General features: G+C 60.7%; 56 protein-coding genes and 1 tRNA gene (1 of these 57 only partly in view). 28 read left to right on the top strand and 29 right to left on the bottom strand.

All coding sequences use genetic code 11. The features are described from left to right. Positions 1–59 precede the first annotated feature (59 nt). The 4 genes from V0U79_RS07120 to V0U79_RS07135 form a co-directional block, all read right to left on the bottom strand. Positions 60–1,013, bottom strand: coding sequence for an NAD(P)H-dependent flavin oxidoreductase (locus V0U79_RS07120; protein ID WP_330198797.1), 954 nt, complete (start codon positions 1,011–1,013; stop codon positions 60–62). Positions 1,014–1,128: 115 nt separating this feature from the next. Then, positions 1,129–1,647 (bottom strand): hypothetical protein, encoded by a 519-nt coding sequence (locus tag V0U79_RS07125; protein ID WP_330198798.1) that lies wholly within the window; start codon positions 1,645–1,647, stop codon positions 1,129–1,131. Positions 1,648–1,678: 31 nt separating this feature from the next. Continuing rightward, the gene (locus tag V0U79_RS07130) at positions 1,679–2,287 is read right to left on the bottom strand and encodes a DNA-3-methyladenine glycosylase family protein (RefSeq protein WP_330198799.1); all 609 of its coding nucleotides are present in this window, start codon (positions 2,285–2,287) and stop codon (positions 1,679–1,681) included. Between the two features lie 244 nt (positions 2,288–2,531). Continuing rightward, positions 2,532–2,618: transfer RNA gene (locus V0U79_RS07135), tRNA-Leu, on the bottom strand. 140 nt (positions 2,619–2,758) lie between these two features. Between V0U79_RS07135 and V0U79_RS07140 the strand changes: the two genes are divergently transcribed. Beyond that, positions 2,759–3,361 carry a helix-turn-helix domain-containing protein gene (locus V0U79_RS07140; protein ID WP_330198800.1) on the top strand — a complete coding sequence of 201 codons (603 nt, stop codon included), beginning with the start codon at positions 2,759–2,761 and terminating at the stop codon, positions 3,359–3,361. After that, entirely contained in the window at positions 3,358–5,025 is a 1,668-nt protein-coding gene (locus V0U79_RS07145; RefSeq protein WP_330198801.1) for a M28 family peptidase, read from the top strand. The genes V0U79_RS07140 and V0U79_RS07145 overlap by 4 nt, the downstream gene beginning before the upstream one ends. A gap of 55 nt (positions 5,026–5,080) precedes the next feature. On the opposite strand, the gene V0U79_RS07150 is transcribed toward V0U79_RS07145, so the two are convergent. Both V0U79_RS07150 and V0U79_RS07155 read right to left on the bottom strand, forming a co-directional pair. Continuing rightward, a complete protein-coding gene (locus tag V0U79_RS07150) occupies positions 5,081–6,967 on the bottom strand; it encodes a vWA domain-containing protein (RefSeq protein ID WP_330198802.1) in 1,887 nt (628 codons plus the stop codon). A gap of 93 nt (positions 6,968–7,060) precedes the next feature. Next, complete coding sequence (locus tag V0U79_RS07155; protein ID WP_330198803.1) at positions 7,061–7,909, bottom strand: competence/damage-inducible protein A; 849 nt, start codon at positions 7,907–7,909, stop codon at positions 7,061–7,063. Between V0U79_RS07155 and V0U79_RS07160 the strand changes: the two genes are divergently transcribed. From V0U79_RS07160 to V0U79_RS07195, 8 genes are all read left to right on the top strand, one after another. After that, a complete protein-coding gene (locus V0U79_RS07160; RefSeq protein WP_330198804.1) occupies positions 7,896–8,393 on the top strand; it encodes an acyl-CoA thioesterase in 498 nt (165 codons plus the stop codon). The genes V0U79_RS07155 and V0U79_RS07160 overlap by 14 nt on opposite strands. Positions 8,394–8,447: 54 nt before the next feature. Then, the gene (locus tag V0U79_RS07165; protein WP_330198805.1) at positions 8,448–10,148 is read left to right on the top strand and encodes a M28 family peptidase; all 1,701 of its coding nucleotides are present in this window, start codon (positions 8,448–8,450) and stop codon (positions 10,146–10,148) included. 95 nt (positions 10,149–10,243) lie between these two features. Continuing rightward, a complete protein-coding gene (gene map, locus V0U79_RS07170) occupies positions 10,244–11,080 on the top strand; it encodes a type I methionyl aminopeptidase (RefSeq protein WP_330198806.1) in 837 nt (278 codons plus the stop codon). 4 nt (positions 11,081–11,084) lie between these two features. Further along, a complete protein-coding gene (gene radC / locus V0U79_RS07175) occupies positions 11,085–11,774 on the top strand; it encodes a RadC family protein (protein ID WP_330198807.1) in 690 nt (229 codons plus the stop codon). Continuing rightward, a complete protein-coding gene (locus tag V0U79_RS07180; RefSeq protein ID WP_330198808.1) occupies positions 11,771–12,991 on the top strand; it encodes a threonine synthase in 1,221 nt (406 codons plus the stop codon). The genes radC and V0U79_RS07180 overlap by 4 nt, the downstream gene beginning before the upstream one ends. After that, on the top strand, positions 12,988–13,752 hold the full coding sequence (locus V0U79_RS07185) for an isocitrate lyase/PEP mutase family protein (protein ID WP_330198809.1): 765 nt from the start codon (positions 12,988–12,990) through the stop codon (positions 13,750–13,752). Before V0U79_RS07180 ends, V0U79_RS07185 begins: the two co-directional genes overlap by 4 nt. Positions 13,753–13,945: 193 nt before the next feature. Further along, complete coding sequence (gene purB / locus V0U79_RS07190) at positions 13,946–15,247, top strand: adenylosuccinate lyase (RefSeq protein WP_330198810.1); 1,302 nt, start codon at positions 13,946–13,948, stop codon at positions 15,245–15,247. Then, the gene (locus V0U79_RS07195; protein WP_330198811.1) at positions 15,244–15,687 is read left to right on the top strand and encodes a Cif family virulence factor; all 444 of its coding nucleotides are present in this window, start codon (positions 15,244–15,246) and stop codon (positions 15,685–15,687) included. The genes purB and V0U79_RS07195 overlap by 4 nt, the downstream gene beginning before the upstream one ends. A 3-nt stretch (positions 15,688–15,690) precedes the next feature. On the opposite strand, the gene V0U79_RS07200 is transcribed toward V0U79_RS07195, so the two are convergent. Continuing rightward, positions 15,691–15,990, bottom strand: a complete 300-nt coding sequence (locus V0U79_RS07200) for a hypothetical protein (RefSeq protein WP_330198812.1) — start codon at positions 15,988–15,990, stop codon at positions 15,691–15,693. A gap of 22 nt (positions 15,991–16,012) precedes the next feature. Continuing rightward, positions 16,013–16,363 carry an ArsR/SmtB family transcription factor gene (locus tag V0U79_RS07205; RefSeq protein ID WP_330198813.1) on the bottom strand — a complete coding sequence of 117 codons (351 nt, stop codon included), beginning with the start codon at positions 16,361–16,363 and terminating at the stop codon, positions 16,013–16,015. 82 nt (positions 16,364–16,445) lie between these two features. Between V0U79_RS07205 and V0U79_RS07210 the strand changes: the two genes are divergently transcribed. Genes V0U79_RS07210 through V0U79_RS07225 form a run of 4 tightly spaced genes read left to right on the top strand, consistent with a single transcriptional unit; the run spans position 16,446 to position 21,220 of the window. Next, complete coding sequence (locus V0U79_RS07210; RefSeq protein ID WP_330198814.1) at positions 16,446–16,802, top strand: rhodanese-like domain-containing protein; 357 nt, start codon at positions 16,446–16,448, stop codon at positions 16,800–16,802. Positions 16,803–16,807: 5 nt separating this feature from the next. After that, positions 16,808–17,764, top strand: a complete 957-nt coding sequence (locus tag V0U79_RS07215; RefSeq protein WP_330198815.1) for an efflux RND transporter periplasmic adaptor subunit — start codon at positions 16,808–16,810, stop codon at positions 17,762–17,764. Continuing rightward, on the top strand, positions 17,761–21,015 hold the full coding sequence (locus tag V0U79_RS07220; protein WP_330198816.1) for an efflux RND transporter permease subunit: 3,255 nt from the start codon (positions 17,761–17,763) through the stop codon (positions 21,013–21,015). The genes V0U79_RS07215 and V0U79_RS07220 overlap by 4 nt, the downstream gene beginning before the upstream one ends. A 1-nt stretch (position 21,016) precedes the next feature. Continuing rightward, on the top strand, positions 21,017–21,220 hold the full coding sequence (locus V0U79_RS07225) for a YgaP family membrane protein (RefSeq protein ID WP_330198817.1): 204 nt from the start codon (positions 21,017–21,019) through the stop codon (positions 21,218–21,220). On the opposite strand, the gene V0U79_RS07230 is transcribed toward V0U79_RS07225, so the two are convergent. Continuing rightward, on the bottom strand, positions 21,221–21,544 hold the full coding sequence (locus V0U79_RS07230; protein ID WP_330198818.1) for a DUF1476 domain-containing protein: 324 nt from the start codon (positions 21,542–21,544) through the stop codon (positions 21,221–21,223). It lies immediately after the preceding gene. 102 nt (positions 21,545–21,646) lie between these two features. Next, positions 21,647–22,843, bottom strand: a complete 1,197-nt coding sequence (locus V0U79_RS07235) for a class I SAM-dependent methyltransferase (RefSeq protein ID WP_330198819.1) — start codon at positions 22,841–22,843, stop codon at positions 21,647–21,649. A 344-nt stretch (positions 22,844–23,187) separates the two neighbouring features. Here V0U79_RS07235 and purC point away from each other — a divergent pair, with 344 nt between their 5' ends. The 4 genes from purC to purL are packed head-to-tail and all read left to right on the top strand — an operon-like array spanning position 23,188 to position 27,064. Further along, positions 23,188–23,949 (top strand): phosphoribosylaminoimidazolesuccinocarboxamide synthase, encoded by a 762-nt coding sequence (gene purC, locus V0U79_RS07240; protein WP_330198820.1) that lies wholly within the window; start codon positions 23,188–23,190, stop codon positions 23,947–23,949. Further along, complete coding sequence (gene purS, locus V0U79_RS07245) at positions 23,946–24,185, top strand: phosphoribosylformylglycinamidine synthase subunit PurS (protein ID WP_330198821.1); 240 nt, start codon at positions 23,946–23,948, stop codon at positions 24,183–24,185. Before purC ends, purS begins: the two co-directional genes overlap by 4 nt. A 3-nt stretch (positions 24,186–24,188) precedes the next feature. Further along, a complete protein-coding gene (purQ, locus tag V0U79_RS07250; protein ID WP_330198822.1) occupies positions 24,189–24,851 on the top strand; it encodes a phosphoribosylformylglycinamidine synthase subunit PurQ in 663 nt (220 codons plus the stop codon). A gap of 2 nt (positions 24,852–24,853) precedes the next feature. Continuing rightward, positions 24,854–27,064 carry a phosphoribosylformylglycinamidine synthase subunit PurL gene (gene purL / locus V0U79_RS07255; RefSeq protein ID WP_330198823.1) on the top strand — a complete coding sequence of 737 codons (2,211 nt, stop codon included), beginning with the start codon at positions 24,854–24,856 and terminating at the stop codon, positions 27,062–27,064. A gap of 57 nt (positions 27,065–27,121) precedes the next feature. Here purL and V0U79_RS07260 read toward each other — a convergent pair whose 3' ends face one another. Beyond that, on the bottom strand, positions 27,122–28,135 hold the full coding sequence (locus V0U79_RS07260) for a M20/M25/M40 family metallo-hydrolase (protein WP_330198824.1): 1,014 nt from the start codon (positions 28,133–28,135) through the stop codon (positions 27,122–27,124). 78 nt (positions 28,136–28,213) lie between these two features. Between V0U79_RS07260 and V0U79_RS07265 the strand changes: the two genes are divergently transcribed. Genes V0U79_RS07265 through grxD form a run of 3 tightly spaced genes read left to right on the top strand, consistent with a single transcriptional unit; the run spans position 28,214 to position 29,664 of the window. After that, a complete protein-coding gene (locus V0U79_RS07265; RefSeq protein ID WP_330198825.1) occupies positions 28,214–28,444 on the top strand; it encodes a BolA family protein in 231 nt (76 codons plus the stop codon). Further along, positions 28,441–29,298: an aldo/keto reductase gene (locus V0U79_RS07270; protein WP_330198826.1), complete on the top strand. Its 858-nt coding sequence runs from the start codon at positions 28,441–28,443 to the stop codon at positions 29,296–29,298. Before V0U79_RS07265 ends, V0U79_RS07270 begins: the two co-directional genes overlap by 4 nt. Before the next feature lie 30 nt (positions 29,299–29,328). Continuing rightward, positions 29,329–29,664, top strand: coding sequence for a Grx4 family monothiol glutaredoxin (gene grxD / locus V0U79_RS07275; protein WP_330198827.1), 336 nt, complete (start codon positions 29,329–29,331; stop codon positions 29,662–29,664). Here the strand turns inward: grxD and V0U79_RS07280 are convergent. The 3 genes from V0U79_RS07280 to V0U79_RS07290 form a co-directional block, all read right to left on the bottom strand. Beyond that, on the bottom strand, positions 29,661–30,044 hold the full coding sequence (locus V0U79_RS07280; protein ID WP_330198828.1) for a hypothetical protein: 384 nt from the start codon (positions 30,042–30,044) through the stop codon (positions 29,661–29,663). The genes grxD and V0U79_RS07280 overlap by 4 nt on opposite strands. A gap of 298 nt (positions 30,045–30,342) precedes the next feature. Next, on the bottom strand, positions 30,343–30,960 hold the full coding sequence (gene rpsD, locus V0U79_RS07285; protein WP_330198829.1) for a 30S ribosomal protein S4: 618 nt from the start codon (positions 30,958–30,960) through the stop codon (positions 30,343–30,345). A gap of 147 nt (positions 30,961–31,107) precedes the next feature. Continuing rightward, positions 31,108–31,845, bottom strand: coding sequence for an RNA methyltransferase (locus V0U79_RS07290; RefSeq protein ID WP_330198830.1), 738 nt, complete (start codon positions 31,843–31,845; stop codon positions 31,108–31,110). A gap of 105 nt (positions 31,846–31,950) precedes the next feature. On the opposite strand from V0U79_RS07290, the gene V0U79_RS07295 reads away from it, so the two are divergent. Further along, entirely contained in the window at positions 31,951–33,168 is a 1,218-nt protein-coding gene (locus V0U79_RS07295) for an NADP-dependent isocitrate dehydrogenase (protein WP_330198831.1), read from the top strand. Here V0U79_RS07295 and V0U79_RS07300 read toward each other — a convergent pair. The 7 genes from V0U79_RS07300 to fliQ all read right to left on the bottom strand — a co-directional run bounded on the left by V0U79_RS07300 (position 33,165) and on the right by fliQ (position 43,581). Next, positions 33,165–34,898, bottom strand: coding sequence for a cation:proton antiporter domain-containing protein (locus V0U79_RS07300; protein WP_330198832.1), 1,734 nt, complete (start codon positions 34,896–34,898; stop codon positions 33,165–33,167). The two genes, V0U79_RS07295 and V0U79_RS07300, sit on opposite strands and share 4 nt — an antisense overlap. A 48-nt stretch (positions 34,899–34,946) precedes the next feature. Beyond that, positions 34,947–37,601 carry an alanine--tRNA ligase gene (gene alaS, locus V0U79_RS07305; protein ID WP_330198833.1) on the bottom strand — a complete coding sequence of 885 codons (2,655 nt, stop codon included), beginning with the start codon at positions 37,599–37,601 and terminating at the stop codon, positions 34,947–34,949. 103 nt (positions 37,602–37,704) lie between these two features. Further along, positions 37,705–38,790, bottom strand: a complete 1,086-nt coding sequence (recA, locus tag V0U79_RS07310) for a recombinase RecA (RefSeq protein WP_373696454.1) — start codon at positions 38,788–38,790, stop codon at positions 37,705–37,707. A gap of 120 nt (positions 38,791–38,910) precedes the next feature. Further along, a complete protein-coding gene (locus V0U79_RS07315; protein ID WP_330198834.1) occupies positions 38,911–41,436 on the bottom strand; it encodes an ATP-binding protein in 2,526 nt (841 codons plus the stop codon). Positions 41,437–41,476: 40 nt separating this feature from the next. Beyond that, entirely contained in the window at positions 41,477–42,565 is a 1,089-nt protein-coding gene (gene flhB / locus V0U79_RS07320; RefSeq protein WP_330198835.1) for a flagellar biosynthesis protein FlhB, read from the bottom strand. Between the two features lie 3 nt (positions 42,566–42,568). Next, on the bottom strand, positions 42,569–43,321 hold the full coding sequence (fliR, locus tag V0U79_RS07325; protein WP_330198836.1) for a flagellar biosynthetic protein FliR: 753 nt from the start codon (positions 43,319–43,321) through the stop codon (positions 42,569–42,571). After that, positions 43,318–43,581, bottom strand: a complete 264-nt coding sequence (gene fliQ, locus V0U79_RS07330; protein WP_330198837.1) for a flagellar biosynthesis protein FliQ — start codon at positions 43,579–43,581, stop codon at positions 43,318–43,320. The genes fliR and fliQ overlap by 4 nt, the downstream gene beginning before the upstream one ends. 109 nt (positions 43,582–43,690) lie before the next feature. Between fliQ and V0U79_RS07335 the strand changes: the two genes are divergently transcribed. Both V0U79_RS07335 and V0U79_RS07340 read left to right on the top strand, forming a co-directional pair. Continuing rightward, positions 43,691–45,589 carry a DUF885 domain-containing protein gene (locus V0U79_RS07335; protein ID WP_330198838.1) on the top strand — a complete coding sequence of 633 codons (1,899 nt, stop codon included), beginning with the start codon at positions 43,691–43,693 and terminating at the stop codon, positions 45,587–45,589. 6 nt (positions 45,590–45,595) lie between these two features. Continuing rightward, positions 45,596–47,494 (top strand): DUF885 domain-containing protein, encoded by a 1,899-nt coding sequence (locus V0U79_RS07340; protein WP_330198839.1) that lies wholly within the window; start codon positions 45,596–45,598, stop codon positions 47,492–47,494. Between the two features lie 3 nt (positions 47,495–47,497). On the opposite strand, the gene fliE is transcribed toward V0U79_RS07340, so the two are convergent. Genes fliE through V0U79_RS07355 form a run of 3 tightly spaced genes read right to left on the bottom strand, consistent with a single transcriptional unit; the run spans position 47,498 to position 48,628 of the window. Beyond that, positions 47,498–47,815, bottom strand: coding sequence for a flagellar hook-basal body complex protein FliE (gene fliE / locus V0U79_RS07345; protein ID WP_330198840.1), 318 nt, complete (start codon positions 47,813–47,815; stop codon positions 47,498–47,500). Between the two features lie 11 nt (positions 47,816–47,826). After that, positions 47,827–48,240 carry a flagellar basal body rod protein FlgC gene (flgC, locus tag V0U79_RS07350; protein WP_330198841.1) on the bottom strand — a complete coding sequence of 138 codons (414 nt, stop codon included), beginning with the start codon at positions 48,238–48,240 and terminating at the stop codon, positions 47,827–47,829. Positions 48,241–48,250: 10 nt separating this feature from the next. After that, positions 48,251–48,628: a flagellar basal body rod protein FlgB gene (locus V0U79_RS07355; protein WP_330198842.1), complete on the bottom strand. Its 378-nt coding sequence runs from the start codon at positions 48,626–48,628 to the stop codon at positions 48,251–48,253. Positions 48,629–48,704: 76 nt separating this feature from the next. Between V0U79_RS07355 and V0U79_RS07360 the strand changes: the two genes are divergently transcribed. Then, positions 48,705–48,998 (top strand): flagellar biosynthetic protein FliO, encoded by a 294-nt coding sequence (locus V0U79_RS07360; RefSeq protein WP_330198843.1) that lies wholly within the window; start codon positions 48,705–48,707, stop codon positions 48,996–48,998. Beyond that, entirely contained in the window at positions 48,995–49,765 is a 771-nt protein-coding gene (gene fliP, locus V0U79_RS07365; protein ID WP_330198844.1) for a flagellar type III secretion system pore protein FliP, read from the top strand. The genes V0U79_RS07360 and fliP overlap by 4 nt, the downstream gene beginning before the upstream one ends. Here the strand turns inward: fliP and V0U79_RS07370 are convergent, their stop codons facing one another. Genes V0U79_RS07370 through V0U79_RS07390 form a run of 5 tightly spaced genes read right to left on the bottom strand, consistent with a single transcriptional unit; the run spans position 49,766 to position 55,913 of the window. Beyond that, positions 49,766–53,116, bottom strand: a complete 3,351-nt coding sequence (locus V0U79_RS07370) for a hypothetical protein (RefSeq protein WP_330198845.1) — start codon at positions 53,114–53,116, stop codon at positions 49,766–49,768. It abuts the gene before it with no gap. Continuing rightward, positions 53,100–53,753 (bottom strand): MotE family protein, encoded by a 654-nt coding sequence (locus V0U79_RS07375; protein WP_330198846.1) that lies wholly within the window; start codon positions 53,751–53,753, stop codon positions 53,100–53,102. Before V0U79_RS07375 ends, V0U79_RS07370 begins: the two co-directional genes overlap by 17 nt. A gap of 56 nt (positions 53,754–53,809) precedes the next feature. Continuing rightward, on the bottom strand, positions 53,810–54,199 hold the full coding sequence (locus V0U79_RS07380; RefSeq protein WP_330198847.1) for a DUF6468 domain-containing protein: 390 nt from the start codon (positions 54,197–54,199) through the stop codon (positions 53,810–53,812). After that, positions 54,196–55,329: a flagellar motor switch protein FliM gene (fliM, locus tag V0U79_RS07385; RefSeq protein WP_330198848.1), complete on the bottom strand. Its 1,134-nt coding sequence runs from the start codon at positions 55,327–55,329 to the stop codon at positions 54,196–54,198. The genes V0U79_RS07380 and fliM overlap by 4 nt, the downstream gene beginning before the upstream one ends. An 8-nt stretch (positions 55,330–55,337) precedes the next feature. Then, positions 55,338–55,913, bottom strand: coding sequence for a flagellar basal body-associated FliL family protein (locus V0U79_RS07390; protein ID WP_330198849.1), 576 nt, complete (start codon positions 55,911–55,913; stop codon positions 55,338–55,340). 264 nt (positions 55,914–56,177) lie between these two features. Here V0U79_RS07390 and flgF point away from each other — a divergent pair, with 264 nt between their 5' ends. Both flgF and flgG read left to right on the top strand, forming a co-directional pair. Beyond that, positions 56,178–56,912: a flagellar basal-body rod protein FlgF gene (flgF, locus tag V0U79_RS07395; protein ID WP_330198850.1), complete on the top strand. Its 735-nt coding sequence runs from the start codon at positions 56,178–56,180 to the stop codon at positions 56,910–56,912. A gap of 12 nt (positions 56,913–56,924) precedes the next feature. Next, positions 56,925–56,973 carry the 5' portion of a flagellar basal-body rod protein FlgG gene (gene flgG, locus V0U79_RS07400; protein ID WP_330198851.1) on the top strand. 737 nt of this gene lie beyond the right edge of the window, so the window shows 49 of its 786 coding nt (coding positions 1–49); it begins with the start codon at positions 56,925–56,927; its stop codon lies beyond the right edge, outside the window.

The raw sequence follows: 56,973 nt of genomic DNA on the forward strand, positions 1-56,973 counted from the left end.
CCCCTCCGTCAGCTTCGCTGCCACCTCCCCCGTAAACGGGGGAGGAAAATCAAACCAAACTACCCGCAGATACGCGCTTTGGCGGCTTCGTATTCAGCCGCCAGCCTGTCGATATAGGCGCCGGCCGGTGCGATTTCCTTGACCGCGCCAATGCCCTGACCGGAACCCCAGATATCCTTCCAGGCCTTGGTCGAGGACGAGCCGAAATTCATTGCCGACGGATCGCTTTCCGGCAGATTGTCCGGGTCGAGACCGGCGGCCCTGATCGAGCCCTTCAGGTAGTTGCCGTGTACGCCGGTAAACAGGCTGGAATAGACGATATCGTCGGATGAGCCCTCGACAATGCCCTGCTTGTATTCATCGGTGGCGCGGGCCTCTTCCGTGGCGATGAAGGGCGAGCCGATATAGGCAAAGTCCGCGCCCATGGCTTGCGCCGCCAACACGGCCCCGCCGTTGGCGATGGAGCCGGACAGGGCCAGCGGACCGTCGAAGAATTCGCGGATTTCCTGGATCAGGGCGAAGGGCGATTTCACACCGGCATGTCCACCGGCACCCGCGCAGACCGCGATCAGGCCGTCAGCGCCCTTTTCCAGCGCCTTCTTCGCGAAGGTGACATTGATGATGTCGTGCAGCGTCTTGCCGCCCCAGGAATGCACCGCCTCGTTCAGCTCGACCCGCGCGCCCAGCGAGGTGATGACCAGCGGCACCCTGTATTTCGCACAGGTTTCCAGATCGGCTTCGAGGCGGTCATTCGAGCGGTGAACAATCTGGTTCACGGCAAAGGGGGCTGCCGGCTTGTCCGGATTGGCCTTGTTATAGCTGTCGAGCTCGGACGTGATCTCGTCCAGCCATTCATCCAGCTGGGTCTGCGGCCGGGCATTCAGCGCCGGAAACGAGCCGACAATCCCGGCCTTGCACTGGGCAATCACCAGTTTCGGATTGGAAATGATGAAAAGCGGTGCCCCGATTACCGGAATGCGCAGATTTGGCGCGATGGCGTCCTGGTTCGACATGGAAACTCCCGATCCCTCCCCCGCATCAGACGGGGTGAACATTGTTCATTGCTTCGGGAAACTAGGCGGGAAGTGAAAGCCGGTCCAGTTGGCGTAGGCGTCAACTTTCACCGGATCAGCGATAGAGACCGCCATCCCTCAAGACCTCTCGCTGTGTAGCGAGGAGTTGGTCCGCTGCAACAGGCCATTCGCTGGACCTGTGCACATTGATCTGCGCTTGTTGCGAGATTGGAATGCGCGTGATGGTCACGATGTATTCCTCACCCACCGCCAATGGTCGGCGAGTACATGGTCCATCAAGCGAGAAATCTACCACAAGTGGGAACTCTGCGTCACGCGCATCCGAGAACCATTGGCGTATCTCGAAGCTCACCTCGGCGATGTTCTGTGCCTGCCGGCGCAGATCGGCATTGCCGACAGCGCAATCAAGGTCACCGTTGATGCATTCAGCGGGAGGCACAAATCTCTCGCCGTCGGCTGAACGCCAGGCAAGATGAGAAAGTCGTCCATCAAATGACAAATCGGCATATCGGACTTCACGAACCAAAGCGTCGTCGATGATCAGGGATTGCCGGCAAGCATCCGCCGCAGCCGACCATGTCACGAACGAAAGTGTGAGAAGCAAAATTCGCATCTATCGAGTTTCAAAGACGAAAATGGCCAAACTACGTCGGCTTCGCATCGACATGGGCCCACATGTAGAGCGCCAGGTATGACCGGTGCGGGGCAAAGCGCTGGGCGGTCCGAACCGTCTTGCGGCGTTTGGAAGTGAGCCGTTCCAGCGTCTTACGGGCTGCAACATCGCCATCGGGCCAGATATCCTCCTCGCCGAAATAGAACATGTTCATCATGTCTGCCGTCCACTGGCCGACGCCCCAGATGGCGGTGATGCGCTCGGCGCGCTCTGCGGCGGACAGGTGGACCAACTCGTCATCCTTCAGCCCGCCTTCCCGCGCCAGGGCGCCGATCTCGCAGATCGCTTTTGTCTTGGCACCGGAGAGACCGCAGCTGCGCAGGAGATCGGTCCGTGAATGGCAGAAATGCTCGATCAGCGGTGTCTCACCGGCGCTCTGTTCCACCCGCCCCCAGATCGTCCTGGCTGCGGCCACAGACAATTGCTGTCCGGTGATCGCCCGGCAGAGATAATCGGCAAAGGGCATATCCTTGCGCGAGGTGAGCTCGATCGGCTGGAGCGCGCCAATGGCCGCCGCCAGCTCCGGGCTGAGCTCCTGTGCGGTCTCGACAAAGCGGGCATGTATGGCGCGGTGTGGCATGGGCGGAGCTAATCCAATCACGTGAATGACATCAAGCGCCACAGACCCACAGAGTCCGACCGCGCGCAAGGGAAACAGAAAAGGGGCCCGCCTCCGCCAAGGCTTCGGCGTGACAGCCTTCGCTCTGGCACTTGGCTTGCCCAGCCGAAGCTCTCGAAGAGAGCGAAGGCCCCTGCCGGGGCATTCCGCGTCTAAATTCGATCCACTGGATCAAATTTTCTGCCTCCGGCAGACCGACTTGGAATGGTGCGGACGGAGGGATTTGAACCCTCAATCCCTTACGGGCGACAGATTTTAAGTCTGTTGCGTATACCAGTTCCGCCACGTCCGCATCCTGCCCCTTTCTTAGCGGCTTGTGCCCTCAGGGAAAGAGCCAGCCTCATTGCCCGAAAATTTGAATAATTCAGGAGCTGACAGAGTTTTAATTTAAAATATCATGTCATTTCGAATTATAGAGAAGGCATGAATGTCATGAGCACCACCGAAGACACGTACTGGATCCTTGAATGGGAACAGGTGATGTGCCTGGCCTCGGCTCCGCGGACGACCATTATCGACCGGCTTGCGGCTGACGGTCCGATGTCTGTTGATGATCTGTCCCGCGTGATCGGCATGAAGCAGACCGCCGTCTATCACCACATCCACAAGCTGGAAGCCGTGGGTCTGGTTGTGGCGACGGATCGCCGCCTGCTGCCCGGCGCGCGCAAGCCGCAGACACTGTATGCGACGCCAGCCCCAAGGATGCGCATGGCCCGGGCATTGGGCCGCAAGGAATTGCGGGGCGGCGTGACGCGGTGCGCCAGCGCGGTTCTGCGTCAGGCGGACCGGGAGTTTGCCGACGGTTTCAACCTGTCGCCCGTGCATGATGGATCCGACCGCAATCACGGCTTCGGCCGGCAGATTGCCCGGCCCAGCCCGGAAGCGCTGGAAAAGATCAACGCCCATCTCAACGCCATCGTCGAGCTGATGTGGCAATCGAATACCGAAACCGGTCAGCCGATTGCTGTCAGCTGGGCCATTTCGCCGGTTTCCGACGACACCAATCCCAAGAGCAAAAAAGGCCAATTGCGATGAAAACCGCCCTCCCCCTTGCCTGCCTGATGCTGATCGGCACTGCAGGCGTACAGGCCCAGTCCGCCGATCTGATCAACATGCGAAATTCCCAGATGGATATTTCGGCTGAAGCCATTCGCGCGGATATCACCACGCTGGCCTCACCGGAATTCGAAGGACGGGCGCCAGGCGGCGTTGGCGAGGAAATGACGGTGAATTTCATTGCCGGCCAGTTTGCCGAAGCCGGTATCCGGCCGGGCATTGATGGCTCTTTCTATCAACCCTTCGCGCTGGATGCCTTTTCACCGGAAGGCCGCGGCGCGTTTGCCGTCGAGGGGCCGGATGGCGCGGTGCCGTTCGAACTGACCGAGGATTATATACTTTATGCCGGGCAGCCGGAGACGAGCCTCTCGATTGAAAATTCCCGCATCGTCTTGGGCGGGTTCGGCATCCGGGCGGACGAGGCGGACTGGGATGATTATGACGGCGTTGACCTGACCGGCGCGACCGTCATCCTGTTTCGAGGCGATCCCGGCACGGCAACCGGCGATGAGGACCTTTTCGGTGGCAACGCGCTGTCCGTTCACGGGCTGATGAGTTCGAAGAACAAGCTGGCGGCAGAGCTGGGAGCACGGGCTGTCTTCCTGGTCCATACCACCGACAGTGCCGGCTATCCCTGGGAGACGCTGTCGAGCGGCGGGGCGTCCGGTGCACAATATTTCCTGGAAGATGACGACGCTGACCTGACCCTGTTTGCCCATATCAGCGAGCCGGCTGCGCGGCGCCTGATGGAAGCGGCCGGACTGGATTATGATGCTGTCTATGCCGTTGCGGCGGAACCCGGTTTCACGGCGATCGAGACCGATCTGACGGTCGATGGCCGCCATGCCGGTTCAATCACCACCACGATGACGCGGAATGTCGTCGGCATGATCGAGGGTTCGGGCGCACCCGATGAATGCATCGTCTATTCCGCCCACTGGGATCATATGGGAATCAATCCTGACGCCCCGACCGATGATCATCTGTTCAATGGCGCGCTGGATAATGCCACCGGCACCGCGATGCTGATCAATATCGCCCGCGCCTATGGCCGGCTGGAGGAAGCCCCGCGCCGCTCGGTCTATTTCTTCGCCACGGCGGCTGAAGAGCGCGGCCTGTTCGGCGCGGAATATTTCGCCGCCCATCCGCCCTGCGCCCTGCCGCAGATTGTGGGTGTGCTGAACATGGATGCGCACTTTCCCTATTCCGATCAATGGGATCTGATGGTGGTGCCGGGTCTTGGTACAAATGAGTTGATGGTGGAACTGGAGCCGGTCGCTGCGCGCTTCGGACGGGTCCTGATCGACGATTCCAATCCCCAGGCCGGCGGTTTTTACCGCTCGGACCATTACCCCTTCATCGAAGTGGGCGTGCCGGGACTTTATGCGGTCGGCGCCCCGACGCCGGAACAGGCCGAGGCTGATCCGCAGATCAATGAGGGCTTCGCCTGGTATATGGCCAATGGCTATCACCATGCCGCTGACGAGATTGACCAGCCTTTCACCTGGCGCCTTGGCGGGCTGACCGACGATGCCAGGATCTATTTCGAGCTGGGCTGGCGGCTGGCCAATTCCGATCGCTGGCCGAACTTCACCAAAGGCACACCGTGGCGCGCCCTGCGGGACGAGATGCGTCCGGAATAGTCCCTCCGACGCAGAAGTGAGCCGGGGCAGCTGCGAAGCTGCCCCGGTTCCGATTCTAGCGCCCTTCGCCGCTCCGGGAGGGCTTCAGGGCTTCCTGGGTGTGCGCGCGATCAGCGACCTGCACCAGGCGGACAAATTCGGCGCGATAGCCATATGCGTCCGATCCAGTAAACTGTTCCGCCAGTTCGGCGACGCGGCCGAGATCGAATTCCTCGTCGGCGATATAGTCATCGCCGCGAAGGATCTGGGCAAAGCCAGCAACCGCTACCGAGAAGCCGATATCGTCGCCGGCCTCCTCGAGGCTATCGACAACATTGGCGGTCGTGACCGGGAATTCGATCAGGCGGCTCTCATCCTCGCCCGGCATCTTGTAGCGGACTCGGAAGAAGCCGTACTCATCAGAGAACTCGGTTTCGGTCTCGCTCTCCCCGCCATAGCGCAACGGCTCATTGAGCAAAGCCGGACTGTCCGGCGGAGTGATCTCGTAAATCGCGGTGACCGAATGACCCGAGCCGATCTCGCCGGCATCGACCTGGTCATTGTTGAAGTCCTCGCGGTTCAACAGGCGGGTCTCGTAGCCGATCAGACGGTATTCCGCGACCAGGGCCGGATTGAACTCGATCTGCAGCTTCACATCATTGGCGATCGGGAAGAGCGCGGAGGACGCTTCCTCGACGAAGAAGCGGCGGGCCTCGGCCTCGGTGTCGATATAGGCGGCAATGCCATTACCATTCTGGGCCAGGGTCTGCATCAGCGCGTCATTGTAATTGCCGCGTCCAAAACCCATCACCGAGAGATAGACACCGCTTTCCCGCTCGCGGGCGACGAAGTCTTCCAGCCGCTCGTTGGAGGTGACACCGACATTGAAGTCGCCATCGGTCAGGATCATGACCCGGTTGACCGCATCCTCGTCGAAATGCTCCCGCGCGAAATTGTAAGCCAGGCGCAGGCCTTCACCGCCAGCCGTCGAGCCGCCGGCTTCCAGCATGTCCAACGCCGCATTGATGCAATGGCGCTGTGAACCCGGTGTCGGTTCGAGAACCGCACCTGCCGCACCGGCATAAACAACGATGGAGACGGTATCATCATCGTCGAGCTCATCGACCAGCATCTGCAGGCCGGAAATGGCCAGCGGCAGCTTGTCGGGTGAGCCCATCGAACCGGACACATCGATCAGGAAGACGAGATTGGCGCGCGGGCGTTCCTCGCGCGGAATGTCATAGCCCTGAACGCCGATATGCATCAGCCGGGTATTTTCATTCCAGGGCGTCGGCATGATCGTGACGCTGGCCTCGAACGGCGCATCGCGATCGTCCGGCAGCGGATAGTCGTAATTGAAATAATTGACCATTTCTTCGATGCGCACGGCATCGCGTGGCGGCAGATTGCCGTCGGCCAGATAGTCGCGAACCACGGAATAGCTGGCCGTGTCGACATCCACCGAGAAGGTCGAGACCGGTTCTTCCGCCGTCACGACGACATCATTGGTCTCGACATCTTCATACCGTTCCCGGTCTTCATCACCCGGGAAGGGCTGCGGCTGGATTTGCGGGCCGGTGAGGCTGGCGACCGGTGCATTGGACGTAAAGCCATCACGCTGGGTCCGGCTGCCTGTCACGACGACTGAATCGGTCTCGGATTCCTCTAGCGCCATCATCTGTGGCGGCGGGGGGGGCGGTGCTGGCGGAGGCGGTGGTGGCGGCGGCGCTGGCGGTGGAGGCGGCGGTGTCGCGCCAGAACCAAAGGTCGGGCTGTAGCTATAGCCGCGGCCACGACCCCGGTTATTATCGAACTGATTGGCCACCAGTGTCGGACATTGCTCGAAGATGTCGCCACGGCGATCATCCCGATCCTGCACCGTCACGGCGGAAACCGGCGTGGTCTGCAAAGCGGCAAAGGCAACAACGCCTGCTGCCGTCGTCAGTAGAAACTTCCTGGTCATGTTACTCCCCTTGTCCCCGCCCCGGGTGACACGAAATTCGCCTCGCAAGGGAACCATGTTCGGGCGGGAATGGGGCGATTAGGGGGCGAAGCGCTATTTCGCGTCCGGTGGATCGATCACCGGCTTTCCGCCAACCGAACGCGACAGATCCGCCAGCTTTTCGACCACTTCCCCCAGCAAGGCTTCGTCCGTGCCGCGCGCGACCAGATTGGTGCCGCGCTTGATCTCGCCGTCCGGCCCCTCGAAGAAATAGGGATAGGATCCGATCGAGACATCGGGATATTCCGCCGCTAATTTGCCGAGCCCCTCGGCCAGGTCACCCTCTCTCAAACCGCCCGTGGCGACCGTGCGTGACAGGGTTACCGCGCCGCCCTCGATGCGATGCGCCACGTCCTCCAGCATGGCGCGGGCGATCTTGGGCACCCCGGCCAGGGTGTAGACATTGCCCGTCTGGAAGCCGGGCGCGCCGGTGACCGGGTTTTTGATCAGTATGGCCTCGGCCGGAACGCGCGCCATGCGCTTGCGGCTTTCGGTCAGCGGGGTCTGCGTCTTGGCATACCATTCCTCGATGATGGCGAGAGCATCATCTCGAACATCAACCGTCTGTCCAAAGGCTGCCCCGATGGCATCGGCGGTGATGTCGTCATGGGTCGGACCGATGCCACCCGTGGTGAAGACATAATCACAGGCCTGCCGCAGATGGTTCACGGCCTCGACAATCCTGTCCTGCTCGTCGGGGACAACCCGGCACTCGGCAACGGCAACACCCAGCGGGGCGAGGAATTTGGCGATCTCGGAGAGATTGATGTCACGGGTGCGGCCGGACAGGAGCTCATCACCGATCAGGAGAACACCGGCTGTTACGCGCTTGCCTTGTGTCATCTTGCACCCTTTCGCCTCGCTTTCGTGCCGGATATAGGCATTGGCCATGAACAAGGCCATGACATTTGACGGCTGGGACCTACCCTCGCCCTTCATTCACCACCTCACCGCAAACAAAGCGGACGAGGACGAGTTCGGCCATGTCAACAATTCGCGCTATCTGGCCTGGGCGGATGAAGCCGCCTGGGCGCACTGGGATCATTGCTTTCCCGAGCATCCGCGCACCGAATTCGTCAAGTATGAGCACGGCATGGCGATCATCCGGTCCGAATGCGATTATTTGGGCCAGACGCATGCGGGCGATGAAATCGATTGCGCGGTCTGGATCACCGCCTCCGATGGCCGACTGCGCGCTGAACGGCGCTACCAGTTCCGGCGGGCGGCTACGGGCGAAACCGTCTTCCGGGCCGTGACGAAGCTGATCTGTTTCAAGCTTCAATCGGGAAGGCCGACCCGGATGAATGACACGCTGAAAAAGCACTACCAGGTGCTGCCCGAAGTGGCCGATGCTCTGATGACGGAAAGTTTAGGCTCCGCCGATTGATGCGCGGGTCCGCAGGCCTATAGTGCCGCGACTGATTTAAATGGGGTTTGTCTCGTGAAAACTTCTGCCCGGCTGGCCTTTGCCAGCTCTGCCGCAATTCTGCTTGCCACTGCCTGTTCCGCCCCGGTCGAGACCGGTGGTGAAACGGCCGATGCCGGTGAGTTCATTCCCGACATCCCGGTCGAGAATATCGAAGCGCATATCCGCTTCCTGGCGCATGATGCCCTGCAGGGGCGCGCCTCAGGGTCGGAAGGCTATCAGATCGCCACCAATTACGTGGCCTCGCAATACCGCCTTCTGGGCCTTCAGCCCGCAGGTGATGAGGGCGGCTATTTCGCAGCCGTGCCGATGCAATACATGTCGCCGGTGGCCGAGGCCGGCCGGCTGGTGATCGGCGAGGGTGACGAGGCGGTCGAGCTGGAAAACGGTTCCAACCTCATTGTGTCGGCTCACCCTGTGCACGACCAGGCGTCGATCACGGCTGAAGTCGTGTTTGTGGGTTACGGCCTGTCGCTGCCGCACCATGGCTATGACGATTATGATGGTATCGACGTCAATGGCCGCATCGTGGCCTATATCGGCGGTGCGCCGGATATCATGCCGTCGGACGAACGGTCCCACCAGCAACGCTCGTCGACCAAGCGGGCGAATGCCGCGGAACGTGGCGCGATCGGCTACATCCAGATCTCTTCTGCGCCGACCGAGAATTATTCCGGCTTTGCAGCGCGCGCGATATCGGGGTCCGATATCGCGCTGGGCCCGGACGGCGCCGAGCCGGCCTATAACCAATTGATGGTGGCATCCGGCGTGTCCCGCGAAGGCGGTGAAGCGCTGTTTGCCAATGCCGACATGACGCTGGAAGAAGCACTGGAACAATTGCAATCGGGCGAGCCTGCCTCCATGCCGCTGAATGTGACGGTGACGCTGGAACAGGAAACGACGCGCGAGCTTTACACCGACTACAATGTGGTGGGCATGATCCCCGGTTCCGATCCGGAACTGGCCGATGAAGTGGTCGTTCTGACGGCTCACCTCGATCATATCGGCCATACCGATGAGAACGGCGTTTCGACCACCGGCTGCCGCTCGAACAATGAGGAAGACCGCATCTGTAACGGTGCCGTCGACAATGCGTCCGGTTCGGCGATCATGCTGGAAACCGCGCGCGCCTTCATGGAAAGCGAAGCGCCGCGCCGCTCTGTCCTGTTCGTGGCACTGGCTGCCGAAGAACAGGGCCTTCTGGGCTCGGAATACTTCGCCTTCAACCCGACCATTCCGGAAGAAAACATGGTGGCCAATGTCAATCTGGACATGCCGGTCATCGTCTATGATTTCGCGGATGTCATCGCCTTCGGTGCCGAACGCTCCAGCCTCGGCCCGATCGCCGAAAGGGCGGCTGCGCGCCTGGGCGTGACGATCAGCCCGGACCCGATTCCCGAGCAAAACCTGTTCATCCGTTCGGACCACTATAATTTCGTGCGCCGTGGCGTACCGTCCGTCTTCCTGATGACCGGCTTCTCCTCACCCGATCCGCGCTGGGATGAGGGCGAAGGCTTCATGGGCTTCCTGACCACCCACTATCACCGCCAGTCGGATGAGGTGGATAGCGATGAAGACCTTGAAATCCTTTATGAACAGGGCGCGAAATTCGCCAATATCAACTTCCTGATCGCGCGCGAAATCGCCAATAATGACGAAGCGCCGACCTGGAATGAGGGCGATTATTTCGGGGAATTCTTCGGCGGAAACCGCTAACCCTTAACCGCCGTCACGGCTTCAACAGGCGCGCGGCGTTTTAAATGCCGCGCGTTTTGTTTATATGAGTTACGGGTAAGGGCACAGGACAGGGCATGAACCTCGCTTACGACATTCAACCGGATGGCGCGTCTGACGTGTCGCGTGATGGCCGCATCAAGCTGCACGGCCAGGATGCCTTTGAAGGCATGCGCAAGGCCGGGCATGCCGCCGCGGCCACGCTGGATCATATCGTGCCCCTGGTTCAGCCGGGTGTGACCACCGAGGAAATCGACAATGCCGTGCGGGACTTCATGTTCGCTCAGGGCGGTGTTCCGGCCACGTTGGGCTATCGCGGCTATACCAAGTCCTCCTGCACTTCGATCAATCATGTGATCTGTCACGGCATCCCCGGCCCGAAGCCGCTGAAGGATGGCGATATCGTCAATATCGACGTCACCATCCTGCTCGATGGCTGGCATGGCGATACCTCGCGCATGTTCATTGTCGGTGAGCCGCGCCGCAAGGCCGAGCGCCTTGTGGAAGTCACCTATGAAGCGATGATGGCCGGCATTGCCGAAGTGAAGCCGGGCGCCACGCTGGGCGATATCGGTGCAGCGATCCAGGAGATCGCCGAGGCCAATCGCTGTTCGGTGGTCGAGGATTTCTGCGGCCATGGCATTGGCCGCCTGTTCCATGACAGCCCGAACGTGCTGCACTATGGCCGCCGTGGCGAAGGGCTGGAGCTGAAACCGGGCATGTTCTTCACCATCGAGCCGATGCTGAATCTCGGCAAGCCCGACGCCAAGGTGCTCAATGATGGCTGGACCGCCGTAACACGGGACAAATCCCTGTCGGCGCAATTCGAGCACACAGTGGGTGTTACCGAGGACGGCGTCGAGATCTTCACGAAGTCGCCTGCCGGCTTCGACTGCCCGCCCTATTCCGCCTGACACCATGCCTGAACACGCCGAGCCACCGCATCATGCGGGTCATCGCGACCGTCTCAGGCGCCGCTTTACAACCTCTGGCAGCGAGGCATTGGCAGACTATGAACTGCTCGAGCTTTTCCTGTTCCGCTCCATCCCGCGCCGCGATGTCAAACCGCTGGCCAAGACGCTGATCCAGCGCTTTGGCGATCTGGGCGGTGTGACGGCCGCGCCGGTCGAAGCCCTGACCGAAGTGAAGGGGGTTTCCGAAAAGACGGCGGTTGATTTGAAGTTATTGCAGGCCGCGGCCTCACGCATGGCGCGCGAGGGCGTGCTGGACCGGCCGGTCATCTCGTCCTGGTCGGCGCTGATCGCCTATTGCCGGACGGCCATGCAGCATGAGCCGGTCGAACAATTCCGCGTCCTGTTTCTCGACAAGAAAAACCGGCTGATGGGCGATGAAGTGGTCTCGAAAGGCACGGTCGATCAGGCCCCGGTCTATCCGCGAGAAGTGGTGAAACGCGCCCTCGCCCATGAGTGCAGCGCGATGATCCTGGTACACAATCATCCTTCCGGCGATGTCACACCGTCGACGGCTGACATCGAGATCACGAAAACGATTATTGCTGCGGCGAAACCGTTCAATATTGTGGTCCACGACCATCTGATCATCGGCCGCGAAACGACGGCCAGTTTCAAGTCGCTTGGATTGATATGACCTACAGACATTACTTCACCCATCTGGACTGTTCGGCCACGGGTGAACGTTATGAAAAAGACCGCCCGCAGAACCTGTCTGCGGCGGGCAAGCCCTTGCTGGCGCGCTATGATCTGCAAAAGGCGAAGGCCGAGATAGACCGCGACGAGATCTGGGCGCGGACCGGCGGTTTCTGGAAATGGCGGGAGCTGTTGCCGGTTGCGCGCGAGGAAGACGTGCTGCGTCTCGGCGAGATCGACACGCCGCTGATCGATATTCCGGTCGCCGCGAAATCGGCAGGTGCGACAGGCCGCGTTATCGTCAAGGACGAAAGCCGCCTGCCCACCGCCAGCTTCAAAGCGCGGGGCCTGGCGCTGGGCGTGTCCATGGCGAAGAGCTTCGGCCTGAAGCGCCTGGCCATGCCGACGGCGGGCAATGCCGGAGCCGCCATGTCCGCCTATGCGCGGCGCGGCGGGATGGAAGCCTATGTCTTCTGCCCGGAGGATGCGCCCGAGGTGAATGTGCAGGAGACCTGCCTGCAGGGCGGCAAGGTGTTTCGTGTCAACGGTCTGATCCATCATTGCGGCGCGCTGGTCGGCGCCGGCAAGGAGGCGATGGGCTGGTTTGACCTGTCCACCCTGAAGGAGCCCTATCGTGCCGAGGGCAAGAAGACGATGGGGATGGAACTGGCGGCCCAGCTGGGCTGGCGCCTGCCGCAAGCGATTTTCTATCCCACCGGCGGCGGCACCGGCCTCATCGGCATGTGGAAAGCCTTCGACGAGATGGAAGAGCTGGGCTGGATCGGCCCGGACCGCCCCAAGATGTTTGCCGTGCAGTCGACCGGCTGTGCGCCCATCGTGAAGGCTTTCAATGAAGGCGCCGATCATGCCGAGGAATGGATGGACGCCGACACGATGGCGGCCGGCATGCGCGTTCCCAAGGCCGTGGCCGACTTCCTGATCCTGCGCGCCGTGCGCGAGAGTGGTGGCGCCGCACTCGCCGTCACCGACGAGCATATCGAACGCTGCTGGCACCGCATCGGGGCCGAGGATGGCTTGCTGGTCGGACCGGAAGGCGCGGCCACCTATGCCGCCATGGAAATGGCGATTGCCGACGGGCTGATCGAGGCCGATGCTGACGTGGTGCTCTATAATTGCGGCTCGGGCCTGAAATACGCCATGCCGGATACCTCCCGGACGCTGGACCGGCACAAGGATATTGATTGGAACTCGCTATGACACAGTTCGAAAAAGCCCAGGCCTTTCATGCGCTTCACCAAGCGGGCAATCCGTTGGTGCTTTACAATATCTGGGATGCCGGCAGCGCGAAGGCCGTCGCCGAGGCGGGCGCCAAAGCCATCGCGACCGGCAGCTGGTCGGTGGCCACATCCCAAGGCTATGAGGATGGCGAGAAACTGCCGCTGGATCGGGTGATACGTACCGCCAAACAGATCAGCGCGGCGGTCGATCTGCCAGTCTCGATCGATTTCGAGGGCGGCTATGCGAAAGAGCCGGAATTCATCGCCGACAATATCGCAAGGCTGATTGCAGCCGGAGCAGTCGGCCTCAATTTCGAGGACCGTGTCGTCGGTGGTGACGGGCTCTTTTCGCAGGTTGATCAGGCACACCGGATCGCCGCCATTCGCGGCGTTGCGGACGAAACCGGCATTCCGCTCTTCATCAATGCCCGCACGGATGTGTTCCTGAAAGCCGATCCGGCAAAACACGCCGACCACATGAAGGAAGCCACGGACCGGTGCGATGTCTATGCCGAGGCCGGGGCCAGCGGCATTTTCATCCCGGGCCTTTCCGATCCGGACCTGATCGGCCGGATATGTGCCCACACCAAGCTGCCGGTGAACGCCTACATGAAAGAGGGCGCGCCTTCGATTGCCGAAATGGCCAAGCTGGGCGTGGCCCGCATCAGCCATGGCCCTGCGCCCTATCGTGAGGCGATGAAGGCGCTGACGGAGCGCGCGGCGGCGTTTTATGGCAGCTAGGTCGTTTTCTCCCCCTGCTTGCGGGAGGAGTGGTCCGAAGGACCGAGGGGGGGCTTTAACAGTTTGAGCCGCCCGTCCGTCAGCTTCGCTGCCACCTCGCCCGTAAACGGGGGAGGAAAACTACGCTGGCCTTGACCTCCCCTCGCCCCGGGAGCATTAAGCCGCCTTCCTCGCAGACAGGAGCGCTTGCCGCATGATTCCCCGATACACTCGACCCGAAATGGCGGCGATCTGGTCGCCGGAAAACAAGTACCGCATCTGGTTCGAGATCGAGGCGCATGCCACCGACAAGCTGGCCGAGCTGGGCGTGGTGCCTGCCGATGCCGCCAAGGCTGTGTGGAAAGCCAAGGACAAGACATTTGATGTGGCGCGGATCGACGAGATCGAGGCCGAGGTCAAACACGATGTCATCGCCTTCCTGACCCATCTGGCCGAGCTGGTCGGCGAGGAAGCGCGCTTCGTGCACCAGGGGCTGACATCGTCGGATGTGCTGGATACCTGCCTCGCCGTGCAGATGCGCGATGCCGCCGATCTGCTGCTGGAGGGCATGGACCGGGTGCTGGCGGCGCTGAAGACGCGCGCCATGGAGCACAAATACACGGCCTGTATCGGCCGCTCGCATGGCATCCATGCCGAACCGACGACGATGGGGCTGAAGTTCGCCCGCTTTTACGCCGAGTTTGCCCGCAATCGCGACCGGCTGGTGCGGGCGCGCGACGAGGTGGCGACTTGCGCCATATCCGGCGCCATCGGCACGTTCGCGAATGTTGATCCGTCAGTGGAAGAACACGTCGCCAGCAAGATGGGCCTGTCCGTCGAACCCATTTCGACCCAGGTGATCCCGCGCGACCGGCACGCCAATTATTTCGCCGTTCTGGGACTGATTGCCTCGGCAATCGAGAATATCGCCATCGAAGTGCGCCATCTCCAGCGCTCGGAAGTGCGCGAGGCGCAGGAATATTTCTCGCCGGGCCAGAAGGGCTCGTCAGCCATGCCGCACAAGCGCAACCCGATCCTGACGGAAAACCTGACCGGTCAGGCGCGGCTGGTACGCATGGCGGTGGTGCCGGCTATGGAAAACATCGCGCTCTGGCATGAGCGGGACATCTCGCACTCCTCCGTTGAACGCGGGATTGGCCCGGATTCGACCGTGCACCTTGATTTTGCCCTGCACCGCACCGCCGGCATGATCGAGAAGCTGATCGTGCATGAAGACCGCTGCCGTGAAAATCTGGAAGCCTATGGCGGCATCCATAATTCCCAGCGCGTCTTGCTGGCCCTCACGCAGGCCGGTGCTTCCCGCGAGGACGGCTATCGCCTGGTCCAGCGCAATGGCATGAAAACCTGGGATGAGGGCGGCCGGCTGGTCGATCATCTGAAAGCCGACGCGGATGTCCGAGGCTTTCTGTCAGATGAGCAAATCGAAACTTGCTTTGACGAAGGCTATCACTTCAAACACGTGGATACGATTTTCAAACGCGTGTTCGGCGAATGAGTGATGAAGACGAGATCCGCGATGTTGTCCGCGAAATCTATGCGATGATTTCCGGGCCGGCGGGTCCACGCGACTGGTCGCGGCATCTCGATTATTTCCACCCGGATTGCCGCCAGATCCGCACCGGCATGGGCGATGACAGCCAGCCTTGGGCGGTGATGATGTCGCCCGACGAATACCGCGAGAATGTCACCGACTGGTTCAACCAAACGGCTTTCTACGAGATCGAGCTGGCCTGTGAGGTCCGGGTGTTCGGCAATATGGCGCATGCCTGGTCGAGCTATGAAGCCCGCACAGACCTGAACGCCCCCACGCCGGAGCGCAGGGGCATCAATTCCATCCAGTTCTACAAGGATGAGAGCGGCAAATGGCGGATCATCTCGATGATCTGGGACAATGAACGCGAAGGCCTGTCCCTGCCCGCCGATATGGAAGGCTGACGCCTATTTAGCCTTGATCTTGTGAACGCCGAGCATGCCCATAATGGCGCTTTCGAAGAAGGGCTCGCCAATGCCGCGGCGGATCTTGCCGAGGAAGTATTTCTCGAACGCGATCTTGGCCGTGTGCACCCAGCCGCCATCGGCTGACCAGTTCACATTGCGCGGCGGGATTTGCGGCATGGCGACGAAAGTAACGCCACCATCGCCGAAATCGGCGATACAGACGGCATTCCAGGTCGCCTCATGGCTGGGCTCCTTGCCGTCAATCATCTCGCGGATGTTTTTGGCCGCCGCGTGGACCATTGTCTCTCCCCTTTGGCCGGAGCTAGGACCGGCCCGGCTTGCAGCCTGCTACATTGTCTGCAGCGTGACAAAATTCTGTCTTGAGCTGTTCGAGCACACCGATGCAACGCGGGTCCGCGATCGAGTAGAAGACCTGCAGGCCATCCTTGCGTCCCTCGACCAACCCGTCGCGCCGCATCTTCGCCAGATGCTGGGACATGGCCGACTGTGACAGGTTGGCGATTGTGGTCAACTCGGCGACCGTCGCCTCGCCAGAGGCCAGCCGGCACAGGATCAGCAATCTCTTCTCGTTGGCGATCAATTTGAGAAAAGACGCGGCATCGCCCGCCTGGGACTGAAGTTCCAGAATTGAAGGGTCAGCAATCGCGCCCATGTGTTACCTTTCATCTGTTGACAGCATATTAGTCGTCACTATATTAGCTGTCAATGAATTAGTTTTCTCTAATGGAGCAATCATGTCCTTTCAGGAAATCTCTCCCGCCGACACCGCAGAATCCCTGCGCAATGGCAATGCCGTTCTGATCGATGTCCGCGAGCCGCACGAATATGGTGCCGAGCGGATTCACGGCGCGCTTCTCTATCCGATGTCGACCTTTGATCCGCGCGCCCTGCCGATTGATTCCTCGCGTGATGTGATCCTGCACTGCGGGTCCGCCAAACGGTCCGGCATGGCCCTGATGCGCTGCGCCGAGGCCGGCGTTCCGATCAACAAGCATCTGGCTGGCGGGATCATGCTGTGGAAGCGGGAGGGCCTTCCGACCATCAAGGTCGACCCGGCAACCGGCCGCGTATTTGATCCGCAACAAGGCTGACCCACATGCTGACCGCCCTCCTCCTCGCTGCCGTACAAGCCGCTAGCGCCGACAGCCACACCGTCGAACCGGTAATGGTGATCGACGAGAAAGCTGTTTTCGCGACAGTCGAAAGTGTCGATGTCGTCGGGGCCCGCGCGCGCATTGGCGGCGTCATCGGTGAATTGCTGGTGGATGAGGGCGATCTGGTCGAGGCCGGGGACATCATTGCCGTCGTCGTAGATGACCGTCTGGCGCCGCAAATCGGCGCGGCCAATGCGACTGCGGCTGCCCTGACAGCTCAGTTGGAACAGGCCCGCACGGATCTGAACCGGGCACAGGACCTGTTTGACCGGGGCATTTTCGCCCAGGCCCGGCTGGATGAAGCCCAGACGGCAGTCGATGTGCTGGAAAACCAGCTGGCTTCGGCTCGCCAGGGCCGCGCCGTTCTGGTTCAGCAGACCCGCGAGGGCGATGTGCTGGCCCCGACGGCTGGCCGCATCCTTGAGGTCCCGGTCACGGCCGGCACGGTCGTCCTGCCGGGTGAGAACATCGCCTCGGTCGCATCCGATCTGTATGTCCTGCGCCTGATGCTGCCGGAACGCCATGCGCGCTCCATATCCGAGGGTGACACGATCCGCGTTGATGGCTCGGCTCTGACCGGCGATGTCGCACCCACTGGCTTTATCCGCCAGGTCTATCCCCGGATCGAGGATGGCCGCGTCATCGCCGATGCCGTGGTTGAAGGCCTCGGCACCTATTTCGTCGGCGAACGCGTACGCGTCCTTGTCGGTGTAGATGAACGCGAGGCCATCCGGATCCCGTCGGCCTATCTGTCGACCCGCTATGGCGTCGACTATGTCCGTGTCAGCGAAGGCGATGGCGGCAGTCATGAAGTCGTTGTCCAGATTGGCGCCAGCAGCGATGGCCAGGTGGAAATCCTCTCGGGCCTCTCAGCCGGCGATGTGCTGGTGCAACAATGAATCTCGGTATTTCCGGCAATCTGACGCGGGCGTTCATCAACTCACCGCTTTCACCGCTGATCCTGCTGGCCTCGCTGGCGGTTGGCCTGATTGCTCTCATCACCATTCCGCGTGAGGAAGAACCGCAGATCTCGGTTCCCATGGTGGACGTCATGGTCCGCGCCGACGGGCTTCGTGCGCCGGATGCCGTGGAACTGATCACCGAACCGCTGGAAGCGATTGTCGGCGCCATCCAGTCGGTCGAATACGTTTACTCCCAGACCGAAGACGACATGGTCATGGTAACCGCGCGTTTTGAGGTCGGAACCGATTTCGACGATGCAATCCTGCGCGTCCAGGAAGAGATCCGCGCCAATTATGACCAGATGCCCCTGGGCGTGCCGGAACCCCTGATCGCGGGACGCGGCATCAGTGATGTCGCTATCGGCTCGATCACCCTGTCGCCCGACCCGGAGGCCGGTGATCATTGGGATGACAATGCGCTCTACAACATCGCCGAGGAATTGCGCTCGGCACTGATGAATGTCGAGGATGTCGGCCTGACCTATATCGTGGGCGGCCGCGCCGACCAGATCCGGATCGAGCCGGACCCTGAACGCCTGTCGCAATACGGCGTGACCCTGCAGCAACTGGCGGGGCGCTTGGCAGAAGCCAACCGCACCTACCCGGCGGGCAGCGTCACCGGCATGGACCGCACGCAGACCATTATCGCCGGCCAAACGCTCCAGGGCGGGCCGGACATTGGCCTGCTTTTGCTGACCACCCGGGATGGACGCCCGGTTTATGTGCGCGATGTTGCCGACGTCGTGATCGGTGCCGAGCCGGCTGATGCCCGGGCATGGAACCTGACGCGCGAAGACCATCATGATGGATGGACCCGCACGCCTGCCGTGACACTGGCAGTGGCCAAGCGCGAAGGCGCGAATGCGGTCGTTGTCTCCGAACACATCACCGAGCGGCTGGAGCTTTTGCGCGGCGACCTGATCCCGGAAGAGATCAATGTGTCGATCACCCGGAATTACGGCGAAACCGCCAATGAAAAAGCCAACGAGTTGCTCTTCCACCTTGGCCTGGCAACGATCTCCATCGTTCTGCTGGTGACTTTCGTGATCGGCTGGCGTGAAGGCCTGGTCGTCCTGATCGTCATCCCGACGACCATTCTTCTGACCCTGTTTGCGTCAAACCTGATGGGCTTCACCATCAACCGCGTGTCGCTGTTTGCGCTGATCTTCTCGATCGGCATCCTCGTGGACGATGCGATTGTGGTGATCGAGAATATTGCCCGCCACTGGGCCATGGATAAGGGCAAGTCTCGCGTCCAGTCAGCGATCGAGGCCGTCGCCGAGGTGGGCAATCCGACGATCGTAGCGACGCTGACCGTCGTGGCAGCGCTATTGCCCATGCTGTTTGTTTCCGGGCTGATGGGCCCCTACATGGCGCCCATCCCGATCAATGCCTCGGCGGCCATGATTTTTTCCTTCTTCGTCGCGGTCATCCTGACGCCCTGGCTGATGAAGGTCATCGCCGGCCGGCGCAAACATGGTGGCCATGGCGATCATGAGAGCGAAGGCATTCTCGGCCGCTGGTATCGGCGTATTGCCCAACCGGTTGTGAAGAACCGCCGCAATGCCTGGACGCTTCTCATCATTGTCGGCGTGCTGACCGCTGCATCTATGACCTTGTTCGCGACCCGGACTGTGACGGTGAAGCTTCTGCCGTTTGACAACAAGTCGGAATTCCAGGTCGTCGTCGACCTTCCGGAAGGCGCCTCACTGGAACGCACGGAACGCGTTCTGATGGAAGCCGCCGACCGGCTGGCTGCCCTGCCAGAAGCCACTTCGATCCAGCTTTATGCGGGAACCGCCGCTCCGTTCAATTTCAACGGTCTGGTGCGCCACTACTATCTCCGGGAACGCCCCGAGCTGGGCGATCTCCAGGTCAATCTGGAGGCCAAACACCATCGCAGCCGCTCCTCGCACGAGATTGCGCTGGAAGCCCGCGACTTGCTGGCTGACCTGGATCTGCCGGAAGGCACGGTTATCCGGGTTGCCGAAATCCCTCCGGGACCGCCGGTTCTGGCGACCCTGCTGGCGGAAATCTACGGACCGGATGCGGATACGCGCCGGGCTGTGGCCAGCGAGGTCCGCGAGGCGTTCAACGAAATCCCCTACATTGTGGACGTGGATGACAGTTTCGGTGAGCCGCGGCCTCGACTGCGGATCGCGATTGACCAGGAAAGCCTGGAGTTTTTCCGCGTCCAGCAGAGCGATGTCTACGATACGATCCGCGCCCTGTTCGAGGGCATGCCGGTCGGATACTCGCATCGCGGCGAAGGCCGGAACCCGATCGAGATTTCCGTGCAATTGCCGGATAGCGGTCTGACCTGGAATGAGCGCCTGGCCTCGACACCTGTACCGGCCAACACCGTGCCGGGCTCTCGCGAGATTGCCGAGCTGGGCGATGTCGTGACCGTAACCGAGGAGGAAGGCTCCTACCCGATCTTTCGCCGCAATGGACGTTATGCCGAGATGGTTATGGGCGAGCTCGCGGGCGAGTTCGAAGCCCCGATCTATGGCATGATGGCGGTCGCCGATGCGCTGGATGAGCGGGAATGGTCAGAAGACGTGCCGCAGCCCGTGATCCGCCTCTACGGCCAGCCCGAGAGCGACAATGAAGTGACCCTGCTCTGGGATGGCGAATGGGAAATCACCTATGTCACCTTCCGCGACATGGGCGCTGCCTTCATGGTCGCCCTGCTGGGTATCTATGTTCTGGTGGTGGCGCAGTTCGGATCCTTCCGTGTGCCGCTGATCATCCTGACGCCGATCCCGCTAACCTTCATCGGAATTATTCTGGGTCACTGGTTGTTCGGCGCTCCGTTCACGGCGACATCAATGATCGGCTTCATCGCTCTGGCGGGTATCATCGTCCGGAACTCGATCCTGCTGGTGGACTTCATCCGCCATGGAGCCGAAGCCGGCGAGCCTCTGCGTGATACACTGCTGCGCGCCGGCGCCATACGCTTCAAGCCGATCCTGTTGACCGCTCTGGCGGCCATGATCGGTGCCTCTGTGATCCTGACTGATCCGATATTCCAGGGGCTGGCGATTTCGCTCCTGTTCGGACTGGCCTCGTCAACGCTTCTCACCGTGCTGGTAATCCCTGCGATCTACGTGATCTTCAAGGACGCCGATGCACCCTATTCGCCGTCGTCAACCACAGACGAGGCCACCCCAGCCGAAGGAGGCTGATATGACTGTTGGACGTGCCGTAACTCTACTGGCCGGCACCATGGTGCTGGTATCGATTGCCCTGTCCTATTTCGTGCATCCGTACTGGATCGGGCTGGCCATCTTTGTAGGCCTCAACCTCATCCAGTCGAGCTTTACGGGCATTTGCCCGGCGGCGATGATTTTCAAGGCAATCGGCCTTAAGCGCGAAGGCGCCTTCAGCTAGTCAGCCTTCTGCCATGACCTGCTGGCGGGCCTCAGCCAGGAACTGGTCCATCTTTGTGCGGACCACATGCTCTGACGCCTCAACGCCTGCCGCATCCAGATCGCCTTTGACCTTGCGGTAAACGTCTTCATGGCCAGCTTCCTCGAAGTCGGCCTTGATGACTTCCTTGGCATAAGCGTCGGCATCATCGCCGGACTTGCCCATCAGATCGGCCGCCCAGAGGCCAAGCATCTTGTTGCGGCGGACGGTAGCCTTGAATTCCAGCTCCTGATCGTGCGCGTACCGGCCTTCGAGGCCCTTTTCGCGATCATCCATTCCGCTCATGCTTGTCTCCCTCAGGCGAAATTATGTGTTCCCTCTCCGTTAGCTTGGCTGGCGGAGCAAATCAATCGCGCCAATGCCGCAGGCCTGCAGTGATGACAGGGGTCAGGCCAAAAGACGGCCCATCAGCTCTTCCGAAGGTTGGAAGTCCGGGGCCAGTTCAGTCGCAATCCTGCCGGCGACAGGCTGCGGAAGGCAAGGCAGTTCTCCCGTCTCATGCGCGGATGCCACCTCGCTCCAGATAGCCGCGGCATTCGCCGGCAAATCGCCGTGCTGGGCCGCCAACGCACCGTGAAATGCAGACAGCCAGATCAGGTCGGCTTCAACAACAGAAGAGCCGGTGGCGATGCGCAGGATTTCGCGGCAGAAACGGAAGGCGCTCAGAAACTCCCCGGAGGCCTCGGCAAACTCCCGGCGATGGTTCATGCGCAACATTGCATTGTGATAACAGAGCGAAGCTTCACACGCCCGATAGTGCTCGAGAAATCCCTCGTAATTCGCATATCGCAGGTCTACCGGCGCTGCCGCGAAGGTCAGCTCCGATGACAATCTGTCGGCTTTCTCCCACTGTCCGGATTGAACCGCCTGGCGAAACAATCGGTACCATATACCCGTGCCCACCATGGTGTCCGGTGGATGATCCGCAGCGGCATCTTCCAGATAACGCGAGGCCGCCGCAGGCGTGTCACACTCGGGCAGGGAGAAAGGCTGATCGCTGACATAAGCGATTTGGGTTACACCCATGAGCCTGATCTCGACATGCGGGAAACCCGCCCGGCGCATGGCCGCCTCGAAAGCCTCCTTCGAGTAGAGAAAGACATGCGCGCCGGGCGAGACGATAGCCAGTTTTTCGCTTGCGGAAATATCTTCGAAAAGAGCCTCTGCGCGCGGTGTGGTAATAACGGCCATTCCCCCAGGATTCAGAAAAGCCCGGATGCTCTTGAGCAATGTGTCGGGCGCAGAAATGTGTTCGATCACCTCTGACGAAAAGATCATGTCGGCCCGCTGACGCAATCCTGGTTCAGTCTGGCTTTCCGGCGTACCTGTCAGCAATTCCGCGAGGATCGGCAATCCCAGCGCCTCGGAACCGACCCGGCCATAATAGGCTGGCTCGATCCCTTTAACCTCGGCACCCGTCAGCCGGCGCGCAATGTCCAGCGAAAAGCCGAAACCACAGCCAACATCCATGTATGACCCGGGCTGACAGGACTCGAACCCAGGCAACAGGAAGCCGATGAGGCCGTCGATCGAGCAATTCATCTCGACATAGTTCCGGATTCCTTGCTGATCCTTCGTATGCAATGAGTAGTCCTTCGCCGGTGAGGGAAGCAGAACAAGACTTCCGCATGCGTCGCACGGATGCAGGGATGCCTGCCCGGTATCGAAGCGCAGGCTCAAGGGTTGTTCGGCCACTCCGGCGTTGCCGCAGGCTGGACATGGAGACGTTTTCATCCCCGTTTCGTAGCCACGGGCATCTGGCAAGACAACTGAAAGTGAAGCACACCGCAAGCCGGCCCTGCCAACGCACATCATTGCATTGCAGCAAAAGCCCTTGCGGGGTAAGTTCCGGCCTCTGTGAGCGGCCCATGCGAGCGATTCGGGGCCGCTTGATTTTTTGGACTTCGGTCCCCGCATGGAGCCAGCCCATGGCACGCCGCAAAATGATCTATGAAGGCAAGGCAAAGATCCTCTACGAAGGCCCGGAGCCCGGCACGATTGTCCAGTATTTCAAGGATGATGCGACCGCCTTCAACAATCAGAAAAAAGCCACGCTGGAAGGCAAGGGCGTCCTGAACAACCGCATCAGCGAGTTCATCATGATCGGGTTGATGCGGGCTGGCATTCCCACGCACTTCATCCGCCGGCTGAACATGCGAGAACAATTAGTGCGCCAGGTCGAGATCATTCCGCTGGAAGTGATCTGCCGGAATGTGGCTGCGGGTTCACTGTGCACGCGGCTCGGCATCGAGGAAGGCACGGCTCTGCCCCGCTCGATCATCGAGTATTGCTACAAGAAGGACGAGCTGGGCGATCCGCTGGTGACAGAAGATCACATCACCGCCTTCAACTGGGCCAGCCCGCAGGATCTGGACGACATCATCGCCCTGACCGTGCGCATCAATGATTTCCTGACCGGCATGTTCGCCGCGGTCGGCATCCAGCTGGTCGATTTCAAGCTGGAATTCGGCCGCCTCTATGAAGGCGACATGATGCGGATTGTGCTGGCTGACGAGATCAGCCCGGACAGCTGCCGTCTATGGGATATCGAAACCCAGGAAAAGATGGACAAGGACCGGTTCCGCCGCGATCTCGGCAATGTCACCGAAGCCTATACTGAAGTTGCCCGCCGCCTTGGCGTGATCAAGGAATCCGGCACCGTCACGAATATCGAAGAGGTCATGAAGTGAAAGCGCGCATCCATGTATATCTGAAGCCCGGTGTTCTGGACCCGCAAGGCGCGGCCGTGGCCGGCGCCCTCAAGAATCTCGGCTTCAACGAGGTCGAGAGTGCGCGTCAGGGCAAGCTGATCGAGCTGGATCTTACCGGCGATGATGCCGACGCCGCAAAAGCGCGCGTCGAGGACATGTGCCAGAAACTGCTGGCCAATCCGGTGATCGAGAACTTCTCCATCGAAATGGCCTGACCGATGAAATCTGCCGTCATTGTTTTCCCCGGCTCGAACTGCGATCGCGATGCCGCGATGGCGATCGAGAAAGTCACCGGCGCCGCGCCGGCCATGGTGTGGCACCAGGAAACCGAACTGCCCGAAGGCACCGACTTTGTCATGCTGCCGGGCGGGTTTTCCTATGGCGACTATCTGCGCTGCGGCGCGATGGCGGGCGTTTCGCACATCATTCCGGCGGTGAAAGCCCATGCCGAGGCCGGCAAGCCGGTGCTGGGCGTGTGCAATGGCTTCCAGATCCTGATCGAGACCGGCTTGCTGCCCGGCGCCCTGATGCGCAATGCCAGCCTGCACTTTGTCTGCGAGAAGGCCCCGCTGCGCGTAGAAAACGCCAATACGCAATTTACCAGCGGCTATTCGACCAATCGCGAGATCGTCATTCCGATCGCTCACCATGACGGCAATTACTTTGCCGATGACGAAACGCTGAATGCGCTGGAAGGCGATGGCCGCGTGCTGTTCCGCTATGCCAGCAATCCCAACGGCTCGGCCCGCGATATTGCCGGCATCGCCAATGAGCGCGGCAACGTGATGGGCATGATGCCCCACCCCGAACGCGCGATTGACGCCGATCACGGCGGGACTGACGGGCTGGCCCTGTTTGAAAGCCTTCTGGGGAGTGCGTAACGATGACCCAATTCGCTGAAGGCATCACACAAGAAATTGCGGATTCGCATCTGCCGCGCGACGAGTATGAGAAAGCCGTGGAGATTCTGGGCCGTGCGCCGAATCTGGTCGAGCTGGGTATTTTCTCGGTCATGTGGTCAGAGCACTGCTCGTACAAATCCTCGCGCGTGCATCTGAAGAAGTTCCCGACCACCGGCGAGAAGGTCATCCAGGGGCCGGGCGAGAATGCCGGTGTCGTCGATATCGGCGACGGGCAGGCCTGTATCTTCAAGATGGAGAGCCACAACCACCCCTCCTATATCGAGCCCTATCAAGGCGCGGCGACGGGCGTGGGCGGTATCTTACGCGATGTCTTCACCATGGGCGCGCGCCCGATTGCGCTGATGAATGCGCTGCGCTTTGGTGCGCCGGATCATCCCAAGACCCGCCAGCTGGTTTCCGGTGTGGTGGCCGGTATTGGCGGCTACGGGAATTGCGTCGGCGTACCAACCGTGGGCGGCGAAACCAATTTCCATGCCGGCTATAATGGCAACATCCTCGTCAATGCGATGGCTGTAGGCCTAGCCGATGCCGACAAGATCTTCTATGCGCGCGGCGCCGAGCCGGGCCAGCCCATCGTCTATGTCGGTTCAAAGACCGGTCGCGACGGCATCCATGGTGCCACCATGGCGTCTGCCGAGTTTGACGATGAGAGCGATGAAAAGCGTCCCACCGTTCAGGTCGGTGACCCCTTTGTCGAAAAGAAGCTGATAGAGGCCTGCCTGGAACTGATGGCAACAGATGCGATTGCCGCCGTACAGGACATGGGCGCTGCCGGCCTGACTTCGTCGTCGGTAGAGATGGCGGGTAAGGGCCAGGTCGGCCTCCTGATGGATCTCGACAAAGTTCCCCAGCGCGAAGACAACATGTCGGCCTACGAGATGATGCTCTCGGAGAGCCAGGAGCGCATGCTGTTCATCCTCAAGCCGGGCAAGGAACAGATTGCGTTCGACATCTTCAACAAGTGGGAGCTGGACGTCGCCACGATCGGTGAAACCACCGAAACCGGCCGCATGGTGCTGACGCATAATGGCGAAACCGTCTGCGACATTCCGCTGGATCCGCTGGCCGAGGATGCGCCCATGTATGAGCGCCCCTGGGCACGCGCCATTCCGGAACCGGCTGTTCTGGCTGATGAGCTGTCCCAGCCGAAGGATTATGAAGAAGCGATCCTGACCCTGATGGTCTCGCCGGATCTGTCCTCCAAGCGCTGGATCTGGCGCCAGTATGACCGCCACGTCATGGCGGACACCTCCGCCTCGTCGGAAGACCCGGCAGATGCCGCGATTGTCCGTGTGCACGGCTCCAATAAAGGCATTGCGATCACAACGGACTGCACGCCGCGCTATTGCGAGAACCACCCGATTGAGGGGGGCAAGCAGGCGGTCGCCGAAGCCTGGCGCAATCTGACCGCCGTTGGCGCCGATCCGATCGCCATTACCGACTGCATGAATTTCGGCAATCCGGAAAAAGACCACATCATGGGTCAGTTCGCGGAATGCGTGGAAGGCATGTCCGAGGCCTGTGAGGTGCTCAACTTCCCGGTCGTGTCGGGCAATGTCTCGCTCTACAACGAGACCAATGGCTTTGCCATTCCGCCGACCCCCGCAGTTGGCGGTGTCGGCCTGATCCCGGATCTGTCAAAGCGCATGGGCTTTGGCTGTGTGGCCGCTGGCGACATTCTGATGGTGGTCGGCGATACCGAAGGGCATCTGGGCGCCTCCATCTATCTGCGCGAGATGGAAAAGCGCGAGGATGGCTGTCCGCCACCGGTCGATCTGGCGGTTGAAAAGCGCAATGGCGATTTCGTCCGTGGAGAAATCCGCAAGGGTTCGATCAAAGCCTGCCACGATCTCTCTGACGGTGGTCTGGCGGCGGCGGCCTCGGAAATGGCGATGGCGTCGGGCACCGGGCTGAACCTCGTACATGAAGGCGATCTGCCGCTTCATGGCTGGCTGTTTGGCGAAGACCAGGCGCGCTATTTGCTGGCCGTTGACGAGGCCAACGCAAAAGCCATCCGCAAGGCCGCAAAAGATGCCGGCGTACCGCTGCATGTGATCGGCATTGCTGGTGGAGATGCGCTGACCATCAACGGAATGATTGATGTCTCGATTGCCGATTTGAAGGCCGTCAATGAGAGCTTCATGCCGACCCTGATGGGCGAGGCGGAGTAATCGCGGCCAGATCATTTTTCCGGACGGGCCTGTCCCGTCCGGAAGCAATGTCTGCCTCTATTCCATTCCCGGCTTGATGTAGCGGCCGTCCGCGTCGACGCGGGCCTCTTCCAATTCCGGTTGTTGTGACTGATGCGCTGCGTATTGGGCAGCCACGGTCTCGAGATTCCGGTCAAAATACACCACGGCATTCAGCACGGTCTGGACGTTGGACGCGAAGAAATCCTGCTGGACCACTTCAAACTCGTCGGTCGGCTGATGGTAATATTCGTGGAAGTCCACCCCGTAATAGATCCAGGGAATGCCGGCATCATGGAAGGCGGCGTGGTCGGATGAATAGGTCCAGTCGCCACTCGGCCCCCACTCAGGGCTGTCATAGCCCTGGATGACATGCGTCGGCGCTGCGACCTCGATGGCATCGATATGGTCTCTCAGGAAGGGAAAGTGGAAGGCGCCGGCCGCTGGTAGCTCGTTCTCTGCATTGATTGCCAGCATGTCGAGATTGATGTTGAGGACGGCGCGCTCCTGAACGATGGGCAATTCCGCGACCAGCGCCCTTGCGCCATTGAGGCCGTTTTCCTCGGCATCCAGCGCCGCAAACAGGATGGTGTGCTCCGGCCGGTTTTCACCCAGTGCATCGGCAATGGCCAGAAGCGCGGCAACACCGGAAGCGTTATCATCAGCCCCGTTGCAGATCTGTCCGCCGCAATTACCAAGGTGGTCATAGTGCGCGGTCACGACAATAATCGGACCGTCCGTATTCCGGCCCTCGAAATAACCCACCAGATTGCCGCCCAGCATTTCCTCGGTGGAACGGCGCGGCGTATAGGAGAATATGTGATCGTAACGCTCGAAGCTGGGGGTCAGGCCCGCTTCGATCATGCGCTCGCGGATATAGGTGCGGGCGACGTGTGAGCCCTGCGTGCCGGTACGGCGGCCATCCATTTCATCTGCGGAGAGCCTGCGCAGGTCTTCTATCGCCTGTTGTGTATCAGCGGCGATGTCCTGTGCCTGGCCAGGCGCAGACACAGTCAGAACAGCCAGAATCCCGGAAACAATGAAACGGCGCATGCTGAACTCCCAAAATCGGATCAAATCTGAAACGTGGTCTATACAAAGCGGCCCAAAGCCGCCACATACCATTTTGTCATGCCAATGCACGCAGAAGATATCTCCCGCCTGATCAAGGACGGGATTGAAGGGGCCGAGGTCGAGATCATCGATCTGGCCGGAGATGGCGACCACTATGAGGCGATCGTCACAGCGGAAGCATTCCGGGGACTGCCCCGCATCAAGCAGCACCAGATGGTGTATGCGGCGCTCGGTGGGCGGATGGGTGGCGAACTGCACGCGCTGAAGCTCAAGACCCGGGCTCCGTGACACTGGACCTTTCCCGCATTTCGCCGCTCGGCTTTGGCGTCTCCGGGCCGCACAAGAATTGGGCCACGTCGCGGGAACGCACGCAATCTTTGGTCCAAGAGGCCGTCGAGCTCGGCATCAATCTGTTCGACACGGCTCCCAAATACGGCAATGGGGAAGCTGAATCCCGTTTGGGCGAATCTGTTGCCCAACTGGACCGCAGCCAGATCTTTCTGGTGAGCAAGGCCGGCATACTGGATGAATCCAACCGGCGCGATTTCTCGCCTGCAGGCATCGAGCGGTCTGTGGAGGCCAGCCTTGTCCGCCTGCAGACGGATTATCTTGACGCGCTGCTTTTGCAGGGCGCGGCCCGCCACGAGTTGACTGATGACTTGTTCGAGGCTCTGGACCGTCTCAAGACAGCAGGGAAATTCCGCCATGCTGGCGCATCCGGCCGTGGTGAGGAGCTGGATAACGTCATTTCCGATCCGCGCCTCGATATCATCATGGCGCCTCATTATTACGGACAATGGGATACGCAAAGAGAGCGCCTGGTCACAGCACGGGCGGCAGGGAAAACCATCCTGGGCATCGAGGCCTCCAGCGGTTCGCCGAGTGGACTGCCCTCACCGTTCAGCCGTGCAGGGCTGTGGTATTTCGCGCGTTATGCCCAGCATCTGGCGCAGGATTTCCGGCTGAGGGCCGCCGGGCATGATATTCCGCCGCGGCGCGGTGACAAGCCGATCGTTGAAGCCCTGCAGTGGGCGATAGATGATCCGCTGTCTGACTGCCTGATGATCCAGACCACGCGAGCCGGTCATTTACGCACCAATGCAGCGCTGGCCGGACTTGACGGACGGCCCGGCACTACCTAGCTCCATGACTCCAGTCAGGGAGCGCCTGAAATGAGCCGCAACGTACAAGACGAGATCAAATCCATGGTCGAGGGCAATGACGTCCTCCTGTTCATGAAGGGCACGCCGATCTTCCCGCAATGCGGGTTTTCCTCGGTTGTCGCAGGCGTCCTCAATCACCTCGGCGTCGAATATGCCTCGGTGAACGTGCTCGAGGACATGGAAGTCCGCGAAGGCATCAAGGCCTATTCCGACTGGCCGACCATTCCCCAGCTCTATGTGAAGGGCGAATTTGTCGGCGGCTGTGACATCGTGAAAGAGATGTTCGAGGAAAACGAGCTGCGCCCCTTCCTGCAGGAAAAAGGCGTGCTGGCGGCTGACGCCTAGTCTTCCAGAATCGGATTCATCACCGTAACGGCGGCGCCAGGCCGGGCGCCGAATTCCTCGAAGCCGAACGGGATTTCCACGCCGTCCGGATCCAGCATGCGGCAATAATCCTCGCGGATCCGGCCAATCGTGACCTGGAATTCACCGCGGCGCTGGCGGACGTCCAGCGACAGGTCCGTCTTCTGCGTGCAGCCATTCGAGGGCACGCGCACGACCAGGATATCGTCACCAACCAGACGCCAGCCATGCAGGGCGATCCGGTCATTGCTGACCTGCACAGTGTCACTGTCCCCGTCCGGGATCAGCGGAAGGCTGCGCACGGTCGAACAGGCGGCCAGCGCGAGCGGCATGGCGGCGATCGCGAAAAGACGTGTCAGCATAGGGCAGCTCCAAAGATTTCCTGAATCAATCTGATAAGCGTGTTTGGCCCGCCTTGCAAAGCGCGGACCGGACCACATCGATCTGTAAAGGAAATTGCAGTGACCGCGACTCGACTTGGAGACAAAACCGGAATCATTTTCTGAAGCAGAGTCAAAATGCGATTCAATTCCAATGAATTGGACCAAAGACTTGAATCAACTTCAGTGAATTTTGGTGCCGGGCGCGGCCAGTGCAGAATAAAGAAAGGCCGCCCTGATGCAACACCAGAGCGGCCTTTGAACTGAAATTTCCCAGTGATTACGAGGAGTAGTACTCGACCACGAGGTTCGGTTCCATTTGGGCTGCATACGGCACTTCGGCGAATTCCGGGATCCGCACATAAGTGGCTTTCATGCCCTTGGCATCAACGTCGATATATTCCGGAATATCCCGCTCCGGGCTTTCCAGAGCTTCCAGAACCAGAGCCATGGAGCGCGACTTTTCGCGGACTTCCACAACGTCACCCGGCTTCACGCGGTAGGACGGAATGTTGACGCGCTGGCCGTTCACCTTGACGTGGCCATGGTTCACGAACTGGCGGGCTGCGAACACGGTCGGCACGAATTTGGCGCGATAAACGATCGCATCCAGACGGCTTTCCAGAAGACCGATCAGCTGTTCGGCCGTGTTACCCCGCAGGCGCTGGGCCTCGGTGTAGATGCGGCGGAATTGCTTCTCGGTGATGTTGCCGTAATAACCCTTCAGCTTCTGCTTGGCGCGCAGCTGGAGACCGAAGTCGGACAGCTTGCCCTTGCGGCGCTGACCGTGCTGGCCCGGGCCATACGGACGGGAATTGATCGGGGATTTCGGACGGCCCCAAAGGTTTTCACCCATACGGCGGTCAATTTTATACTTCTGCGACTGGCGCTTTGACATGTCTCACTCATTTTCGACGCGGCCCGGCAGCCTCCGGAAGTGAAGACTGCGATCTCAACGGCGGTACCGCACCACCCGTCATAACGCCTGCAAAAACAGGCGAAGCGCGGCTTTTACGGATTGTGGCGGGGATGTCAACGGCGAGGACTAGTCATCGCGCACAATCCGCGCCTTGCCACGGCCGAGCGCCAGCGCCTTGATGGCGCCGCGGAAGGTGCGGACCTCCTGTTCGGTGAACCGACCGCGCACCAGGGCCGAGCGGAGATTGTTGACCATCAGTGGAGTCTTTTCCGGCGGATGGAAGAAGCCGGCGCGCTCCAGCTCGCTTTCGAGATGGACGAACAGCCGGTCCATGTCTTCCTTGCTGGCCGGGTCGCTGATTTCCTCGAAATCGTCGGACACATCCTCGCCGGCCCGCCATTCGTAAGCGCAGCACGCGACCGTTTGGGCAAGATTCAACGACCAGAACTCACGATCAACCGGCAGGGTAATGATGGCATCAGCATCGGCAACCAGCTCGTTGGGGAGGCCCGATTTCTCGGCGCCGAATAACACCCCGGCCCGTTCGCCTGCCTGATGTGCCGCACGAATCTCGGCCATGGCCTGGCGTGGGGTCAGAACACGCTTTTCCATGCCGCGCGGACGCGCTGTCGTCGCGTAAATACGGGTAAGGCCAGCCATCGCGGCTGTTGGTTCAAACTCGACCTTGACGTTTTCCAGCACCGGCGAACCGACGGCCACACTCTCGGCCTTCTGGTTGGGCCAGCCATCGCGTGGATCGATCAGGCGCAGGTCGCGCAGACCGAAATTGCCCATGACGCGAGCAGCGGCGCCAATGTTCTCGCCCATCTGGGGCTGGTGAAGGATGAAGGCGGGGCTTTGCATCAGTCAGCCTCTTCCGATCTTGGCCTGACGGTGATAACTAGCGCGCAATCTTACCGGAAGCGTCCCGTTTCCACACATAATCAGCAGCATTGGATTGTGAGCGACATGGCAAAGATCAAAGTCGAAACTCCGGTTGTCGAGCTCGATGGCGACGAGATGACCCGCATCATCTGGCAGATGATCAAGGACCACCTCATCTACCCCTATCTCGATATCGACCTGAAATACTACGACCTCTCGATCCAGAAGCGCGACGAGACCGACGACAAGATCACCGTCGAGGCCGCCGAGGCCATCAAACATTACGGCGTCGGCGTGAAGTGCGCCACCATTACGCCGGATGAAGCGCGCGTCGAGGAATTCGGCCTGAAGAAGATGTGGCGTTCGCCGAATGGCACGATCCGCAACATCCTGGGTGGCGTTGTCTTCCGCGAGCCGATCGTGATCTCCAACGTGCCGCGCCTGGTGCCCGGCTGGACCAAGCCAATGGTTGTCGGGCGGCATGCCTTTGGCGACCAGTACCGCGCCACCGATTTCAAGGTGCCGGGCCCCGGCAAGCTGACCATGAAGTTCGAGCCGGCCGACGGTGGCGAGGCACAGGAATACGAGATCTTCGAATTTCCGAGCGCTGGCGTTGCCATGGGCATGTACAATCTGGACGAGTCGATCCGCGACTTTGCCCGGGCCAGCATGAATTACGGCCTGCAGCGCAAATGGCCGGTCTATCTGTCGACCAAGAACACGATCCTCAAGGCCTATGACGGGCGCTTCAAGGATATCTTCCAGGAAGTCTATGACACCGAGTTTGCATCGGCGTTCGAGGCGGCCGGCATCTCCTACGAGCACCGCCTGATCGACGACATGGTCGCTGCGGCCATGAAATGGTCTGGCGGCTTTGTCTGGGCCTGCAAGAACTATGATGGCGACGTCCAGTCCGACACGGTCGCCCAGGGCTTCGGCTCGCTGGGCCTGATGACGTCGGTTCTGATGAGCCCGGACGGCAAGACGGTCGAGGCCGAGGCCGCTCATGGCACGGTGACGCGTCACTATCGACAGCACCAGAAGGGCGAGAAGACCTCGACGAACTCGATCGCCTCGATCTTCGCCTGGACGCGTGGCCTGGAGCATCGTGGCCGTCAGGACGGTAATGAGGAGCTGATGGCGTTTGCGGCCAAGCTGGAAGACACGGTGATCAAGACCGTCGAAGCCGGGTACATGACCAAGGACCTCGCCCTGCTCGTCGGCGATCAGCAAGGCTGGCTGTCGACCGAAGGCTTCCTTGAAAAAGTCGGCGAGCGTTTTGCCGCCGTCATGAATGGCTAATCCTCGTTAGAGACATCCCTTTCGGGATCGCCATAGATTTCTTCACGGGCGCGGGTAATCCGCGCCCGTGCTGATTCCGGCGCCATGCCGAAATCCTCGAGAACACGGACCGCCAGCTGCAGCGCGGCTTCCGCCGCTTCGTGAATGACGTAATCCGCACCGGCAGCCACCAGCGCATCGGCATGCGCGCGATCCATTGCTCGCGCGGTAATGGGGGCATGAGTGCGGCGGGCGCGTACTGCCTTGACGACGCGCTCTGCCTTGGCGGGGTCATCAACGGTGACAATGAATTGAGCCGCCGTCTCGATCCCGGCTTTCTGGAGGGTCTCGGCGCGGCCTGCATCTCCGTAGAAAATCGGCACCCCCTTGCGGCGGCAGGCAGAGACCCGCTTCGGGTCGGTATCGATGGCGATGATTGCGGCATTCTCTTCGGCCAGAAGCTCGCCCAGCATCTGACCAACACGGCCATATCCGGCAATGATGACATGACCCTCGGCGGCTTCCGCCACGCCGTCTTTCACGCCCTCATCCCCCGGCTCCAATTGCCCCGCCAGATAGCCTCCGACACGGGCAATGAAGGGCGCGGCCAGCATGGTGATACCCGCGGCTGCCGTGACCAGTGCCGCCATCTCCGGCTGGACCACACCAGCAACAGCGGCTGCGCCCAACACAACAAAGGCGAATTCGCCTGCAGGCCCAAGGAGAGCCGCCACGCGCAAGGCGCGCGCCCGGGCATGCCCGAAAAGGCGAGCGCTGACATAGGCAATGGCGATCTTGCCCAATATGAGCGCGCCTGCGCCACCCAGAATGAGCGGCCATTGCGCCAGTACGGCCAGCGGATCAATGCTCATGCCGACCGTCATGAAGAACAGCCCCAGAAGAAGTCCCTTGAATGGTTCCAGATCGATCTCGATCTGCGCCTTGAACTCGGTTTCTCCCATCAAAAGGCCGGCGAGGAACGCCCCGAGAGCCAGCGAGAGACCGGCTGATGCGGTGGCAACGGACGCGCCGATGACCGCCAGCAATGTGACAGCCAGCATCATCTCGCGCCCACCGGCGGCTGCAGCCATCTGAAAGGCCGGTCGCAGCAGGAAACGCCCGGCGAGCCCGATCACCGCAATGGCAATCGCGCCACCGACAACGGCCTGGCCGATGGAGGACAGCAAATCCCCGCCGCCGAGCGCCAGAAACCCAACGAGGATGAGTATGGGGGCCACCATGAGGTCCTGGAACAAAAGGACTGCAAAGGCCGTGCGTCCTGTGACGGTTGTTGCCTGCTTTTCCTCAATCAGCATCTGCATGACGATGGCCGTGGATGACAGGGCGAGCGCCAGCGCCACGACCAGGGCGGTGGCGGGAGACAGTCCGAGCGCAATCGCTGCCGCACCGATCAGCACAGCCGATGCGAGAACCTGTGCAGCACCCAGGCCGAACACGTCTTTCCGCAACGCCCAGAGGCGGCTGAATGACAATTCCAGTCCCAACATGAAGAGCAGGAAGAGGACGCCCGCTTCGGCAAAGGGTTCGGCCGCATGCGGATCACCGATTGTGATGAATTGAAGGAGCGGCCAGGCTTCGACCAGACGGCCCAGCCCGTAAGGGCCGAGGAGCACGCCGGCCAGCAGGAATGCCAGTACCGCGCTCTGTTTCAGCGCACGAAAAATCGGCGCGGCAATCCCTGCCGCAACGAGAAAGACGATGAAGTCCTTGAGTGCCGGTTCGAAATGCATGGTCTGACGCCCCTTCTACGGGCGTCAGATTACATGATTCCGTGCCTGTCAGGCGGCCAAAGCGGCCTTGATGGCGTCAATGGCTTTCTGGGCGTTGGCACCGTCCGGCCCGCCAGCCTGAGCAAAGTCAGGCCGGCCACCACCGCCCTTGCCGCCCACTTCGCCTGCACCGGCCTTGACCAGTTCGACCGCGTTGAAACGATCTTTCAGATCGTCCGTGACACCGACCGCCAGTGCCGCCTTGCCGTCATTGATGCCAATGAAGACGGCGACACCGGATCCCATCCGGGATTTGGCCTCGTCGATCAGTCCGCGCAGATCCTTGCCACCAACACCTTCCGCCACGCGGCCGATGAAGTTCGTGTCGCCAACTTTCTCCGGTCCGGCCGCGGCAGGACCTGCACCGCCGCCGATGGCCAGTTGTTTCTTGGCTTCGGCAAGCTGCCGCTCCATCTGCTTGCGCTCATCCAGAAGTGTCTGGATCCGCGCCGGAACGTCTGCTGGCGGCACTTTCAACGCATCCGCTGAGGTTTTTGCGAGACCGGCCTGATTTTCAAGATACTGGCGAGCCGCCTCACCGGTGAGCGCCTCGATCCGCCGCACGCCAGCCGAAACCGCACCCTCTCCGACAATCTTGAACAGGGCGATGTCACCGGTCCGGGCAACATGTGTGCCCCCGCACAGCTCGACCGAATAGGGCTTGTTCTGGACCGACAGGTCATCGCCCATGGTCAGCACACGGACACGATCGCCATATTTCTCGCCGAACAAGGCCAAAGCTCCGGCCTCGATGGCCGCGTCCGGCGCCATTTCCTCGGTCCGCACCTCGACATTCTGTCGGATGACCGCGTTCACATCGGCTTCGATGCGGGCAACCTCGTCCGGCTTCACCGCACCATTATGCGAGAAGTCGAAGCGCAGGCGGTCAGGCCCTACATAGGAGCCCTTCTGAGAAACATGGCTGCCCAGCACATCACGCAGCGCACGGTGCATGAGGTGAGTGGCCGAGTGGTTGGACCGCGTTCGGTTGCGCCGTGTCTTGTCGACGATCAGGCGCGCCTTGTCGCCACGCGAAAGGCTACCGCTCTCCAGCACGCCAGCGTGGGAGAACACGTCGCCAGCGCGCTTCTGGGTATCGTGAACGACAAAGCGGGCGCCGTTTTCGAACTCGATCACACCGGCATCGCCGATCTGACCGCCGGATTCGCCATAAAAGGGCGTCCGGTCGAAAACAAGTTCACCGCTTTGACCGCTATCCAGCGTTTCGGCCATGTCACCGCCAGCAATAATTGCCTGCAATGTGCCTTCGCCTTCAGTCTGCGTATATCCAAGGAAATCTGTTTCGCCAGCCGCTTCCTTGACGGCGAACCAGACCGTTTCGGGCGCCGCCTCGCCTGACTGGAACCCGGCGGCCCGCGCCATTTCACGCTGGCGCTCCATGGAGGTGTTGAATCCGGTCTCGTCCACAGTCATGCCGCGGGCCCGCAAGGCATCCTGGGTCAAATCCAGCGGGAAGCCATATGTATCATAGAGCTTGAAGGCGGTTTCGCCCGGAAGCGCATCGCCTTCCTTCATACCCATCGTGGCTTCGTCGAGAAGGGCCAGCCCCCGGCCAAGCGTGCGCTGGAAGCGCTCTTCCTCGGCTTCAAGCGTCGCTTCGATAGACGCCTGGGCACGCCGCAGCTCCGGGAAGGCATCGCCCATCTGATTTACCAGTTCGCCGACCAGGCGGTGCATGACGGGTTCTGTCGCGCCGAGCAGGTGAGCATGGCGCATCGCCCGGCGCATGATCCGGCGCAGCACATAACCGCGCCCCTCATTCGACGGGGTCACACCATCCGCCATCAGGAAGGACGTGGAGCGCAAATGGTCTGCAATGACGCGGTGGCTGGCCAGCGCATCGCCCTCGGCCTTCGACGACAGTACTTCCTGGGAATTATCGATCAGCGCCTTGAACAGATCGATCTCGTAATTGTTGTGAACGCCCTGCAGGACGGCGGCAATCCGTTCAAGCCCCATCCCGGTGTCAATGGACGGCTTGGGCAGGCTGATGCGATCTCCGCCCGCCTGTTGCTCGAACTGCATGAAGACGAGATTCCAGATCTCGATGAAACGGTCACCATCCTCGTCCGGCGAGCCCGGCGGACCTCCCGGAATATCAGCGCCGTGATCGTAAAAGATTTCCGAGCAGGGACCGCAGGGACCTGTATCGCCCATCATCCAGAAATTATCCGATGTGCCGATGCGGATGATCTTTTCATCCGGCAGGCCGGCGATCTTTTTCCAGAGATCGAACGCCTCATCATCCTCGGCAAAAACCGTCACCAGCAGCTTGTCCTTCGGCAAACCGAATTCGCCCGTGATCAGCGACCAGGCATAATCAATGGCATCTTCCTTGAAATAATCTCCGAAGGAAAAATTCCCGAGCATTTCAAAAAAGGTGTGGTGGCGGGCCGTGTAGCCGACATTGTCGAGATCATTATGCTTGCCGCCAGCGCGAACACATTTCTGCGTGGTTGCCGCGCGCGGCGGATCGCGCCTCTCCTGGCCGGTAAACACGTTCTTGAACTGCACCATGCCGGCATTGGTGAAGAGCAGCGTCGGATCGTCTTTCGGCACAAGCGAGCTGGACGGCACAACGGCATGGCCCTGCTTTTCGAAGAAGGACAGAAAGTTACTGCGGATGTCGCGCAGGCTGGTCATGGTATCATTCCGGTCTGGTTTCTGACCCACATATAGAAACGGGTGCCCGGCCTCGCCAAGCACCCGTTACTGCAATGCAGTATAAAATGTGTGTTTGAAGCGCTTAACCGGCGTCGGCAATGTCCTCGTCGGTGTCATCTTCAGCGGGACCGACCAGCATCTCATCGGCAATCAGACCCGCATTCGCACGAACCTTCGTCTCAATCGCATTGGCGATATCCGGATTGTCCAGCAGGAACTGGCGGGCATTCTCCCGGCCCTGCCCGATCCGCTCCGAGTCATAGGAGTACCAGGATCCGGACTTCTCGATCACATTCCCCTTCACGCCGAGATCAAGGATCTCGCCCATTTTGGAGATGCCCTCGCCGTAGAGAATGTCGAATTCGACCTCGCGGAAGGGCGGCGCCACCTTGTTCTTGACCACCTTGACGCGGGTCTGGTTGCCGATGACCTCGTCGCGGTTCTTGATCTGGCCGATGCGACGAATATCGAGGCGGACGGAAGAATAGAATTTCAGCGCATTGCCGCCTGTCGTGGTTTCCGGCGAACCGAACATCACACCGATCTTCATGCGGATCTGGTTGATGAAGATGACCATGCAGTGCGACTTGGAAATGGAACCGGTGAGCTTGCGTAGTGCCTGGCTCATCAGACGGGCCTGGAGGCCCGGCAGGCTGTCACCCATCTCGCCTTCCAGTTCCGCACGCGGGGTCAGAGCGGCCACCGAGTCGATGACCAGCACATCGACCGCACCGGACCGCACCAGCGTGTCGGCAATCTCGAGTGCCTGCTCACCGGCATCCGGCTGGGAGACCAGCAATTCGCCAACATCCACACCCAGCTTCCCGGCATAGATCGGATCGAGCGCGTGCTCGGCATCGATGAAGGCGGCAACGCCACCGCGCTTCTGGCACTCGGCAACGCAATGCAGGGCCAGAGTGGTCTTGCCCGAGGATTCCGGACCGTAGACCTCGATGATGCGGCCTTTCGGTAAGCCACCAATGCCCAGAGCGATATCAAGGCCCAGTGATCCGGTCGGGACCGATTCAATGTCCATTTCAGGGCGTTCGCCCAGCTTCATCACCGACCCTTTACCGAAGGCCCGGTCGATCTGAGACAGTGCGGCGTCGAGCGCCTTTTTCTTGTTTGAGTCCACGTCACTCACCAGTCGAATCGCTGCTTTAGCCATGATTAATCCCCTTATTTCACGTCCCTGCCCGGTGAGCAATCAGGCCCGGCCGGAGGAATATTCAAGAGGTTTGTACCGCTTTTGTTCCCGGAACGCAAGGGGAACATTTTTCCGCGTTAGTCAGGCCGCATCCTGGATATCGCCGCTGAGCACCGACTTCACCCGTTCCGCCAGCTGTGTCAGCGTGAAGGGTTTTGGCAGGAAGGAGATATCCCGCTCGCGCGATAGCGTGTCGGAGAATTGTTCCTCGGCATATCCCGAGATGAAAATGACCCGGGTCTCTGCCAGAAGCTCGGAAGCCTTTTCAAGAAGACCCGGCCCGTCGAGCCCGGGCATGACCACATCGGACACCAGAAGGTCAAAGCCTTCCTCATCGTCCTCCAGGATTTCAAGCGCCTCCTCGCCGTCGCCCGCCTCGACCACTTCATAGCCGCGTTTGGCCAGCGTCTTGGCCGCGATCGTACGAACCGCGCTCTCATCCTCCACCAGCAGGATCCGCCCCTTGCCGGCCAGATCCGCCGGCTTCATTTCGCCCTTGGGTTTTTCAACAGGCAGGCTTTCCTCATCCTCTGCGCCAACATAGGCGGGCAGGAAGATGCGGAAGGTCGAGCCCTTGCCGATCTCTGAATCGACGAACAGGAAACCGCCCGACTGCTTGACGATACCGTAGACGGTGGCGAGCCCCAGCCCCGTGCCCTGCCCCACGGCCTTTGTCGTGAAGAAAGGTTCGAAGATCTTCTGCTTCGTCGCTTCGTCCATGCCGGTGCCTTCGTCGATCACTTCGATCTGCACCCAGTCACCCTCGTCCACATCGGGCGCGCCTGCAGCGGTGACATCAGTAGCACTCACGGCCGACGTCCGGATCGTCAGCGTTCCGCCCCCGCTTTCGCGCATCGCGTCACGGGCATTGGCCGCCAGATTCATGATAGCGGTTTCCAACTGGCCCTTGTCGGCGCGGATGTGTGGCACATCGCGGCCATGAACGATGTCCAGCTTGACGGTTTCTTCGAGAATCTGGCGCAGAAGCACGGTGAAATCCGACAACACGTCCGCGACATCCAGCGATTCCATCCGGAAGGTCTGCTTGCGCGAGAAGGCGAGCAATTTTTTCACCAGTCCGGCCGCACGTGCGACGGTCTGGTTGATGACCTGGAGCTCGGCATAGGACGGATCACCGACCGGGTGCCGGCCCAGCAATTCGTCAACATTCAAGCGGATCGCGGTGAGCAGATTGTTGAAATCGTGCGCCACGCCGCCTGCGAGCTGACCGACAGCCTGCATCTTGTTGCCCTGGCTCAGCTGACGCTCCAGCTCTTTCCAGGCCGTCACGTCAATCATGTAGGCCGCACGCTTGCCGCCCCTGGACGGCGAGAACACCAGATGGATGTCGAGCGGCGGATCGGTCTTCAGAACCGCTTCAGCCGGCTCGCCCTTGCTGGATGCCTTCTCGAAAACATCGTCCGCGCTGCGGCCAGCCTCCCAGTCGAACAGATCGGCAAAAACGGCTCCGGACTTCGCCTGTCCGCCTGTCATCTGCACAAGAGCGGCATTCACATCCTCGATGACGGCTGATGCCGGGTCCGATCCGGACAGACGGGCTACCCCGAAAGGGGCTGCTGCGAACATTTCGTCAAATGTCCGTCCGGCCTTGCCGCCGGTCGCTCCGGCGATGGCCTGGGCGACGCCCGACGGGGTTCCGGTTGCGGTCAAGCCGTACAGGACACCGCGCGCGCAGCCCTTCTTCGCCTGATCCCAGTGCAAGGTGATGACAGCATCCGTCTCGATCCCGTCACGGCCGGAAAGGCGCACATCGAAGCGGCAAACTTCTTCGTCGTCCCGCGACTTTTCCATCGCCTTGACCGTCTCCGCCGGGAGAAAGGCCGACAGTTCCGGCAGGGGTTCTGCAGGATCGAGGCCCAGCCAGTCGCGGAAGGTCGCATTGGCCGCCACCAGCTTGCCTTCCGAGGACAGGGCAAACAGGCCGACCGGCGAATGATCACTCCAGTCCGCGCCCGGCAATGACGCTGCGGCGCTGGTGGGATGAAATACCGGCATCAGGCGCCAGCTGATATGGTCTTTCCCGGATGGACGGGCTTCCAGCACATATTGGCTGACACCCTCCTCGCCGGGCAATTCCGGCAAGCGTTCGCGTGCGACTTCACCGTTTCTGGCGGCGCGCGCCAACCGGTAGATCGCGCCATCGCCGCTGGCGGCCCAGATACGCTCGAGCGCTGGAAGGGTCTGTGCCTGACCGGTTGAGGAAAAACGCCCCGCCAGATCGCGATAGGCCGCATTACCCCAGCGCACGGCACCGCGGCGGTCGGTTAACAGCATGGGGTCCTCGAGGGATTCCAGCGCCTCCAGCGCCAGACCGCTCGGACCCGGCTCGGAATAGCGCTCGGCCTTTTCCTTCATGGACCGGCCCGCGGCTTCACCGGCTGCCAGGGCATAGAGCATTCCGAAGGCTGCGATCGCGATCCCGCACAAAAGGATGAAGCCGTTCCAGACCATGGCGGATGCCGCAAACAGGGCCACCGCCGAGACGCTGAGAACACCAAGACCGATAACCCACTGAAGCCTGCGCCTCAGCCCGTGCGACAGGAAGGGCGACTTCATGGATTCCACAGGTTCGGTCAGATCAGCCATGTCATTGTCCTTGTGCGAATCAATATCCGCCTACGAAAGTCTAACCCGGTTGCGGGTTTTGTGCGCGTTTTCCGGTAAGCGTCAGCACGTAGCCAATGACCTTGGCGACGGCCTGGAAATGTTCGGCCGGAATTGTCTCGTCGACCTCGACACTGGCGAACAATGCACGGGCCAGAGGCGGATCCTCGACGATGGGAACATCATGTTCCCCGGCGATTTCACGAATGTTCAGCGCGACCTGATCAACACCTTTTGCAACACAGATCGGCGCGGGCGTTTCGCCCTGCTCGTATTTCAATGCGACGGCAAAGTGCGTCGGGTTGGTGATGACGACGGTTGCGTCCGGAACATTGGCCATCATCCGCTTATTGGCGCGTTCCTGCCGGATCTGGCGGAGCCGCGCGCGAACCTGGGGGTCGCCCTCGCTCTGTTTCAGCTCGTCCTTGATTTCGCGCCGCGACATGCGGTTGCGTTTCATGAAGCTCTGGCGCTGGAAGACATAGTCTGCAGCTGCAATAAAAGCGTAAGCCACGAGCGCTGCGACCAGCACCAGCAGCACATCGTTCCGGATAATGGTGAGCAGCGCCGACAGGTCCAGCATCGGCATGCCCGCCAGCTCTCCCCGCTTCGGCCAGATGACGACAAAAACAGCCGCAGATACGATAACCAGCTTACCCACACCCTTGAGAAAGTTGGCGATGCCTTGCGGCCCGAACATGCGTTTGAAGCCCTCTGCCGGGTTCAGCTTTGACAGTTTCGGCTGCATTTTCTCGGTCGTGAACAGCAGGCCCGTCTGCAAGAGATGACCGGCAAGACCGGCCAGCGCGATCACACCGATCGCCATGCCAACAACAGAAACGACGCGCCAGCCGATGGCCATGCTCTGATCGCGCAAGGCAGATGGCTCGAGACTCAAGGCATGGGCATTCCCAAGAAACAGGCTGAGATCACTGGACAATGCCCGGGCCGCCCCCGGCGCCATCAGCCCGATTACAACCAGTCCTGAAGCCAGCACAAACCAGCCCGGGACTTCCTGTGACTTGGGAACATCGCCCTTCTTGCGCGCATCCTGCAGTCGCCGCGGAGTCGGTTCTTCGGTTTTCTGGCTTTCGTCCTGGTCTTCTGCCATGGCCTAGTTGAACTCCACGGCGAATTGTTCGACCCGGCCCAGCCACAGCGTGGCCATGGCGCCCAGTGCGATCGATGTGATGAAAAGCCCCGCCATGATGTTTGACGGCATGGCGATGAAGAATATCTGCGCCTGAGGCATCAGCCGAGAGAGAATGCCGAGGCCGAAATAGAAAACGAGGCCGAAGACAATGAGCGGAGATGCCATCTGTACGCCGATCATGAAGGCATCAACGAATGCGCCCAGCGCCCACTGCGCCGCATCGGATATCAATGGCGGCTCGCCGATCGGGAACAGCATGTAGGAGTTTTGCGCAGCCTGCAGCAGCAAGTGATGCGTGTTGGTGACCATCAAGAGCAGGATGAAGGTGATATTCAGGAAGGTCGCCATCAGGGCGCCCTGCTGGCCAGCGGACGGGTCAAAAAACTGGGCCATGGCGAGGCCGCTTTGCTGGCCGATCACCTGCCCTGCGACCGACGCAGACATCAGGAACATGCGCGAAACAGCTCCGATCATCAGGCCGATCAGGGCCTCGGTGATAATGAGACCGGCAATATGCATGGGCTGTTCGGGAATGGCCGGAAGCTGCGAGGCCAGCATCGGTCCCAGCGCCAGCGCAAACAGCAGGGCAAAGGACAACCGTATCCGCGGCGGGATACTGCCTTCGCCAAAGCCCGGCAACAGCATGAGAATCGCGCCGAGACGCGCAAATATCAGCGCGCCTGCAAAAACCAGCAGCTGTGGATCTGCAATCATGCCGCCACGATTCGATCAAAAATGCCGTCCATGAAGGCGGACATCAGCGCGCCCATAATGGGCAGGAAAATCAGAAGAGCGACAAAGATAGCGATAATTTTCGGGACGAAAACAAGCGTCATTTCCTGCACTTGAGTCAGAGCCTGAAACAGCGCAATGACCACGCCCACGGCAAGGCCGATCAGCATGACCGGTGCCGACATGGCCAACATCAGCCAGATAGCATCACGGGCAATATCGAGGACTTCTGATCCGTTCATGCGGTTTCTCCGCACTGCAGTGTTAGCGATTTCGTGAGTTTACGCTCCCGCCGTTCGCGTTAAGAAAGAGTCAACGATCGTAAACGCGCGCATTCCCGGGGAGGAATACATGAGAGAGTTCTTGATCGGCGTCAGCGCAATCGCGCTCCTTGCCGCCTGTTCGCAATCTGCTGAAGATACCAATGTTGCGGTTTCGCCAGATGGCGCCGCCGGAATGACATCCGAAACGGCATCCTCGGAGACGGAAACGCAGACCGAGACCGAACGCCTGCTGGCGTTCTTCGACGAGCAATTCCAACGCGAATTGTCGTTCAGCCCGCAAGGCCAGACCTTTCTGGGCCTGACCAGCGACAAGGATGCGTATGGCCGCTGGAATGATGTCAGCGAAGCCGCCTTCGAGGCCGGACAGGAAAGAGCCCGCGACGATCTGGCGACGCTTCGCGACGATTTCGAATTCGACGCCCTGACGCCGGAAGCCCAAGTCTCCTACCGTTTCGCGGAATTCGTGCTGGAAAACCAGTTGCAGCAAGGCGAATTCCGGGATCACGGCTATATCTTCACCCAGTTCTTCGGGCCGCACAGTGATCTGCCGGCCATGCTGATCGGTTATCACCGCGTCAATGAAGTCGCGGATGCCGAGGCCTATGTCCGTCGGCTGGAAGGGCTCGGCCCGTTAATGAATACGCTGGTCGATCAGGCTGACGAGCGGGCGCAAATGGGCGTTCTGCCGCCAGCTTTTGCCTATCAGACGATCATCAATACGGCGCGGGGCATGATTTCCGGAATTCCTTTCGCCGACGATGCTGAAGCGGATTCCCCGCTCTGGGCAGATTTCAATGCCAAGCTGGACGGGCTCGAGATCGACGCTGCCGAGGCCGATGCCTTGCGCGAACGGGCCCGCGCTGCGCTGACCGATATTGTGGCGCCGGCCTATCAGCGCCTGATCGATGTCATGGGCCAGCACGAGGAAATGGCCCAGCGCCTGGAGATTGACGGCGTCTCGCGCCTGCCGCGTGGTGAGGCCTACTATGAAGCCCAGGTCGCGAACTATACAACACGTGACGATGTCGACGCCGAATGGGTTCACAATACGGGCTTGTCCGAAGTCGAACGCATCCATGATGAAATGCGCGAAATCATGGCAAGTGTCGGCTTTGATGGCACGCTGCAGGAATTCTTCGCCTATCTGCGGGAAGATCCGCAATTCTACTATCCGGACACGGAAGAGGGCCGCCAACGCTATCTGGATGAAGCGACGGCGATCATCGATACGATCACTGAAACACTGCCGGAGTATTTCGGCCGCATGCCGCAGGCGGAACTCGAGGTTCGTGCGGTCGAGCCATACCGCATTGAAACGGCGACCGGGGCCTTCTATGAGCCCGGCCCGCTCGATGGCTCTGCTCCGGGTGCCTACTACGTAAACCTCGCCCACATGGACGAGCTTCCCGTCTACCAGATGGAAACACTGGCCTATCACGAGGGCAATCCCGGCCACCACATGCAGATCGCCATCAGCCAGGAACTGGACAATGTCCCCATGTTCCAGCGCGTCACCTGGTATTCCGCCTATGGTGAAGGATGGGCGCTGTACTCGGAGCGACTGGGCAAGGATATGGGCTTCTTTACCGATCCCTATCAGGACTTCGGACGCCTCGGATACGAGGTGTTCCGGGCAGCCCGCATGGTCGTGGATACAGGCATCCACCACTATGACTGGAGCGAACAGGAAGCCATGGACTACATGCTGGCCAATACACCGATGACGGAGGGCGACATCCGCAACGAAGTGCGGCGCTATATCGTCTGGCCGGGCCAGGCGATCTCCTACAAGACCGGCATGTTGACGATTCTGGAACTACGTCAGCGCGCGATGGACGCGCTCGGTGATGAATTCAGCTATGGCGAGTTCCATGACGTCGTGCTGAGCAATGGATCGGTACCGCTGACCCTGCTCAGCGAGCTCGTCGACGACTATATCGCCAATCATCAGTCCGGTTCGGAGTAAGCGTCCATGACAAAACTGCCCGCCTTTTTTACTTCGGTTTCGCTCGCCGCCCTGCTGGCAGCCTGTAGCCCGTCGACGGAGAATTCGGGTTCGAATTCCCCGGCCGAAGACATGACGGTCAGCGAAGCCGCGAACGACAATTCCGGTGATGGCTCGAACGACAATTCGGTCGACATGACCGAGTCGGAACGGCTCAATGCCTGGTTCGAGGATGTGTATGAGGCGGGCGTGGAGCGTTCACCGGTAACCCAGACCTTTCTGGGCCGGCGGACAAATTACGACCAGTGGAATGATCTTTCACCGGAGTTTGCCGAGGAAGGCATCCGGCTGGCCGAGGCCAATCTCGCGACCATGCTGGCGGAGTTTGATTATGATGCGCTGGACGAGTCCGCGCAGATTTCCTGGCGCATGTTCCAGCGCAATGTTGAACGCCAGATCGAAGGCCGCCGCTGGCAGGATCATGGCTATATTTTCACGCCGCGCGGCGGACCGCACAGCTTCGTGGCGTCTTTCCTGATCGGCCAGCATCGCGTCAGCACGTTGGAAGATGCCGAGGCTTATATCGGCCGTCTCAACAATGTTGGGGACTTCCTCGATCAGTCGATGGAGAATGCCCAGCGGGCTTACGACATGGGCGTTCGCACAGCGCGCTGGACCTATGCGCCGATGATTGCAACCACGCGCAATATCATCACCGGATATCCTTTCGATGATGGCCCGGATTCCCCGATCATGGCCGACTTCCGGCGCAAGGTCGAAGCGCTCGAGATATCGGAAGACGAGCAGGCAAGCCTGATCAGCGAAGCCGAAACGGCGCTGACCGGTGTACTGCAGCCGGCCTATGAGCGCATGATCGCCATGTTCGAGACCATGGAGGCTGGCGCCAGCGATGATGACGGCGCCTGGACGATGCCGGATGGCGGCGAGTATTACGCCTTCATGCTGGCCGGCTACACGACCACGGACCTGACGCCGGAGGAGATTCACAATCTGGGCCTGTCCGAGGTCGATCGCATCCATAGCGAAATGACAGAGATCATGCGCGAAGTGGGCTTTGAAGGCTCGCTGCAGGACTTCTTCGAATTCATGCGGACCGATCCGCAATTCTATTATCCCAATACGGATGAGGGCCGGGACGCGTATCTGGCAGACGCCACGCAGATCATCGATACGATGCGCGAAGCATTGCCGAGCGTGTTCAACACTTTCCCGCAAGCCGATATCGAGGTTGTCCGGGTCGAGCCCTTCCGCGAAGCCTCGGCAGGCAAGGCTTTCTATAATCGTCCTGCCGAGGACGGCTCACGTCCCGGCCGCTATTACGCCAATCTTCGCGATATGGGCGACATGCCGACCTATCAGATGGAAGCCCTAGCCTATCACGAGGGCATTCCGGGCCACCACATGCAGCTGGCCATCATGCAGGAGCTGGAAGACATTCCCTCTTTCCGGCGATTTGGCGGGGTAACCGCCTATACCGAAGGCTGGGGCCTCTATTCCGAATACCTTCCGCTGGAAATGGGCTTCTATGACGATCCGTATTCGAACTTCGGACGTCTGGCGATGGAGCTTTGGCGAGCCTGCCGGCTGGTCGTCGATACGGGTCTGCACCATTACCGGTGGACCCGGGAAGAAGCGATGGATTACCTCTCGGAGAACACGCCCAATCCGCGCGGTGATGTCGAGAATGCCATCAACCGCTATATCGTGATCCCGGGGCAGGCCACGGCCTACAAGATCGGCATGAACGAGATCCTGCGCCTGCGGGGTGAGGCACAGGATGCGCTGGGCGATGATTTCACGCTGGGCGGCTTCCACGATGTCGTATTGCGCCAGGGCGCATTGCCTCTTTCCATCCTGGAAGAGCAGGTCAATGCGTGGGTGGAAGAGGTTCAGGCGGGCGAATAGCGCCTAGATCGGCATCTTCAGGATGTCGTTATAGGCGCGGATCACCTCGTCGCGGACGGCGATAACGGTTTCCAGCTGAACTTCAGCTGCGGCGACAGCTGTAACGACGTCGACCAACTCGGCGTCTCCCACGGCTGCACTTGCCGTCAATTGCTCGGCCTGGACCAGCGATGTGTTGGTCGTTTCCAGGGCGCCCTGTACCAGCTCGGTGAATTTCTGTCCGGCGGTCTCGTCCGCTGGCTGCGCGCCGCCAGCCGCTTGCGCGGCCTGTCCGGCAGCGGCGCGATAGGCGTTCAAGGCAGAGGTAAGATCAGTCGCCATCTATCTGTTTCCTATCGGCGCAGCAGATCCAGCGCGCGTTCCATCATGCGGCGGCTGGATTCAACCATGTTGAGATTGGCCTCGTAGGACCGCTGCGCCTCACGCATGTCCATCAGCTCAACCAGCGTCTGGACGTTGGGATAGCGAACATAACCGTCCTCGTTTGCCGCCGGGTGGCCCGGCTCGTATTCAAGACGGAACTCGGACATGTCCGGCGTGGCGCGGCTCATGCGGACGGTTTCCAGTCCGGTTGCACGGTCCAATTCAGCCTCGAACACAGGCATCTGCCGACGGTAAGGATCTCCGCCGGGCGTCTCTGCCGTCGAGTTTGCATTGGCAATGTTCTCGGCAATGATCCGCATACGCGCCGACTGGGCACGAAGGCCGGCAGCGGCTACGGCAAGGGCATCTGATGCGTCACTCATCTATCCGCTCCTATCGGCCAACCGGACGCGCAGCCATGCGCATCAGGCCGAGGCTCTTCTGGTAAAGCGACAGCGCTGTTTCGTACTGCAAACGGTTTTCCTGAGCCCGGACCATTTGTTCCTCGAGGACAACGGAATTGCCATTCACCGTGGTCTGGCTGTCGGGCGAATCATGCGCCTCATATCGGCGAGGCCCCACGGCTCCGCTGGCCGAGCTACGCAGCTCTTCCTGCAGAGCCCGATGGAAATCGGCCCGGGAAAGATCCTGCGGCGTGTAGCCGGGTGTATTGGCGTTGGCGATATTGCGTGTGAGCAAATCATTCCGCTGGCTGTGAAAAGCCATCGACTCACGCAAGATTGCCAGTGTTGGCGCGTTATCCAGACTCATCTTCTACTCCGGTCTGTTAACGATGAAGCTGGGCTGCGCCGCTTAACGCCGCGTTAAACAGGAAGGAATTGCCGGTTTGGACGTCGTTGATGCCGCCCGATACATCGCCGCTCTCGCCGTCGTGCTGGGGCTGCTGGGCCTGTTCGCACTTGGGGCACGGCAAGGCTGGTTAACCGGGCTGATTGCCGGACTGGCGCGTGGCCAAGTCGGTGGAATCAAACGCGAGCGGCGCATGAAAGTGGTCGAGACACTGGTGCTCGATCCGCGGCGGCGGATTGTTATCGTCGAGATCGATGGCCAGGAACAAAGGCTTCTACTCGGCGCTTCCGGCGAAACCGTCCTGCCGGACAGCAAGGAAACAGGATTATGAGCCTGCGCAAATGGGCCGGCGTTCTCGCCCTGGTTGGCGCTTTCCTGGCGATTGCCGGGGGTGCCTGGGCAGCGGCTCCGGCCGGGCCGGGCCTGTCGCTGGACCTCGGTGATGAAGGCACGCTGACAGAGCGCGTGCTGCAATTGATGGCATTGCTGACAATCCTGTCGCTGGCACCATCAATCGTCATCATGACCACGTCTTTTGTGCGGATCGTCGTGGTGCTGTCCCTGCTTCGAACCGCAGTAGGCCTGCAGCAGAGCCCGCCCAATGCGGTTTTGATATCACTCGCCATCTTTCTGACCGGCTTCATCATGGCACCGGTTTTCAGCCAGTCCTATGATGACGGCATCCGGCCTCTGCTGGATGGTGAAATAGAGCTGACCGAAGCCTTCGAGGCGTCCAGCGCACCGGTGAAGACCTTCATGCTGGCGCATACGCGCGAGGATGATCTGGGCCTGTTTATCGGCTTTATGGATGGCGAACCGCCGGAAAGTGCGGAAGCCACGCCCTTCCACGTGGTCGCACCGGCTTTCATGATCTCGGAGCTGCGCCGGGCCTTTGAAATCGGCTTCCTGCTCTTCATCCCTTTCCTGATTATCGACCTTGTCGTCGCCTCGATCCTGATGTCGATGGGCATGATGATGCTGCCACCGATCGTGATCTCGCTGCCCTTCAAGCTGATCTTTTTTGTGCTGGTCGATGGCTGGCGGCTGGTAACCGGATCACTGGTGCAGAGCTTCGCGACGATCACGCCGCCCGGCTGATCAGGCGGGATCGCCCGCCGCCTCCGAAAAACGCTCGCGGAACCGGCTCATGAAGGCATCCAGCGTATCGATGCCGGCAATTTGCCGGGCCAGGTCACCGATGCGCGTATCGCCGGTGGTCGCATTCACGCGGGTCAGAACAGAGAATGCCTCGGCCTGCTCGGTCGCGGCCATCATCTCACCATAGCGGCTGGTCAGCCGGTCTGTGGCAGCCCGGTCATCGGCCAGATTGTAGGCAATCGCGGCGCGCAGCACATCGGCCTGCTCTTCAATGCTCAGCGGCGTTTCATCATTCCAGCGATCGCCCAGCGCGGCTTCGACCCGACGACCCGCGTCCGGCCAGTTTCTCTGGGCCCAGGAGACATCTGCCCGCAGCCGGCGCGCTCTTTCGCTGGTGTCACGTTCGATAAGCTCCAGAGCATGATCGTGACGCCCCAGTTCAGCCAACGCCCGCGCTTCAAGGATTCGCCGTTCGCCGACCAGATCCATAGGCAGCCCCGCCACCCGCGTCGAACGGATCGCCGCCAACGCCTCGCTGGGGCGGTGGTCCATCAGATAGATGACAGCAAGGTCCGTCCCGACCCGGGCTCGGGCCGTCGGCTCCCGAAGCCGTTCATTCACCTGGTGAGCGAGCAATTGCGCAGCCGGTTCGAGAAGATCAAATGCCACCAATCTGTCGGCGAGACGACGGATCATCCTGTCCCCGTCCGCTCCGATCGGGGTCAGATAGGAATGCTCATAGAAGAGCGCGACGGCCTCGATCGGATCCATGCGGTCCGCACCGCCCTCCAGGAACAGATAATTGAAGATACGGGCCATTTCCTGACCGGTCCGGCGGGCGGCACGCGTCTCGGGAAACTGGGCCCGCGCATTTTGCATGATGGCCAGCCCCTCACTGTACTGGCCTTCTCTGACATAGAGCTGGCCCAACAGGGTCATCGTATCCAGTTCAGTCGTATCACCCCGCCAGCGCAAGCGCAGCAATTCCAGCGCCTCAACGGCATCATCCGGCGCAATCAGCTCGTTTTCGATCTGAATTTCGTAGAGCTCCAACAGCGCCAGTGCTTCGATCTGGGGAAGGCCCGAAACCGTCAGCCGCTCCAGCCGGTCGATCGCATCTGCAGTATTGCCCGCGACTGCAGACAGGCGGGCCCGCAACAACTCGCCGCGCGCCGCCGTCATCCGGTCAGGGTCATCACTATCAAGCTGCCGGAGCAATTCCGTGGCTGCCGCGAAATCGTTGAGCTCCAACGCGGTTTCGGCGTGCATGACATGGAAGCGGGCGCGCCAGTCCGAAGCGTAGTCGAACAGCAACTCGCGGCTCGCCGCAAACCGGCGGCTGGCCTCTTCCCATTCTTCCTGGTGAGCCGCAATCATCGCCAGCCAGGGCGCAGACCCGGCATCATTGCGTAATTCCGGCGCGCTGAATGCGGCATGAGCCTCGTCGATCCGACCCATCATCAGATTGGCAACACCTGCCAGCGCCAATGCGTGCGCATTGCCCTGAACAGACGGGTCGCGATCAAGAGCGACCTCGATCACGCCCAGCGTCTCGGCGCTCAGGCCATTGGCAAGGAGAAAGCGGGCCAGTGCTATCCGGTCTGTGGAATTGCCATGCGCGGCCTGCTGATAGAGCTCGGAGTAGCGCGGCCAGAACGCCTCGGCATCATTCCATCGCGCGAAATCCATGAAGGCCGGAGAATCAAGGCTGGGCCGGCCTGCTGCCAGTATACCGTCGGACGTTGGCGAGAGCGCCAAACCATCGGGGCGTGCGAAAGTCACCGTATCGCCCTGCCGCGACATAACGACGTCATCGGCGAGAATTTCCATCGCAGCGCCATGGCTCGAAGGCAATAGTGACATGCCGACGAAATCCCGCCGCGCCGGTGCCCCCTGGATAAGGCCGCTCGTCGTGATCACCGCCATTGAGTCGCCGATCGCCGGGTCATCAACCCAGAGCGTTTCACTGACGTCTTCGAGCTCGACCAGGATACGCGCGCTGGCGCCGCGGCGCGCATCGCGATCAACCGATATCGGCCGGGGCGGAGAATGGACCCGTTCGGACAGGACCAGCCGCCAGCTGTCGCCCTCGGCAAATACTTCCGCCTGAGTAGACTCCGGCACCACAATCCGGGCGGCGGTATATCCCTGCCCCCGCGTGACCGTATAGCCGATCACATGGCCGCGACGGCCATGGGCAATCTCATCGAGATCAAGATCAGCTTCCGCATCGAACACGACCCAGACCGCTGAACCGCGCCGGAAAACAGCGGAACCGACCTGCGCGGCCCAGGGAAAGACGGCGGTCAACTCCCCCTCTGTCTCGCTGACCTCGGCATGGATAATGCCGCTGGGCGGAACGGGATCGGCCCGTTCGACCGGCTGGAAGCTCAACTCATCTGCACCGGTTTCCGGTGATGGCACCGGCCCGCCGGTTTCAACGTCAGGGCCGGCGTCTGCCACTTCAGGCTCGTCTGCGATCTCTGCTGGCTCATCTGCGCCAGCGGTTTCAGCCCCGTCATCCTCCTCCACCAGCGAAGCCAGAGCCGCCAGCACGTCGGTCGGATTGCCGACGCCGGGCTCCAGAAGGTCGATCACGATACGCTCACCCTCATCCCAGGCCCGCGCATTAGCGCCTTCTTCCAGCGTGATTGTCAGCGTGAAATCATTCTCGCCGCGTTCGCCGGAAATCGTCTCCAATAGCCGCGGTGGTGAGGTCCGAAGCTCGACGAGATCCAACTCCGCCGGTGCCGAAAAGAATACCGTCGCAACATCGCCTTCCTGGCTCAGCTCATAGCTGACCGTTTCAGGCCAGACGAATTCGAGCCGCGTATATTCGGTCGCCTGCCCGAATGACACAGAAACCGGCACGGCCGGCGACGGGGGGGGAGGAGGCGCGTTGGCCGCTGCCTCTGCAGCCTCGATTTCGGCTTGCTCCCGGGGCGAAATAATCCGCGGCGGCGGCGTTGCGCCTGCCGGCACGAGATCGATCGCCACCATATTGTAGGAAGCCGACACTCGCGGGGTGACGGTTCCGCCCCGAAGCGCGAGGCGGAGTGCATTTCCATCCGGATCGATCCTAGCCAGCGCAATCAGATTGGGAAGATCGCCCGTGACATTGACCGGAGTGCCCTCGATCGCATCACTGAAGCGAGCGACGACAACCTGTCCGCCAACAATCTCCGCCGTAGCGGTCGGGCGCTCATCGGAGAAAGCCTGAGGATAGGTCACCACGATACGCGCCACACCGTTGACGCGTTCGGTCGTGAACGTCACCGGCTCGGCGGCAAAGGCGCTGGCGCAAAGCGCCAGCCCCGACAGGGAAGCAAGAAGGCTAGCCCTCAGAACCAAGCTGCGCCTCCAGCTCTGCTGCGGTCTCGGGGACGTCGCGGCGCGCGGCAATCCGTGTGGTCAAAGCTGCAGCTGCGGCCACTTCCATTTCAGCCATGATCGGCCCCGCCTGCCGGGGAGACATACGCGAAATGATCTGAACCTGGGTTTCGCCATCAAGCGCAGCGATCCTCTCTGCAGCAGCATCCGGTTCCATCTGGTTGAAGATGGCGACCAGCCGATCCAGCTCGGCCGCTTCTTCTGCTGACAGGGCCCCCAACAAGGCTTCGATATCAGCCTGCAGCCCCCGCAATTCCTCGATGCGTTCGTCAACGCGGATTTCTGCGGCTTCCAGCAGTTGCTCGCGAGTATCCAGCTCGCGCTCACGTGCATCCAGATCATTCCGGCGATCGGTCAGCGAGCGGAGAATACGCTGTTCCGACGGGCTGAGCCCGCGATTGGCGAGGCGCAGCGAAAGGCTGGATTGCGGCTGTGCAGTCACCTCGGCCGGTTCACAGACCGGCGCATCCAGAGACGTCGTGGCCAGCGGAGAAACGCTCTCATCAACTTCGCCATCGTGCGCTTCGGCGGGCGTATCATCCGACTGGGCAGACCAGGCATCAGCTGTGTCCACGCCGAATTCGATCGCTTTCAGCATGAACAATCCAAGCGCCAATATGGACGCGGTTGCGAGAAGCCGGACCGGACGCATGGTCAGCGTACATCCTTCAGGTCAGAAAATGCTGTTTTGCGCCCACCCTCTGGGAAATGTTCGGCGATCGTCTTGCGCCGGGGACGCGCCGCAAGCCCCTCTGCCTGCCTGTCACCGGCATCGACCAGTAAACGGAGCTCGTCTGCCAGCGACTGCGCCCGCTTCACGTTATTTTCCAATGTCTCGCCGCTTTCCCGTGCGGCACGCTGAAGCGCCGCCAGGCTGGCACGGGCGCGCTCGGACGCCTCGTCCAGCGCGATGATGGAAGAGCGAATGCCATCCTGCCCGGACCGCAGGGCGCGCAACTTGCTGTCGACGCGCCAGAGCATGATGGCCGACAGGAAGATCAGCAGCGCAACCGCGCCTTCGAATACGAGCGATGCGAGTGTCATACGGACCTCATCAGTTTTTGCTTGGCGCGGGTGGATAGTGGCGAATTCAGGCGCACAGCGACGCTGTGACCGAGGCGACCCATACGCCCCTCGGTCAATGGAACGCTGCCGCACTTGATCTCGACAGGACTGTCAGGGCTGGCATCCAGATAGATCGTATCGCCGATCTGCATGTTCATGACCTTGCCCAACGGCATGCGGATTTCGTCGAGCACAGCCGACACCTCCATGCGCGTGGACCACAATTCGGTGGCTAGGTGGCCTTCCCAGATATTGTCGCGGCCGAACTTCTCTCCCATGAATTGCTGGAGCAGCATCTTCCGGATCGGTTCCAGCGTGGCATAGGGCAGAAGCAATTCGACGCGTCCGCCGCGGTCTTCCATATCAACACGCAGCTTGACGAGAATGGCCGCGTTGGCCGGACGGGCAATGGCCGCAAAGCGTGGATTGGTTTCGATCCGCTCGAGTGCGAAGTCGACCTCCGTCAGCGGCTCGAATGCCGCCTTGGCATCCTGCAGGACGACCTCGATCATGCGCTGGACAAGTGTGCGCTCGATTGTCGTATACGGCCGCCCTTCGATCCGCATCGCACTGGTGCCACGGCGTCCGCCAAGCAGCACATCCACGATGGAATAGATCAGATTGGAATCGACTGTCAGGAGGCCATAATTGTCCAATTGTTTGGCGCGGAATACCGAAAGGATGGCCGGCAGCGGAATGGAATTGAGATAGTCGCCAAACCGCATGGAAGAGATGTTGTCGAGGCTGACCTCGACATTATCGGACGTGAAATTGCGCAAGGACGTCGTCATCAGCCGCACCAGGCGGTCGAAGACGATTTCAAGCATCGGCAGGCGCTCATAGGACACCAATGCCGAGTTGATAATGGCGCGGATACCTGACTTGTCGGCACCTTCCTCATCCGCCATCGAAAAGCCCAGCAGGCTGTCGATCTCATCCTGATTGAGGATGCGCTCCGGCGTGCCTGCGGCAGCACCCTCGCCCTCCTCCTCGCCAACCATGGAATTCCACTCGTCGGAGAGGTCATCACCCCCCTCGCCGCCGCCCAAGGCATGGCCTGCGGGGATGTCGTCGTCTTCCGGAGTTTCTGTTTCTGCTGCGTCAGCCATGGAACGCCTTAAACAATCAGCAAATTGGTAATGAGTACGCTGCGCACCCGGTCTTCTCCCAGGATCAGCTGGGCCCGGCGCAGCAATTCCATGCGTACACGCTCCAGACCGGCGCTGCCCGCCAGATCTTCCGGCCGCAATTCGCGCAGGAAGCCAAGGAATTGATCAGCAATGCGGCGGGTTTCCGCTTCGGTCAGATTGTCGCCGAAATGCTCATCCGGGGTCTCGAAGGTGATATCCATTTGAAGAATGGAAAAACCACCGCGCCCATCGGAAATCGAAATCTGCAATTGCTCGAGGTCGTGCGGATAAAGATCCTCACCATGGCCGGCACCGCCGCCATGACCATTGCTGGCCACTTCGCCATGCTCGCCCGCCTCTGCAACCTGATCTTCGTCATTACCGCCACCGGAAAACAGCAGCATTGCGGCGACCCCGCCGAGGGCGAGAATCACGACGGGTAGACCAATGAACAAGGCCAGCTTCATGATGCCGGGCTTTTTCTTGCCTTCGCCTTCGCCGTCTTCGCTTTCGTCTTCCGCGTCGGCGCCTTCGTTTTCGATTTCGTCTTCTTCGTCTGCCATCAGCCGACTCCGATTCCCTTGCAATCAAGGCGATTAAGGCCCGCTCCGGTTAACGAGGCGTTTGCAATTGCCCTGCGCCCGGCAATTCCTGCCCAGCGCAGCGGTGCTTTCTGCCCAATTCGCGCATGACCCTGACAGTGGAAGTCTCGCAGGTCATTGTAATTGCTACAAATTAACCATGGCACGCTGCGTGCAACAGGGTTGGCAAGCGCTGCAAAAGACGGCGTCAGAACACATAACGCTCCAGAACGGACGGAACGCGCCATGGAAAACGCCTTGATGATAGGGCTTTCGCGCCAGCTTACGCTGCGGCGCGAAATGGATATCACCGCGAACAATATCGCGAATGCCAACACGCCCGGATTCCACGTAGAAAGCCTGCTCCTGCGCAGCCAGGACGCGCCGACAGCCGAGTCGCAGGACGGCCCGCCGGATCTTCAATATGTTGATGCTTGGGGCATTGGCCGCGACTTCCGCGAAGGCACGCTGGACTTTACCGGCCGGTCGCTGGATGTCGCGCTGGAAGGCGACGGCTTCTTCCAGGTCGAGGGCCGGGATGGCGAAGCGTTGTATACACGCGATGGCCGCTTCCGGATCGACCAGGAAGGCCGGCTGACGGCCGCCGACGGTGCCCCGGTGCTCGACGATCTGGGCGCGCCGATCCTTATCGATGCCAATCTTGGCGAGGTGATGATCACCGAAGATGGCGCTCTGGTTCAGAACAATGCCCAGATCGCCCGCCTCGGCGTCTATGTTTTCGAAGACCGCGCGGCGCTGGAGAAGTCCGGCAATGGCCGCTATTCGGCTGGCGACGCCCAGGCCGATATCGCGACCGAATACGCGGTCCGGCAGGGCTATGTCGAGACATCCAACGTCCAGCCCATCCTCGAGCTGACCCGCATGATCGAAACCATGCGGGCCTATGAATCCGTTTCCCGCTTCCTCTCGCAGGGCGAGGAACTGAGCCGCAAGGCGATTGAACGCCTCGGCCGCGTCTAAGGGAGATAAGCCATGCGATCCCTCACCACCGCCGCAACGGGCATGCAAGCCCAGCAGATGA

Source organism: Hyphobacterium lacteum (assembly GCF_036330345.1).
GTDB classification, from domain to species: domain Bacteria; phylum Pseudomonadota; class Alphaproteobacteria; order Caulobacterales; family Maricaulaceae; genus Hyphobacterium; species Hyphobacterium lacteum.

Coding starts and splice junctions, on each gene's coding strand:
- V0U79_RS07120 (WP_330198797.1), bottom strand. CDS start 1,013: ATGTCGAACCAGGACGCCATCGCGCCAAATCTGCGCATTCCGGTAATC.
- V0U79_RS07125 (WP_330198798.1), bottom strand. CDS start 1,647: ATGCGAATTTTGCTTCTCACACTTTCGTTCGTGACATGGTCGGCTGCG.
- V0U79_RS07130 (WP_330198799.1), bottom strand. CDS start 2,287: ATGCCACACCGCGCCATACATGCCCGCTTTGTCGAGACCGCACAGGAG.
- V0U79_RS07140 (WP_330198800.1), top strand. CDS start 2,759: ATGAGCACCACCGAAGACACGTACTGGATCCTTGAATGGGAACAGGTG.
- V0U79_RS07145 (WP_330198801.1), top strand. CDS start 3,358: ATGAAAACCGCCCTCCCCCTTGCCTGCCTGATGCTGATCGGCACTGCA.
- V0U79_RS07150 (WP_330198802.1), bottom strand. CDS start 6,967: ATGACCAGGAAGTTTCTACTGACGACGGCAGCAGGCGTTGTTGCCTTT.
- V0U79_RS07160 (WP_330198804.1), top strand. CDS start 7,896: ATGAACAAGGCCATGACATTTGACGGCTGGGACCTACCCTCGCCCTTC.
- V0U79_RS07155 (WP_330198803.1), bottom strand. CDS start 7,909: ATGGCCTTGTTCATGGCCAATGCCTATATCCGGCACGAAAGCGAGGCG.
- map (WP_330198806.1), top strand. CDS start 10,244: ATGAACCTCGCTTACGACATTCAACCGGATGGCGCGTCTGACGTGTCG.
- radC (WP_330198807.1), top strand. CDS start 11,085: ATGCCTGAACACGCCGAGCCACCGCATCATGCGGGTCATCGCGACCGT.
- V0U79_RS07180 (WP_330198808.1), top strand. CDS start 11,771: ATGACCTACAGACATTACTTCACCCATCTGGACTGTTCGGCCACGGGT.
- V0U79_RS07185 (WP_330198809.1), top strand. CDS start 12,988: ATGACACAGTTCGAAAAAGCCCAGGCCTTTCATGCGCTTCACCAAGCG.
- purB (WP_330198810.1), top strand. CDS start 13,946: ATGATTCCCCGATACACTCGACCCGAAATGGCGGCGATCTGGTCGCCG.
- V0U79_RS07195 (WP_330198811.1), top strand. CDS start 15,244: ATGAGTGATGAAGACGAGATCCGCGATGTTGTCCGCGAAATCTATGCG.
- V0U79_RS07200 (WP_330198812.1), bottom strand. CDS start 15,990: ATGGTCCACGCGGCGGCCAAAAACATCCGCGAGATGATTGACGGCAAG.
- V0U79_RS07205 (WP_330198813.1), bottom strand. CDS start 16,363: ATGGGCGCGATTGCTGACCCTTCAATTCTGGAACTTCAGTCCCAGGCG.
- V0U79_RS07210 (WP_330198814.1), top strand. CDS start 16,446: ATGTCCTTTCAGGAAATCTCTCCCGCCGACACCGCAGAATCCCTGCGC.
- V0U79_RS07215 (WP_330198815.1), top strand. CDS start 16,808: ATGCTGACCGCCCTCCTCCTCGCTGCCGTACAAGCCGCTAGCGCCGAC.
- V0U79_RS07220 (WP_330198816.1), top strand. CDS start 17,761: ATGAATCTCGGTATTTCCGGCAATCTGACGCGGGCGTTCATCAACTCA.
- V0U79_RS07225 (WP_330198817.1), top strand. CDS start 21,017: ATGACTGTTGGACGTGCCGTAACTCTACTGGCCGGCACCATGGTGCTG.
- V0U79_RS07230 (WP_330198818.1), bottom strand. CDS start 21,544: ATGAGCGGAATGGATGATCGCGAAAAGGGCCTCGAAGGCCGGTACGCG.
- purC (WP_330198820.1), top strand. CDS start 23,188: ATGGCACGCCGCAAAATGATCTATGAAGGCAAGGCAAAGATCCTCTAC.
- purQ (WP_330198822.1), top strand. CDS start 24,189: ATGAAATCTGCCGTCATTGTTTTCCCCGGCTCGAACTGCGATCGCGAT.
- purL (WP_330198823.1), top strand. CDS start 24,854: ATGACCCAATTCGCTGAAGGCATCACACAAGAAATTGCGGATTCGCAT.
- V0U79_RS07260 (WP_330198824.1), bottom strand. CDS start 28,135: ATGCGCCGTTTCATTGTTTCCGGGATTCTGGCTGTTCTGACTGTGTCT.
- V0U79_RS07265 (WP_330198825.1), top strand. CDS start 28,214: ATGCCAATGCACGCAGAAGATATCTCCCGCCTGATCAAGGACGGGATT.
- grxD (WP_330198827.1), top strand. CDS start 29,329: ATGAGCCGCAACGTACAAGACGAGATCAAATCCATGGTCGAGGGCAAT.
- V0U79_RS07280 (WP_330198828.1), bottom strand. CDS start 30,044: ATGCTGACACGTCTTTTCGCGATCGCCGCCATGCCGCTCGCGCTGGCC.
- rpsD (WP_330198829.1), bottom strand. CDS start 30,960: ATGTCAAAGCGCCAGTCGCAGAAGTATAAAATTGACCGCCGTATGGGT.
- V0U79_RS07290 (WP_330198830.1), bottom strand. CDS start 31,845: ATGCAAAGCCCCGCCTTCATCCTTCACCAGCCCCAGATGGGCGAGAAC.
- V0U79_RS07295 (WP_330198831.1), top strand. CDS start 31,951: ATGGCAAAGATCAAAGTCGAAACTCCGGTTGTCGAGCTCGATGGCGAC.
- V0U79_RS07300 (WP_330198832.1), bottom strand. CDS start 34,898: ATGCATTTCGAACCGGCACTCAAGGACTTCATCGTCTTTCTCGTTGCG.
- alaS (WP_330198833.1), bottom strand. CDS start 37,601: ATGACCAGCCTGCGCGACATCCGCAGTAACTTTCTGTCCTTCTTCGAA.
- recA (WP_373696454.1), bottom strand. CDS start 38,790: ATGGCTAAAGCAGCGATTCGACTGGTGAGTGACGTGGACTCAAACAAG.
- V0U79_RS07315 (WP_330198834.1), bottom strand. CDS start 41,436: ATGGCTGATCTGACCGAACCTGTGGAATCCATGAAGTCGCCCTTCCTG.
- flhB (WP_330198835.1), bottom strand. CDS start 42,565: ATGGCAGAAGACCAGGACGAAAGCCAGAAAACCGAAGAACCGACTCCG.
- fliR (WP_330198836.1), bottom strand. CDS start 43,321: ATGATTGCAGATCCACAGCTGCTGGTTTTTGCAGGCGCGCTGATATTT.
- fliQ (WP_330198837.1), bottom strand. CDS start 43,581: ATGAACGGATCAGAAGTCCTCGATATTGCCCGTGATGCTATCTGGCTG.
- V0U79_RS07335 (WP_330198838.1), top strand. CDS start 43,691: ATGAGAGAGTTCTTGATCGGCGTCAGCGCAATCGCGCTCCTTGCCGCC.
- V0U79_RS07340 (WP_330198839.1), top strand. CDS start 45,596: ATGACAAAACTGCCCGCCTTTTTTACTTCGGTTTCGCTCGCCGCCCTG.
- fliE (WP_330198840.1), bottom strand. CDS start 47,815: ATGGCGACTGATCTTACCTCTGCCTTGAACGCCTATCGCGCCGCTGCC.
- flgC (WP_330198841.1), bottom strand. CDS start 48,240: ATGAGTGACGCATCAGATGCCCTTGCCGTAGCCGCTGCCGGCCTTCGT.
- V0U79_RS07355 (WP_330198842.1), bottom strand. CDS start 48,628: ATGAGTCTGGATAACGCGCCAACACTGGCAATCTTGCGTGAGTCGATG.
- fliP (WP_330198844.1), top strand. CDS start 48,995: ATGAGCCTGCGCAAATGGGCCGGCGTTCTCGCCCTGGTTGGCGCTTTC.
- V0U79_RS07375 (WP_330198846.1), bottom strand. CDS start 53,753: ATGCTGAAAGCGATCGAATTCGGCGTGGACACAGCTGATGCCTGGTCT.
- V0U79_RS07380 (WP_330198847.1), bottom strand. CDS start 54,199: ATGACACTCGCATCGCTCGTATTCGAAGGCGCGGTTGCGCTGCTGATC.
- fliM (WP_330198848.1), bottom strand. CDS start 55,329: ATGGCTGACGCAGCAGAAACAGAAACTCCGGAAGACGACGACATCCCC.
- V0U79_RS07390 (WP_330198849.1), bottom strand. CDS start 55,913: ATGGCAGACGAAGAAGACGAAATCGAAAACGAAGGCGCCGACGCGGAA.
- flgF (WP_330198850.1), top strand. CDS start 56,178: ATGGAAAACGCCTTGATGATAGGGCTTTCGCGCCAGCTTACGCTGCGG.